The 57,671-nt window shown below is 58.3% G+C and carries 51 protein-coding genes and 3 tRNA genes (1 of these 54 running past the window's edge); 17 read left to right on the forward strand and 37 right to left on the reverse strand.

Annotated elements, in window-relative coordinates; translation table 11 throughout:
• Positions 1-117 precede the first annotated feature (117 nt).
• From AC13C0_RS04375 to alaS, 6 genes are all read right to left on the reverse strand, one after another.
• A tRNA-Arg gene (locus AC13C0_RS04375) sits at positions 118-194 on the reverse strand.
• 26 nt (positions 195-220) lie between these two features.
• Positions 221-297, reverse strand: a tRNA-Arg gene (locus AC13C0_RS04380).
• Positions 298-360: 63 nt separating this feature from the next.
• Positions 361-450: transfer RNA gene (locus tag AC13C0_RS04385), tRNA-Ser, on the reverse strand.
• Positions 451-576: 126 nt separating this feature from the next.
• On the reverse strand, positions 577-774 hold the full coding sequence (gene csrA / locus AC13C0_RS04390) for a carbon storage regulator CsrA (RefSeq protein WP_008172808.1): 198 nt from the start codon (positions 772-774) through the stop codon (positions 577-579).
• A 182-nt stretch (positions 775-956) separates the two neighbouring features.
• The gene (locus AC13C0_RS04395) at positions 957-2,195 is read right to left on the reverse strand and encodes an aspartate kinase (RefSeq protein ID WP_117620200.1); all 1,239 of its coding nucleotides are present in this window, start codon (positions 2,193-2,195) and stop codon (positions 957-959) included.
• 104 nt (positions 2,196-2,299) lie between these two features.
• A complete protein-coding gene (alaS, locus tag AC13C0_RS04400) occupies positions 2,300-4,930 on the reverse strand; it encodes an alanine--tRNA ligase (RefSeq protein WP_341581677.1) in 2,631 nt (876 codons plus the stop codon).
• A gap of 141 nt (positions 4,931-5,071) precedes the next feature.
• On the opposite strand from alaS, the gene AC13C0_RS04405 reads away from it, so the two are divergent.
• Positions 5,072-5,626, forward strand: a complete 555-nt coding sequence (locus tag AC13C0_RS04405; protein WP_117620198.1) for an RDD family protein — start codon at positions 5,072-5,074, stop codon at positions 5,624-5,626.
• A 24-nt stretch (positions 5,627-5,650) separates the two neighbouring features.
• On the opposite strand, the gene lptG is transcribed toward AC13C0_RS04405, so the two are convergent.
• On the reverse strand, positions 5,651-6,712 hold the full coding sequence (gene lptG / locus AC13C0_RS04410) for an LPS export ABC transporter permease LptG (protein WP_117620197.1): 1,062 nt from the start codon (positions 6,710-6,712) through the stop codon (positions 5,651-5,653).
• Complete coding sequence (gene lptF / locus AC13C0_RS04415) at positions 6,699-7,808, reverse strand: LPS export ABC transporter permease LptF (protein WP_341581674.1); 1,110 nt, start codon at positions 7,806-7,808, stop codon at positions 6,699-6,701. Before lptF ends, lptG begins: the two co-directional genes overlap by 14 nt.
• A gap of 243 nt (positions 7,809-8,051) precedes the next feature.
• Here lptF and AC13C0_RS04420 point away from each other — a divergent pair, with 243 nt between their 5' ends.
• From AC13C0_RS04420 to AC13C0_RS04435, 4 genes are all read left to right on the forward strand, one after another.
• Positions 8,052-9,545, forward strand: a complete 1,494-nt coding sequence (locus AC13C0_RS04420; protein ID WP_482954015.1) for a leucyl aminopeptidase — start codon at positions 8,052-8,054, stop codon at positions 9,543-9,545.
• Positions 9,532-10,062 (forward strand): DNA polymerase III subunit chi, encoded by a 531-nt coding sequence (locus AC13C0_RS04425; RefSeq protein ID WP_117620195.1) that lies wholly within the window; start codon positions 9,532-9,534, stop codon positions 10,060-10,062. The genes AC13C0_RS04420 and AC13C0_RS04425 overlap by 14 nt, the downstream gene beginning before the upstream one ends.
• Before the next feature lie 316 nt (positions 10,063-10,378).
• Positions 10,379-13,231, forward strand: a complete 2,853-nt coding sequence (locus AC13C0_RS04430; protein WP_482954016.1) for a valine--tRNA ligase — start codon at positions 10,379-10,381, stop codon at positions 13,229-13,231.
• A gap of 5 nt (positions 13,232-13,236) precedes the next feature.
• Positions 13,237-14,130: a ketopantoate reductase family protein gene (locus AC13C0_RS04435; protein ID WP_482954017.1), complete on the forward strand. Its 894-nt coding sequence runs from the start codon at positions 13,237-13,239 to the stop codon at positions 14,128-14,130.
• A gap of 52 nt (positions 14,131-14,182) precedes the next feature.
• Here the strand turns inward: AC13C0_RS04435 and AC13C0_RS04440 are convergent, their stop codons facing one another.
• From AC13C0_RS04440 to AC13C0_RS04455, 4 genes are all read right to left on the reverse strand, one after another.
• A complete protein-coding gene (locus tag AC13C0_RS04440) occupies positions 14,183-16,213 on the reverse strand; it encodes a methyl-accepting chemotaxis protein (protein ID WP_117620192.1) in 2,031 nt (676 codons plus the stop codon).
• 119 nt (positions 16,214-16,332) lie between these two features.
• On the reverse strand, positions 16,333-17,220 hold the full coding sequence (locus AC13C0_RS04445; RefSeq protein WP_117620191.1) for a histidine kinase: 888 nt from the start codon (positions 17,218-17,220) through the stop codon (positions 16,333-16,335).
• A complete protein-coding gene (ampD, locus tag AC13C0_RS04450) occupies positions 17,221-17,847 on the reverse strand; it encodes a 1,6-anhydro-N-acetylmuramyl-L-alanine amidase AmpD (protein WP_117620190.1) in 627 nt (208 codons plus the stop codon).
• Positions 17,848-17,916: 69 nt separating this feature from the next.
• Complete coding sequence (locus AC13C0_RS04455; RefSeq protein ID WP_117620189.1) at positions 17,917-20,229, reverse strand: DUF1631 domain-containing protein; 2,313 nt, start codon at positions 20,227-20,229, stop codon at positions 17,917-17,919.
• Between the two features lie 244 nt (positions 20,230-20,473).
• Here AC13C0_RS04455 and nadC point away from each other — a divergent pair, with 244 nt between their 5' ends.
• Complete coding sequence (gene nadC / locus AC13C0_RS04460) at positions 20,474-21,313, forward strand: carboxylating nicotinate-nucleotide diphosphorylase (RefSeq protein WP_117620188.1); 840 nt, start codon at positions 20,474-20,476, stop codon at positions 21,311-21,313.
• Here nadC and AC13C0_RS04465 read toward each other — a convergent pair whose 3' ends face one another.
• The 5 genes from AC13C0_RS04465 to AC13C0_RS04485 all read right to left on the reverse strand — a co-directional run bounded on the left by AC13C0_RS04465 (position 21,314) and on the right by AC13C0_RS04485 (position 25,079).
• Positions 21,314-21,649, reverse strand: coding sequence for a YqcC family protein (locus AC13C0_RS04465; protein ID WP_117620187.1), 336 nt, complete (start codon positions 21,647-21,649; stop codon positions 21,314-21,316).
• Positions 21,650-21,661: 12 nt separating this feature from the next.
• Positions 21,662-22,459 (reverse strand): ParA family protein, encoded by a 798-nt coding sequence (locus tag AC13C0_RS04470; RefSeq protein WP_117620186.1) that lies wholly within the window; start codon positions 22,457-22,459, stop codon positions 21,662-21,664.
• Positions 22,460-22,521: 62 nt separating this feature from the next.
• Positions 22,522-23,220 (reverse strand): DnaA regulatory inactivator Hda, encoded by a 699-nt coding sequence (gene hda / locus AC13C0_RS04475; protein WP_341581670.1) that lies wholly within the window; start codon positions 23,218-23,220, stop codon positions 22,522-22,524.
• A complete protein-coding gene (locus AC13C0_RS04480) occupies positions 23,217-23,771 on the reverse strand; it encodes a CDP-alcohol phosphatidyltransferase family protein (protein WP_117620489.1) in 555 nt (184 codons plus the stop codon). The genes hda and AC13C0_RS04480 overlap by 4 nt, the downstream gene beginning before the upstream one ends.
• Before the next feature lie 27 nt (positions 23,772-23,798).
• Positions 23,799-25,079, reverse strand: coding sequence for a DUF2066 domain-containing protein (locus AC13C0_RS04485; protein WP_376788060.1), 1,281 nt, complete (start codon positions 25,077-25,079; stop codon positions 23,799-23,801).
• Positions 25,080-25,298: 219 nt separating this feature from the next.
• On the opposite strand from AC13C0_RS04485, the gene purM reads away from it, so the two are divergent.
• The 3 genes from purM (at position 25,299) to AC13C0_RS04500 (ending at position 27,841) form a co-directional block, all read left to right on the forward strand.
• On the forward strand, positions 25,299-26,363 hold the full coding sequence (gene purM, locus AC13C0_RS04490; RefSeq protein WP_117620488.1) for a phosphoribosylformylglycinamidine cyclo-ligase: 1,065 nt from the start codon (positions 25,299-25,301) through the stop codon (positions 26,361-26,363).
• Positions 26,360-27,022, forward strand: coding sequence for a phosphoribosylglycinamide formyltransferase (purN, locus tag AC13C0_RS04495; protein ID WP_341581667.1), 663 nt, complete (start codon positions 26,360-26,362; stop codon positions 27,020-27,022). The genes purM and purN overlap by 4 nt, the downstream gene beginning before the upstream one ends.
• 90 nt (positions 27,023-27,112) lie before the next feature.
• On the forward strand, positions 27,113-27,841 hold the full coding sequence (locus tag AC13C0_RS04500; RefSeq protein WP_341581666.1) for a DUF3108 domain-containing protein: 729 nt from the start codon (positions 27,113-27,115) through the stop codon (positions 27,839-27,841).
• Here the strand turns inward: AC13C0_RS04500 and AC13C0_RS04505 are convergent.
• The 4 genes from AC13C0_RS04505 to apbC all read right to left on the reverse strand — a co-directional run bounded on the left by AC13C0_RS04505 (position 27,838) and on the right by apbC (position 31,708).
• A complete protein-coding gene (locus AC13C0_RS04505; RefSeq protein ID WP_341581665.1) occupies positions 27,838-29,115 on the reverse strand; it encodes a valine--pyruvate transaminase in 1,278 nt (425 codons plus the stop codon). The two genes, AC13C0_RS04500 and AC13C0_RS04505, sit on opposite strands and share 4 nt — an antisense overlap.
• Positions 29,116-29,190: 75 nt before the next feature.
• Positions 29,191-29,790: a YjaG family protein gene (locus AC13C0_RS04510; RefSeq protein ID WP_117620180.1), complete on the reverse strand. Its 600-nt coding sequence runs from the start codon at positions 29,788-29,790 to the stop codon at positions 29,191-29,193.
• The gene (gene dcd / locus AC13C0_RS04515; protein ID WP_117620179.1) at positions 29,787-30,353 is read right to left on the reverse strand and encodes a dCTP deaminase; all 567 of its coding nucleotides are present in this window, start codon (positions 30,351-30,353) and stop codon (positions 29,787-29,789) included. Before dcd ends, AC13C0_RS04510 begins: the two co-directional genes overlap by 4 nt.
• 254 nt (positions 30,354-30,607) lie before the next feature.
• On the reverse strand, positions 30,608-31,708 hold the full coding sequence (apbC, locus tag AC13C0_RS04520) for an iron-sulfur cluster carrier protein ApbC (protein ID WP_117620178.1): 1,101 nt from the start codon (positions 31,706-31,708) through the stop codon (positions 30,608-30,610).
• A gap of 198 nt (positions 31,709-31,906) precedes the next feature.
• Here apbC and metG point away from each other — a divergent pair, with 198 nt between their 5' ends.
• The 8 genes from metG (at position 31,907) to nth (ending at position 40,191) form a co-directional block, all read left to right on the forward strand.
• Positions 31,907-33,937 carry a methionine--tRNA ligase gene (metG, locus tag AC13C0_RS04525; protein WP_117620177.1) on the forward strand — a complete coding sequence of 677 codons (2,031 nt, stop codon included), beginning with the start codon at positions 31,907-31,909 and terminating at the stop codon, positions 33,935-33,937.
• A 32-nt stretch (positions 33,938-33,969) separates the two neighbouring features.
• A complete protein-coding gene (gene rsxA / locus AC13C0_RS04530; RefSeq protein WP_341581661.1) occupies positions 33,970-34,551 on the forward strand; it encodes an electron transport complex subunit RsxA in 582 nt (193 codons plus the stop codon).
• A 74-nt stretch (positions 34,552-34,625) separates the two neighbouring features.
• Positions 34,626-35,204, forward strand: coding sequence for an electron transport complex subunit RsxB (rsxB, locus tag AC13C0_RS04535; protein ID WP_117620175.1), 579 nt, complete (start codon positions 34,626-34,628; stop codon positions 35,202-35,204).
• Entirely contained in the window at positions 35,204-37,030 is a 1,827-nt protein-coding gene (gene rsxC, locus AC13C0_RS04540; RefSeq protein ID WP_117620174.1) for an electron transport complex subunit RsxC, read from the forward strand. The genes rsxB and rsxC overlap by 1 nt, the downstream gene beginning before the upstream one ends.
• Before the next feature lie 20 nt (positions 37,031-37,050).
• Positions 37,051-38,100, forward strand: coding sequence for an electron transport complex subunit RsxD (rsxD, locus tag AC13C0_RS04545; protein WP_117620173.1), 1,050 nt, complete (start codon positions 37,051-37,053; stop codon positions 38,098-38,100).
• A 3-nt stretch (positions 38,101-38,103) separates the two neighbouring features.
• A complete protein-coding gene (gene rsxG / locus AC13C0_RS04550) occupies positions 38,104-38,805 on the forward strand; it encodes an electron transport complex subunit RsxG (RefSeq protein WP_117620172.1) in 702 nt (233 codons plus the stop codon).
• Positions 38,806-38,807: 2 nt separating this feature from the next.
• Entirely contained in the window at positions 38,808-39,524 is a 717-nt protein-coding gene (locus AC13C0_RS04555) for an electron transport complex subunit E (RefSeq protein ID WP_482954018.1), read from the forward strand.
• A 28-nt stretch (positions 39,525-39,552) separates the two neighbouring features.
• Positions 39,553-40,191: an endonuclease III gene (gene nth, locus AC13C0_RS04560; protein ID WP_482954019.1), complete on the forward strand. Its 639-nt coding sequence runs from the start codon at positions 39,553-39,555 to the stop codon at positions 40,189-40,191.
• Positions 40,192-40,266: 75 nt separating this feature from the next.
• On the opposite strand, the gene AC13C0_RS04565 is transcribed toward nth, so the two are convergent.
• The 16 genes from AC13C0_RS04565 to dnaE form a co-directional block, all read right to left on the reverse strand.
• Positions 40,267-40,842 (reverse strand): chalcone isomerase family protein, encoded by a 576-nt coding sequence (locus tag AC13C0_RS04565; protein WP_117620169.1) that lies wholly within the window; start codon positions 40,840-40,842, stop codon positions 40,267-40,269.
• Between the two features lie 206 nt (positions 40,843-41,048).
• Positions 41,049-42,044: an RNA polymerase sigma factor RpoS gene (rpoS, locus tag AC13C0_RS04570; protein WP_117620168.1), complete on the reverse strand. Its 996-nt coding sequence runs from the start codon at positions 42,042-42,044 to the stop codon at positions 41,049-41,051.
• 200 nt (positions 42,045-42,244) lie between these two features.
• Positions 42,245-43,135, reverse strand: coding sequence for a peptidoglycan DD-metalloendopeptidase family protein (locus AC13C0_RS04575; protein ID WP_482954024.1), 891 nt, complete (start codon positions 43,133-43,135; stop codon positions 42,245-42,247).
• A gap of 210 nt (positions 43,136-43,345) precedes the next feature.
• Positions 43,346-44,329 carry a polyprenyl-phosphate transporter gene (locus tag AC13C0_RS04580; protein ID WP_117620167.1) on the reverse strand — a complete coding sequence of 328 codons (984 nt, stop codon included), beginning with the start codon at positions 44,327-44,329 and terminating at the stop codon, positions 43,346-43,348.
• Positions 44,330-44,331: 2 nt separating this feature from the next.
• Positions 44,332-44,988 carry a protein-L-isoaspartate(D-aspartate) O-methyltransferase gene (locus tag AC13C0_RS04585; RefSeq protein WP_117620166.1) on the reverse strand — a complete coding sequence of 219 codons (657 nt, stop codon included), beginning with the start codon at positions 44,986-44,988 and terminating at the stop codon, positions 44,332-44,334.
• Complete coding sequence (gene surE, locus AC13C0_RS04590) at positions 44,985-45,743, reverse strand: 5'/3'-nucleotidase SurE (RefSeq protein WP_117620165.1); 759 nt, start codon at positions 45,741-45,743, stop codon at positions 44,985-44,987. Before surE ends, AC13C0_RS04585 begins: the two co-directional genes overlap by 4 nt.
• A gap of 11 nt (positions 45,744-45,754) precedes the next feature.
• Positions 45,755-46,804 carry a tRNA pseudouridine(13) synthase TruD gene (truD, locus tag AC13C0_RS04595; RefSeq protein ID WP_482954020.1) on the reverse strand — a complete coding sequence of 350 codons (1,050 nt, stop codon included), beginning with the start codon at positions 46,802-46,804 and terminating at the stop codon, positions 45,755-45,757.
• Positions 46,801-47,280, reverse strand: coding sequence for a 2-C-methyl-D-erythritol 2,4-cyclodiphosphate synthase (gene ispF, locus AC13C0_RS04600; RefSeq protein ID WP_117620163.1), 480 nt, complete (start codon positions 47,278-47,280; stop codon positions 46,801-46,803). The genes truD and ispF overlap by 4 nt, the downstream gene beginning before the upstream one ends.
• A gap of 25 nt (positions 47,281-47,305) precedes the next feature.
• Positions 47,306-48,007 (reverse strand): 2-C-methyl-D-erythritol 4-phosphate cytidylyltransferase, encoded by a 702-nt coding sequence (gene ispD / locus AC13C0_RS04605; RefSeq protein WP_117620162.1) that lies wholly within the window; start codon positions 48,005-48,007, stop codon positions 47,306-47,308.
• Between the two features lie 6 nt (positions 48,008-48,013).
• Complete coding sequence (locus AC13C0_RS04610) at positions 48,014-48,286, reverse strand: septum formation initiator family protein (RefSeq protein WP_117620161.1); 273 nt, start codon at positions 48,284-48,286, stop codon at positions 48,014-48,016.
• A 205-nt stretch (positions 48,287-48,491) separates the two neighbouring features.
• The gene (gene eno / locus AC13C0_RS04615; protein ID WP_482954021.1) at positions 48,492-49,787 is read right to left on the reverse strand and encodes a phosphopyruvate hydratase; all 1,296 of its coding nucleotides are present in this window, start codon (positions 49,785-49,787) and stop codon (positions 48,492-48,494) included.
• A gap of 178 nt (positions 49,788-49,965) precedes the next feature.
• Positions 49,966-50,811, reverse strand: coding sequence for a 3-deoxy-8-phosphooctulonate synthase (gene kdsA, locus AC13C0_RS04620; RefSeq protein ID WP_117620159.1), 846 nt, complete (start codon positions 50,809-50,811; stop codon positions 49,966-49,968).
• Between the two features lie 2 nt (positions 50,812-50,813).
• Positions 50,814-52,442 (reverse strand): CTP synthase, encoded by a 1,629-nt coding sequence (locus tag AC13C0_RS04625; protein ID WP_117620158.1) that lies wholly within the window; start codon positions 52,440-52,442, stop codon positions 50,814-50,816.
• Between the two features lie 87 nt (positions 52,443-52,529).
• Positions 52,530-53,885, reverse strand: a complete 1,356-nt coding sequence (tilS, locus tag AC13C0_RS04630) for a tRNA lysidine(34) synthetase TilS (RefSeq protein ID WP_117620157.1) — start codon at positions 53,883-53,885, stop codon at positions 52,530-52,532.
• The gene (accA, locus tag AC13C0_RS04635) at positions 53,869-54,822 is read right to left on the reverse strand and encodes an acetyl-CoA carboxylase carboxyl transferase subunit alpha (protein WP_117620156.1); all 954 of its coding nucleotides are present in this window, start codon (positions 54,820-54,822) and stop codon (positions 53,869-53,871) included. Before accA ends, tilS begins: the two co-directional genes overlap by 17 nt.
• 141 nt (positions 54,823-54,963) lie before the next feature.
• Positions 54,964-57,671 carry the 3' portion of a DNA polymerase III subunit alpha gene (dnaE, locus tag AC13C0_RS04640; protein ID WP_341581653.1) on the reverse strand. It continues 775 nt past the right edge of the window, so the window shows 2,708 of its 3,483 coding nt (coding positions 776-3,483); the start codon falls outside the window, past its right edge; it ends in the stop codon at positions 54,964-54,966.

Raw genomic sequence — 57,671 nt, forward strand, 5'->3', positions numbered from 1 at the left:
CTCAACCCACTGCGTGGGTTTCGGTCGAACCTCTTATCGGTTCCAATCCTCCCAGCTATACAAAGCAAAACGCCTCAATCTGTGGGGTACACAGACTGAGGCGCTTTGGTCTTGATATGGCGCGGCTGGGAGGATTCGAACCTCCGACCGCCTGGTTCGTAGCCAGGTACTCTATCCAGCTGAGCTACAGCCGCTTAAAACGGATGGCAAGGTTGATCGATGGCGCGGCTGGGAGGATTCGAACCTCCGACCGCCTGGTTCGTAGCCAGGTACTCTATCCAGCTGAGCTACAGCCGCACATTGATCACTTGCTGTGGTTGAATACTACATCAACCTGTCTCTCTTTTCCCGTGAGGGAAATGGCGGAGAGGGAGGGATTCGAACCCTCGGTACGATTGCTCGTACGGTTCCTTAGCAGGGAACTGGTTTCAGCCACTCACCCACCTCTCCTTGAGAACGGGGCGTATACTACCATAATTTTTCTGATTTCATAGGGTTGACACGAGTTTTTTCAGCCTCGATATCCCCGAAAATCAAAAAAGCCGTTCAGGCTTCCCATGAACGGCTTTTCGTCTCTCAGCTGTTGCCGGGTTCCGGCTCTTCGGAGCCTTTTTCCGACTGAATTCGCTGATAGATTTCTTCGCGATGTACCGCAACTTCCTTCGGGGCATTGACGCCAATGCGCACCTGATTGCCCTTCACTCCCAGAACGGTGACGGTGATATCGTCGCCGACCATCAGAGTTTCGCCTACGCGGCGAGTTAGAATCAACATATCCCTTACTCCCTATCCAGAGCTACCTGTTCCGACAAATGGTTTTATCTACTTTTTACTTTTATAGTGAGATCACTGACTGGACAACAGACGCATATTCCCTTATACGGGGCAGCGATGTCATAGGCTCAGTTAATGAATCTCTTTTTTATACAGCCCCGCAGACCGACCTGTTACCTGCGTTACCGGGCCTCGTCTACCCCGGGCTTGTCGAGTTCGAATGCACTGTGAAGGGCACGAACCGCAAGCTCAAGATATTTCTCATCGATCACCACGGAAATCTTGATTTCCGACGTGGAGATCATCTGTATGTTGATACCTTCATTGGACAACGCTTCAAACATTTGAGTTGCAACACCGGCGTGGGAGCGCATACCAACACCCACAATGCTGACTTTCGCAATTTTGCTGTCCCCGCCTACTTCTCGAGCACCCAACTGATCGGCAACGCCCTGGAGTACTTCCCTGGCACGCTTAAAATCATTTCGGTGCACCGTAAAGGTAAACGCAGTTCTGTTATCCTCACCCACGTTCTGGACAATCATGTCCACTTCAATATTGGCATCGCTTATGGGCTTGAGAATCCGCAGAGCGCTGCCCGGAGTATCGGGCACACCGGATATTGTCAGTTTGGCTTCGTCACGGTTAAAAGCAATGCCGGAAACAACCGGTTGTTCCATGGCGTTTTCATCCTCAAGAGTAATCAGGGTGCCTTCCCCTTCCTGGAAGCTGGAAAGAACCCGTAATGGAACGTTGTATTTGCCTGCGAATTCCACAGAACGAATCTGGAGAACCTTGGAGCCAAGGCTCGCCATTTCGATCATTTCTTCAAAGGTAATACGCTCAAGACGCCGGGCGCTGTCCACCACACGGGGATCGGTGGTATACACGCCATCCACGTCTGTGTAGATCTGGCACTCATCAGCCTTTAGCGCTGCCGCCAGAGCCACTGCGGTGGTATCGGAACCGCCGCGGCCCAGCGTTGTAATATTTCCATTTTCATCAATGCCCTGGAAACCGGCCACGACAACCACCCGACCCGCATCAAGGTCTTCCCGCATACGCTGCTCGTCGATCTGCTTGATCCGGGCCTTGGTATGGGTGCTGTCTGTGACAATCCGTACCTGGGAGCCGGTGTATGAGCGCGCTTCACAACCACGCTTTTGTAGTGCCATGGACAAAAGCGCAATCGTAACCTGCTCACCCGTGGACACGAGCACGTCCATTTCACGGGGAGTCGGCTCCTCCATGATGTTGTTGGCAAGGGCAATGAGTCGGTTGGTTTCACCGCTCATGGCGGAAACCACGACAACAACATCATGACCTTCCTTGCGGAAACGGCACACCTTCTCGGCAACCGCTTCGATACGCTCGGTGGTCCCCACCGAGGTGCCACCGAATTTCTGAACCAACAGAGCCATTATCTTCCAATATCCGAAACGGGGACTCACAGCGGAACAATGCCCCGCCACTCACAATAAACGGGCGGGATTATAAACCCCAGCCCGCCCTTTAAAAAAGTTGCTTAAGCGATATTTTTTTCGACCCAGGCCGGAATGCCCGCCAGTGCCTCAGCCAGCCTGGAGGGATCATTGCCTCCACCCTGGGCCATATCGGGGCGACCGCCACCCTTGCCATCCACCTGAGCCGCAAGGTGCTTCATCAGGTCCCCGGCCTTGATCTTGCCGGTGGCAGATTTGGTGACACCGGCAACCAGGGTCACCTTGCCACCCTCAACACTGGCGAGGACAACAACGCCCTCACCCAGCTTGTTCTTGAGCTGATCAGCGGTTTCCATCAGCGCTTTGCGATCCGCACCTTCCATTTCCGAAGCCACCACCTTGAGGCCGGCAACCTCCACAGCCGAACCAGCCAGGTCACTGCCCGCGGAGCTGGCCAGTTTAGCCTTCAGGACATCAATGTCTTTCTCAAGCTGACGGTTGCGGTCGATGGTCTGCTGAACTTTTTCGACGACGGATTCCCGCGTGCCCTTTACCAAGCGGGCAGTTTCCCGCAGGGTGCGCTCGGTTTCATCAACCCAGTCCAGCGCCCCCATGCCGGTCACCGCCTCGATCCGGCGCACCCCGGAGGAGATACCGCTTTCCGAGGTGATCCTGAACAGGCCAATATCACCGGTCCGGCCCACGTGAGTGCCGCCGCACAGTTCCACGGAGTAGTTGTCGGTACCCATGCTCAGCACCCGGACCACATCGCCGTATTTCTCTCCGAAAAGCGCCATGGCGCCCTTTTCCTGGGCCTTTTCCATATCGGTAATTTCGGTCTGTACCGGGCTGTTTTCCAGAATCTGCTCATTCACCTGGCGCTCAATTTCCCGCAACTGCCCGGGCGTTACCGCCTCGAAATGCGAGAAATCAAAACGCAGTTTGTCCGGATCCACCAGCGAGCCCTTCTGGGTCACGTGCTCGCCCAGAATCCTGCGCAAGGCAGCATGCAAAAGGTGCGTAGCGGAATGGTTGCGCTTGGTGCGCTCACGGCGGGCATGGTCAATGCGCGCGTCCACTTCCAGCCCGGGGAACAACTCCCCTTCAATCAGAGTACCGAGATGCAGATGGTTATTCCCTTCCTTGCGGGTGTCCGTTACCTTGAACCGGCCGCCGCTCCAGGTCAGCAGCCCGGTGTCGCCTACCTGGCCACCGGATTCGGCATAAAAGGGGGTACGCTCAAGCACCACGACCGCTTCATCACCGGCTTCAGCGGTCTTTTCTTCGCCATTCACGATAACCGCACGAATTTTTTCGTGGCCGTCGATGCGCTCATACCCGGTGAATTCGGTTTTGCCCTCAATCTGCAGGCCGGCGGCGTTGTAGTCGATACCGAACTTGCTGGCTGCCCGGGCGCGCTCTCGCTGGCCTTCCATAGCTTTCTCGTAGCCCTCGTAATCCAGTGTCAGGCCGCGCTCACGGGCGATGTCGTTGGTCAGGTCAACCGGGAAGCCAAAGGTGTCGTACAGGGTAAAGATCGTTTCGCCCGGAATTTCCGTGCCCTTGAGCTCGGCGATGTCCTGCTCGAGCAGTCGCAGGCCTTTGTCCAGAGTCTTGGCAAACTGTTCCTCTTCCTGCAGCAGCACCTTCTCAATCTGTTTGCGGCTGCTTACCAGCTGCGGAAACGCAGCGCCCATCAGTTCACACAGCGCACCGGTCAGCTTGTAGAAGAACGGCCCGGTTGCCCCCAGCTTGTTGCCGTGGCGGGCTGCGCGACGAATGATCCGGCGCAGGACGAACCCACGGCCCTCGTTTGAGGGCATAACACCATCGGCAATCAGGAAGGCGCAGGAGCGGATGTGGTCGGCAACCACACGCAGGGACGCCTCCGTGGCTGCCGCGCCACCAAGAACCTTCGAAGCAGCCGTGAGCAGATCCTGGAACAGGTCTATCTCATAGTTGCTGTGAACGCCCTGAAGCACAGCGGTAATCCGCTCCAGTCCCATGCCGGTATCGACGGATGGCTTGGGCAGCTTCAGCATCTCACCGTCGGCAGTACGGTTGTACTGCATGAACACCACATTCCAGATTTCAATGTAGCGATCACCGTCCTCCTCCGGGGAACCGGGAGGCCCGCCAGCGACATCCGGGCCATGATCGTAGAAGATTTCGGTACAGGGGCCGCAGGGGCCGGTGTCGCCCATCTGCCAGAAGTTGTCAGACGCATAGCGGCCGCCCTTGTTGTCGCCGATACGGACGATGCGCTCTGCCGGGACACCGATTTCCTTGTTCCAGATGTCAAAGGCTTCGTCGTCTTCAGCGTAAACGGTCACCCAGAGCTTGTCCTGAGGCAGATTCAGCCATTCCTCACCGGTGAGGAATGTCCAGGCGTAGTTGATCGCTTCGCGCTTAAAGTAGTCACCGAAGCTGAAGTTGCCCAGCATTTCAAAGAAGGTATGGTGGCGAGCAGTGTAACCCACGTTCTCCAGGTCATTGTGTTTGCCACCGGCGCGGACGCATTTCTGGGAGGATGTTGCCCGGGTATAGTCGCGCTCTTCACGGCCAAGGAACAGGTCCTTGAACTGGTTCATTCCCGCATTAGTAAACAGCAACGTGGGATCGTCCGCGGGTACCAGCGAACTGCTTGGAACAATTGTGTGACCTTGCTGCCTGAAATAATCGAGGAACGCCTGTCGCAACTCAGCGGTTTTCATAGCCCTTTGATACCTTTCCAGAAACCCGCCGGGAATGCCGCCGGGTCCGCGATTGAATACGAATGCTTACATGCTTGTGCAAATCCGCTACTCTAGCACACGCCGAGAACAGGAAAAACGTGAAACATCACAGGAGATTCCATGCCCCGACGCTTCCACGACGCCGAGGAACTATCCCCCCCGGCCACCGCCCTGAAACGGGCCCTGGCGATTATTTACGACGGTTTGATCAGCATTGCCGTGCTATTGGTAGTCACCTGGGCCTACACCATGGTTGCCGGATGGGTCACTGGCTGGGACCGCTACGAGCAGATGGCCGAGGCAGGCCAGCTTTCCGGTGACCCCGGCTTGACCTTCGTGCTGTTCCTGGTGCTGTACCTGTTTTTTGCCTACTTCTGGACACGCGTCGGGCAAACCCTGGGGATGCAGGTGTGGCGAGTCCGCATCGAGAACCTGGACGGCACTTCCGTAAGCTGGACCCAGGCGCTGATCCGCTATGTGACGGCCGCGGCGGTCATCTTCCTGGCCCTGCTCGCAAGCCACTACCTGGGCGCAGCAACACTATTCCTTTCAGTTCCGGCTATGATCGCCCTGTTTTACCCTATCAACGGCCTTTCCGTTACAGACCGGCTGTCCGGCAGCTTGGTTATCTCCTTACCCAAGGAATCCGGAAAGAAGCAGTCTGCGAACAGATGAAAACCGGCCGTGTAACCGGGCTGATCATCCGGCCCGGCGCATCAGGATTGCGCCCACCACTGCATTGACCGCAATGGGCACCAGCACCGCCAGCATCGGGTTAAACCCGTAGAGCAGGCTCATGGGCCCCAGCAGGTCCTGCATGTATTTGAACAGAAGCCCCACCAGCAGCCCCGTGAACACCCGGAAACCCATGGTGACAGAGCGCAGGGGGCCAAAGATGAAGGATATGGCAACCAGTACCATGACGGCCGTGCCCAGCGGCATCAGTGCTTTTTTCCAGAAGGCAAGCCAGTATCGCGAGGCATTCAGGCGCTGCTCCCCGAGATATCTGGCGTAGGTGTACAGGCCCGTCATGGAGAGATTTTCTGGTTTAACAATCAGAACGCTCAGTACACCTGGGGACAAACCTGTCTCCCATCTCAGGGTCTGGCTTTCAGAGCGAGCAGTTCTATTGCCCTCAAAATTCGTGGTGCGGACATTCTCCAGCAGCCAGTAGTCGCCCTGGAAAATTGCCCGTTCGGCAAAGCTGGCCGAGATCAACAGACGATCGTCGTCGAAGCGGAACCGGGAGACACCGTGCAGTACGCCGTTCGGCTGGACTGCGTTCAGGTGGATATAGACATCTCCCTCCTTGTGCCAGACGCCAGACGCCGAAGCCACATTTCTTCCCGCGCCGAGGGCCACGGCCTTGTCGCTCTGGGCCACGCGTTCCGCCGGAGGTGCAACATACTCGCCGATCACAAGCCCCAGCAAGACCACTACGAGCGCCGGCTTCATGGCCGACCAGACAATACGCCTGAGCGACACCCCGGCGGCGCGAATGACCGTGAGTTCCGAGGAACTGGCCATGGAGCCGAGGCCAATCAGGCAGCCCATGAAAGCGCCGAGCGGAAGGTAATCGTAGATCCGGCGCGGCACAGTCAGGAGAATATGCCAGAGCACCTGAAGCGTCTGGTAGTCGTTGCGGGTATTTTCCAGCTCGGCAATGAACGCAAACACCAGATCCAGCGACAGCACAACAACCATCACCAGAAAAATGGCGCCGCCAACCGTGCGCATTACATAGCCGTCAACCCTGCGCATGCACGCCTCCCTCCCTGGCTATACGCCGCCGGTGCAGCCAGCCAGGACCGAACTGGAGCCAGAGACCCAGGGCCGTGAACAACCCATGCACCCAGAGCATGCCGACCCACTCGGGCACCTTGCCCGCAGCCAGCCAGTCCCGGGCCACAATAAGCAGGCCGAGGTAGGTGATGTAAACCAGCATCGCCGGCAACAGATGAAAAAAGCGGCCCTGCCGGGGGTTGACCCGGCTCAGGCTCACCGCCAGCAAGGCAACGACCGGAACAATCAATGGCAGGGAAAGACGCCAGTGAAGCAGTGCCCGGTCTCCGGGATTGTCTGACTGCATCAGGCTCAGGGTGCTGATCCCTTTCTCAAGTTCCTGGGCCCCGGTTTTGCCGCTCTCGATCCTCAGGCCATAGGCTTCAAAATCAATCAGCTTGTAATCGAGTTGGCCAGCGACGCCCTCGAACCTGCCTCCCTCTTCGAGTATGAGAAAGCGACTGCCGGTTTCCGAATCTATCAGCTGCGAACCTGTTTCGGCGGTGATAATGGTCAGGCCATTACCATCCTGCGCATATTCGGCAATGAAAACGCCCCGCAACTGACGCTTGTCCTCGCTGAGACTTTCGGTATAGGTCACCCGCCCGCCTGAGGCAAAATCCTGGAACCGCCCGGGCGCCAGCATTTCAAACTCCGTGGCCTTGCGCTGCTCGTTGATAATGTCTTCAACCTGCTTCATTCCCCACGGCGAAACATAGAGGCTCATGGCCCCGACAATGATCATTACCGGAAAGCTGCCAATCAGAGTCTTACCAAGCAATGCCTTATTGCTCACACCGCAGGCATGGAGCACCGTCATCTCGCTTTCGAGATACATTCGCCCGTAGGCCAGCAGAATCCCGATGAACAGCCCCAGTGGCAGTATCAGCTCAAGAAAACCGGGGAATCGATACGCCATGATTTCAAACAGCACCCCGGCCGAAATGCTCCCTTCAGCTGCGCTGTCGAGGTACTTCAGGAAACGGCCACTCATAAACACCAGCAACAGGATGCCCGAAACGGCAACCATGCTGATCATGGCCTGGCGTATGAGGTAACGGAAAATGATGCTCAAATCGCTCTCTCTGGCCGTATCCGGTGAAACGTGGAGGATGCTGGGAACAGCGCGTATTCTATGTAACCTTGATGCCGAATGACAGAGCAGCGGCATTACACCGGCATGAAGGGCCGGCCAGGCCGGCAAGCGGGACCAACCGCTTGATAATATCCTTGCCAGCCCCAATGCTAAACTGGATAACATTCAAGCACGATTGCCCGCCTCTGGCGGACGTCTCCCGAACAATCAACAGGAGTTGCCATGAATTTCAGCCTGAGCAATAAAGCCATCAACAGCACCAAAGCAGACTGCCTCGTTGTCGGCTTGCCCGAAAAAGGCACCTGGCCGCAATCCACCAACCAGGCAGACGAGGCGCTGGGCGGGCTGATCAAAAAACTCCAGAAAGCCGGCGACCTTACCGGCAAGAACGCCACCACGGCGGCCATTCCGCTGACAGATCAGCCCTGGGGTCGTCTGCTGGTGGTTGGCACGGGTAACGATAGTGATCGAACGCCGGTGAATTACCGCAAGGCCCTGATCGCCATGATGACAGCCCTGAAGGATGGTCCCTCGAAAAGCATCGCCGTCGCCCTCGCAGACACCCCCGTAACCGGCGAAGACGCGGTAAGCTCCGAAGCCGCCCGCCTCAGCCTTATCGGCCGCACCCTGGAAGATCAGCTTTACACCTTCAGCGACTTCAAGAGTGAAAAGCCGGCAGCCCGCAAACTGAATAAAGTAGCGGTAGTTGCCTCGAGTGCTGCCAAAGACCTGAAAGATGCGTTCAATCTCGGCCTCGCCACCGGCCGCGGCATGAACCTCACCCGCGACCTGGGCAACACCCCACCCAACATCTGCCACCCGGAATGGCTGGCTCAGCAGGCGAAGAAGCTGGCGGAGGACCATGACTGCATCAAGACCGACGTGCTTGATGAAAAGCAGATGGAAAAGATGGGCATGAACACCATCCTGGCCGTGGGCAAAGGCAGCACCCAGCCCCCGAGACTGATCGTGATGGAATACCGTGGCGGTAAGGCCAAGGACAAGCCTCATGTCCTGGTGGGCAAAGGCATCACCTTCGACACCGGCGGCATCAGCCTCAAACCCGGTGAAGGCATGGATGAAATGAAATACGACATGGGCGGCTCCGCCAGCGTATTCGGCGCCATGCAGGTCCTGGCCGAAACCCGGCCCAAGATCAACGTAGTGGGCGTGATCGCCGCAGCGGAGAACATGCCGGACGGCGGCGCCTCGCGCCCGGGCGACATCGTCACCACCCTCTCCGGCATGACCGTTGAAATCCTCAACACCGACGCCGAAGGCCGCCTGGTACTGTGTGACGCCCTCACCTACGTGAAGAAATTCGACCCGGCCGCAGTCATTGATCTGGCCACCCTCACCGGTGCCTGCATCATCGCCCTGGGCAACCACGCCACCGGCCTGCTTGCCAATAACGACGACCTGGCCAACGAACTGCTGGCTGCCGGCGAACGCGCCGGTGACCGCGCCTGGCGCCTGCCCCTGTGGGACGAATACCAGAGCCAGCTCGACAGCAACTTCGCCGACATGGCCAACATCGGGGGCCGCCCCGCCGGCACCATCACTGCCGCCTGCTTCCTGTCCCGGTTCACCAAGGATTACCGCTGGGCCCATCTGGACATCGCCGGCACCGCCTGGCACTCCGGCAAAGCCAAAGGCTCCTCGGGCCGCCCGGTACCCCTGCTGGTCGACTACCTGATGTCCCATGCAGGAAAGTAACCCGGCCACTATCCACGGGCAAGGCAGCCCGGAGACCGGCAGCCCCGCTGCCGGCCCCTCCGGCCAGGAAGACCGGAACCAACGCTACTGGTTTCACATTCTCGCCCAGAACTCCCCCGCCGCCCGCAACCTCCACGCCGCCAGACTCGTGGACAAAGCCTGGCGGCAGGGTGACCGCGTGTGCATCGTCTGCGATACCGCCAGGCACGCCGAAGAACTGGACGACCTGCTGTGGAGCTTCAGCCCTGATGCATTCATCCCCCACAGCGTCGTTCCCGACTCCGCCACCACCTGTCCGGACCCCGTCGGTATCTTGCTCTGCCCGCCTGTTGCCGAGGACTGGGACACGGTGATCATACTTTCTGCAACATTGCCGCCTGATGCTGACCGGTTTAAACGGCTTGCTCTGGTTGCCCATAACGATCCGAACGTTCTCAATCAGGCGCGGTCGCATTTCAAGCAGTTGAGGACTCTGGGGATTGAGCCCCGGGTGCATGATCAGAGGAAACGGGGGTAGGTTTTTGTCGGATTACGCTTCGCTGATCCGACCTGCGTTTTCCACAGCCCGTTACTCCTGCGAACTGCACGAGTTCGGACCGGCGGGGTTGGGGGCCACTTTCCAAAACTGTTGAGGGCCATGGACGGCCCGAAACAAGCGCACATGGATGTGCTCGTAGCGTGTTTTGGAAAGTGGTCCCCAACCTCGCCTCGCACACAACTAGCAGGCTACTGACAGAACCCACCTCCAAGGTTCGCCGCATCACCGGCGACCATGTATAATCGGGCGTCTCAATTTTCCCTTGTGAATCAACCAACGGTCACTGCAGAACCCCATGGAAAAAACCTACCAGCCAGAAAACATCGAGCGCCAGTGGTACGAAAACTGGGAATCCAAAGGGTACTTCCGCCCCAGCGGTGAAGGCCAGTCCTACAGCATTGCCATCCCGCCGCCCAACGTCACCGGCAGCCTGCACATGGGCCACGCGTTCCAGCACACCATCATGGACACCCTCACCCGCTTCAAACGCATGCAGGGCCGAAACGCACTCTGGACCGTTGGCACCGACCATGCCGGCATCGCTACCCAAATGGTGGTTGAACGCAAACTGGCCGCCGAAGAAGACAAAACCCGCCACGACCTGGGCCGGGACGAGTTCATCAAACGGATCTGGGACTGGAAAGAACACTCCGGCGGTACCATCACCCGCCAGATTCGCCGCCTCGGCAACTCCGTCGACTGGGACAACGAACGCTTCACCATGGACGACGGGTTCTACAAGGCCGTGCAGGAAGTGTTTATCCGCCTGTACGACGAAGGCCTGGTATACCGCGGCAAGCGGCTGGTGAACTGGGACCCGAAATTGCACACCGCCATTTCGGACCTCGAAGTGGAAAACAAGGAAGAAAAGGGCTTTTTCTGGCACCTGCGCTACCCGCTGGCTGATGGCGCCAAGACCCAGGACGGCAAAGACTACCTGGTCGTCGCCACCACACGCCCGGAAACCATGCTGGGCGATACCGCCGTTGCCGTTCATCCGGACGACGAGCGCTACCAGCACCTGATTGGCAAGCACGTGATGCTGCCGCTGGTGAACCGGCGGATTCCGATCGTGGCCGATCATCATGCCGATCCGGAAAAGGGCTCCGGTTGCGTGAAAATCACCCCGGCCCATGACTTCAACGACTATGCCGTGGGCAAGCGCAACAACCTGCCGATGATTAACGTCATGACCCAGGACGCCAACATCCGGGACGTGGCCGAGGTGTTCAATGCAGACGGCACCGAAAACACCGAACTCGACGGCATCATGCCGGGCGCCTACGCTGGTTTGACTCGCGAAGCGGCGCGCAAGCAAATTGTTGCCGATATGGAAGCCGAGGGGCTGGTCGAGAACATCGAGGATCACGTCCTCAGCGTTCCACGCGGTGACCGGTCGGGCCTGATTATCGAGCCCATGCTCACCGACCAGTGGTTTGCCGATGCCAAGACCCTGGCCAAGCCGGCCATTGAAGCGGTGGAAGACGGTCGTATCCAGTTCGTACCCAAGCAGTACGAAAACATGTACTTCGCCTGGATGCGCGATATCCAGGATTGGTGTATCTCGCGCCAGCTCTGGTGGGGCCACCGCATTCCGGCCTGGTACGACGCCGACGGCAATATCTACGTGGGCCGCAGCGAAGATGAAGTGCGCCAGAAGCACAAATTGGACGCCAATGTCGCCCTCGAGCAGGATGAAGACGTTCTTGATACGTGGTTCAGCTCTGCCCTGTGGACGTTCGGCACCCTGGGCTGGCCAGAGATCACCGAGCGCCTGAAAACGTTCCATCCGACCGACGTGCTGGTCACCGGTTTCGACATCATCTTCTTCTGGGTTGCCCGGATGATCATGATGACCATGCACTTCATGAAGAACGAAGACGGCACACCCCAGGTGCCCTTTCATACCGTGTATGTCACCGGCCTGATCCGGGACGAGCACGGCGACAAGATGTCCAAGTCCAAGGGCAACGTGATCGATCCGCTGGACATGATCGACGGCATCAGCCTGGATGACCTGCTGGAGAAGCGCACCGGCAACCTGATGCAGCCCAAGCTGGCCGAGAAGATCGGCAAACGCACCCAGAAGGAATTCCCGGAGGGTATTGCCGCTCATGGCACTGACGCCCTGCGCTTCACCCTGGCGGCCATGGCCACCACCGGCCGTGACATCAACTGGGACATGAAGCGCCTGGAGGGCTACCGCAACTTCTGCAACAAGCTGTGGAACGCCGCCCGTTACGTGCTGATGAACACCGAAGGCGAAGACTGCGGCGTCAACGACGAGCCGGTGGAGCTGTCACTGGCTGACCGCTGGATCATCAGCGAACTGCAGAGTTGTGAGCAGGATGTGATCCGCCACCTGGACCAGTACCGTTTCGACCTCGCAGCCTACGCGTTGTACGAGTTTATCTGGAACGAATACTGCGACTGGTTCCTGGAGCTGTCCAAGCCGGTTCTGAACGATGAGAATGCCAGTGCTGAAGCCAAGCGTGGCACCCGCCGCACCCTGGTCCGGGTGCTGGAAGCGGTCCTGCGCCTGGCCCACCCGATGATGCCGTTCATCACCGAGGAAATCTGGCAGCGCATTGCGCCCCTGGCCGGCAAAAGTGGCGACAGCATCATGCTGCAAGCCTTCCCCCAGCCGGATGCCACCAAGCAGGATGCTGCTGTTACCGCTGACATTGAATGGCTCAAAGGGGTCATCGTGGCCGTGCGGAACATCCGTGGTGAGATGAATATCTCCCCGGCGAAAAAGATTCCGGTCCTGCTGCGGAGCAAAGACGCCGAAGACCAGCGACGTATGAACGACAACCGCCAGTTCCTGAGCTCCCTGGCAAAGCTCGAGAGCCTGGACTGGTTTGAAGGCGAAAAAGCCCCGATGTCTGCCACCCAGCTTGTTGGCGAAATGGAAGTGCTGGTCCCCATGGCCGGCCTGATCGACAAGGATGCAGAGCTCAAGCGCCTGGACAAGGAGCTGGAGCGCCTGCAGAAAGAAATTGGCCGCCTGGAAGGCAAGCTGGGTAACGAGAAGTTTACCGCCAAGGCACCGGCCGAAGTTGTTGAAAAGGAGCAGGAAAAGCTCCGTGACGCCCAGAGCAGCCAGGCCCGCCTGAGCCAGCAGCGGGCCGACATCGAGGCCATGTAACCGACATGATCGCCATTCTGGGCGCAGGTTCCCTGGGGCGGCTGTGGGCCGCCTCATTGAATCCCGGCCGGGCTGCGTTCATTGCCCGGCCTGCTGAACCGCCCAGGGCGGCCATCCGCTATCGGTTCCGGCCTTTCAATGGGCCGGAATCGATCATCGAGGTTCCCTGGCTCAGGGCCGGTGACAACCCCGAACTGATTCTGGTCACCACCAAGGCCGGCGACACCTTCGGGGCGATTGCCGGAGTAATCGACCGGTTCCCCCAAAGTTCCCCAATCATTCTTTTCCAGAACGGCCTCGGCAGCCAGCAAACGGTGACTGCCCACTGGCCGTACCGCCCCATCCTGGCAGCCAGTACCACCGAAGGCGCCAACCGGCCGGAGCCGGATCTGCTGGTCCACGCCGGCACCGGTGACACCTGGATCGGGCCAATGACCGAATCCGCTGGCAGCTACCTCAACAAGGCAGTGGCGTTACTGAGCGCCGGCGGCCTGACGATTCATCCCGAGCAGACTATTCGCCAGCGGCTCTGGCAGAAGCTTATTATCAATGCCGGCATCAATCCCTACACCGCCATCCTGGACTGCCCCAACGGCGATATCCTTGCCTCTTCCCTCTATCGGGACACCATCCGCGGTCTGTGCCGCGAACTATCAGATCTGATGCGAGCAAGCGGACAGGGCGAGGAAACGCCGGAAGCCCTTCGTCACAGGATAGAAACGGTTGCCCGCAAGACTGCCCGCAACACCTCGTCCATGCGTGCTGATGTTCTCAAGGGCCGCACCACGGAGATAAACTTCATCAACGGCTATCTGGCGAGGCTGGGAAAAGACTTCGGCATCCGGACACCAGTGAACCAAATGCTGACCGAGCAGGTACAACAGCTGTCGTCACATTAACAGGCGCAGACTGATGAGCAATCGCCTTTTGTCAGCACAAACGTCGTGCCGGTCAGACCTTGAAGGCCTCCACCAGCCGCTGAAGCGAAGCCGTCCGTTCCGACATTTCCCTCGAGGACCCCAGCGTCTCCTCCGCGTTTGCGGCGGTCTTTTTGCCCAGTTCGCCAATTTCCTCTACGTTCGAATTGACGTTCTTCGCGACGGCGGACTGCTCCTCCGCAGCCTGTGCGATCTGGTGGCTCATATCCACAATGACCGCAATACCATTGGCAATCCGATCCAGCGCCTGCGTCACCTCACCGGATTTCTGCACCGTCGCTTCGGTAACATCCCGGCTGTTGGTCATGGCGGACACAGCGTCCTTAACACCGCTCTGCAGCCTTGAGATCATCCCTTCAATCTCTTCGGTCGACTTGTGAGTGCGCTGTGACAATGACCGGACTTCATCGGCAACCACGGCAAACCCGCGCCCCTGCTCGCCCGCCCTGGCGGCTTCAATCGCCGCATTCAGGGCCAGCAGATTGGTCTGTTCCGCAATGGCCTTGATTTCCACCAACACCTGGCTGATATTGTCGCTGTCTTTACTGACCCTGTTGATCACCTCCACCGCGCCCGAGATTTCGGCAGCCAGCTTATTAATGGTTGCCACAGTATCGGCAACCACACCACGACCGGTTTCGGTATCCCGTTCGGCATTGCCGGCACTGTCGGCGACCCTGTGGGCACTTTCGGTGACCTCGTTCACGGCTTCAACCATCTGGTTCATGGCCTCATTAATCTGGCCGCTCTCATCCATCTGGCGAGCCACGGCCTCACTGTTGGCCGCTGCAGTGTCGTTAACCCGGGTCGCCTGCTGATCCACATCGGCCGTGGTACGACTGACAGACCGTATCAGTTCGGCGATCCGGTCCGTCATGTTGTTGAACTCCGCTGTCAGTTCGCCCAGTTCGTCCCGGTTATGCAACATGATGTGGGTGGTCATATCGCCGGCGGCAACGCCCCTTGCGGCCTCACTGAAACGGTTGATGGCGGTACGAACCGACATGAAGAAACCGATGTAGAGGTAAACAACCACCAGCAGAATGGCAACCAGTGCAATGATGATCAGGCGACGCTGACTCATCTCACTATCGAGCCGTGACCGCAGGTTGGCATTCACCACCTCAAACGCGGCGGCTTTTACCCGATCGTAGTGAGCCAGCTGTTCTGACATCAACTCATCGTATTCCTGCCAGGGCATTTCCAGGCGCATGGGTGTGATAACATTCTGGTCCAGCTGGTCCCGAACAATCATCAGGCTTTCGTCAACCCTGCGAATTGCCCCACCCGACTTCTCCACCAGAGCGGGCGACGACTCAGTGACGACAGACAGCGCCGGAGTAAGGAGCGAGCTGCGATTGGTCAGCTGGTCATAGATTTCATTCAGGGTTTCACTCAGGGCGTAGCCTACCTGCCCATCGACCAGCGCAAAGATACCGTAGGATTTTGCCCGTCCGATAACGGTGCGAGCCGCCGGAAGTGAATCACGAACCAGGCCAAGGATCAGCAGATTTTCCCGCGAAGCCCCGTGCCCGAGGCCGGAAATCTCAATGGTCGCCGGCAACAGGGCCTGGGCCTTCTGGACGAACTCCTGATAATACTTGAATTGCGGATCGAAACTGCCCAGGTAGTTATCGTCGGCGCGCAGAGCCTGCCAGTCCTGCCGGAGTGTCTCGACCTGTCCGGTCCAGGAGCCGGAAGCATCAAAGGAACGCTCCTCTGCAGTCAGCGCCTCCAACCTCGCCTCAACTTCACTGGCCGCTTCCTCTGACGCGGCCATAATGGCCCCGTCATCCTTGATCACAGCCGGAGAACGATAATCCCGGTAATCCATTGCCGCATCGACCAGCCGGTCAACCTGCTCCAGTTGCTCAAGCCCCTCGACGCCACGGGTCATGGCCTGAACCGAGCGGTTAAGCTCGGAGATAACCAACCATGACAGTCCACTGATCGGTAACAGAAACAGGATGCTGATGAGGCTGAATTTGTAGACCATCGGCAGCCGGTTCATAAGGGCAATGGCAGGATTGATAAGGTGCTTCACGGTGACCCTCTTGCTGGCGATTAACTACTGAACAATTGTTCTTTTCTTATATTGTCGCCTAAAGTCTTAAAAACTTGAGCATTATTTGTTGTTAAACTGTAACTTCGCAGGAGTTCTGCTCAGACAACGCCGGAAATCACCAGCAAGGCGAGCGTGCAGATCCACACGAGCATACTTCTGTTCAGTAAATCCCTTATCGCGCTCAGGCTTCGCCCCCCGAAAGCTGTCCACTCATCCGGATGAATCCGGGAAAAACGGGCAGGATCCAGAGCATATCCGGTTAACGCCCCGTTGGCGGAAATCATTAGGACCTCACCGGCTTTTCTCGTCACGCCGGTAAGGGTCTGGCGGGTTTCGCGCAACCAGCCGGCAAGGTCTCCGGCAATTCCGAATGTCAGTGACAACAGCCTTGCCGGAATCCAGCCCGCCCATTCCGATAGCCTTTCGAATCTGGGGCGAGCCGGCGCCTGGGGCCACTGATCTGCGAGCGCAGCCAGCCCCCGGGCCAGAACCGCCACGCCGATTCCCCCGACTGCGTACCAGAAAGCCACCAGGAAGAAACGCTGGAACACCGTTAACATCAGCGTCCTGGACAGGGAAAGATGCATTGCCTCCGGAGACAATGCAGCGCCACGCTCTTCCGCCGGCAAATGATCCTTCACATGGTGCCATGCCGATTGCATGTCTCCCCGTTGCCATGCTTCTGCATAAGGCCGGAGCACCTGCCGCCAGCCGGGTGTTCCCATGATGACCACCAGAACCAGGAACTCCAGCGGGTAAGTCGCCACCGGCCAGCCCGAGGCCACCAGCAGATACTCGGCCACTCCCAGCAACAAGGCCGGAAGCAGAACCAGCGCCAACCCGGTTGCAATTTCCGTTTCGTGGCCCGCCCTGGCACGACTGCCCAGATGAAACCACCGGCGCCAGACGTCATCACCGGAAAGCAGATCCAGGGAATCCAGACGTCTGCGCACCATGTAGGCAAGAAGAAAGACAATCAGCACCATCTAGACGCTCTCCCTCGCTGCTCGTATTTGCTTAAGGGTTGCCCGGAAGTGCTGCCAGTCAAACGCCGGTCCCGGGTCGCTTTTGCGGCCCGGCGCAATATCGCTATGGCCGGCAATGCGACCGGCAGTGATGTCGGGCCAGGCCAGCATGATGAGATCGGCGACACGTGCAAGCTGATGATATTGCCCGGAGGTATAAGGGACGTCATCGGCGCCCTCCAGCTCAATCCCGATGGAGAAGTCGTTACATTCTTCCTGCCCGTCAAAACTCGATCTGCCCGCATGCCAGGCGCGATCAAGCAGGCTGACGAACTGGACAACGGCTCCATCGCGACGAATCAGCAGATGAGCCGAGACCTGAATGCCTTCAATGGTCCGGAAATACGGGTGGGCCGAGTGATCGAGACAATTGCAGAAGAAGTTTTCAATTTCCGGGCCGCCGAAACGCCCTGGAGGAAGGCTTATATTGTGGACAACCAGCAGGGAAATGGCAGCGCCATCAGGGCGGGGCCCGAAGTTTGGCGAGGGACACCAGCGGGCGAAGGGAATCTTCCCGGTTTCACGGAGCGTACTTCGGTCGGAACCGGAATCGGAAAGGCTCGCGGACAAAACGTCTGAATCGGGCAAAATAATTCCAAAAGTTTCAGAGGATTACACTCCCTGATTGAATCACAAACTTGCCCCGGTTGCTACGAGTCAGTCTCTACGGCTGTTCCGCAGGTTATCAATAATTGACTCCAGTGCCCGATCGAAGATCAGGCCATCGTCCAGCATGGTGATTCGGCCCGCCTCCATGTCTGCGGCCAGGGCCTGGCGCTGGTATTCGGCAACCTTGGCACCGCTTCTGTTAACGAATATATACTTCCCGGTTGCCTTGATAAAAGCGGCGAGTTTACACCGGACCCGCGTTTCATCGCGGATGAGTTCAATCCAGGACCCCACCCGAAGGCCGTCCGCTGTTTCCTGCCACTGCGGCGATACCGAACCCGTCACCCCGGTGCGCTCAGGCTGTTCGGCAGCTTCGCCCCCGGCAACCTCAACAGATGATGCAGCAGGCCCTGCAACCGGCTCGTCGTCCCGGGATTCCTCCGGACTCTCAGGGCCAGCCGACGCGTAGTCCTCCGGGCGTTCCGGTTCAGACTGAACCAGATTACCAGCCGGCAACTCGGAAGGGGGCCCTTCCCGTGACGGTGCGGTCACAAGCTTCTGGAATACATCCACATGGGCCAGTTCCAGATCACGGATGGCGGCATCGGTGGCAAACGGATCCCAGGAAATTTCCTGCAGAGCTTTGCGCAGGTCATCAACAATGGCCGGAATGGCCCGCAACAACTCGCTGCGGGTTGAATCGCTGACCGGGCGCGGATCCACACTCCAGACCAGCTGTTCCGTCAGCTTGCGGGCATGCCGCCAGCGGTCACTGCCCTCACCCTCCCGAAGCGCAACCCACTGCAGATACCGGACCCAGGCCTCGTTGAGCAAGCCGGTGACCGGCTCCGGAATAGCATGCTTTTCAGTCAGCTCCTGCACCAGCCCTTCTGCCGCCTCCGAAGCACGCTCCTGACGGGCCCGCCCCTCTTCCGCATCCCGAAGGCGCTGCTCCACGAGTTCCCGGCGACGGCGGTCCAGATCCATGAAGTAACTGAAATCCTTCAGCAACTCCTCGAACAGGGCTACGTTGTCGGTGAATTCGTTCAGAACGCGGTCGACTACAGCTTCTATCTTTTCCCGAAGGGGGTCACGCTGGCCGGTTTTTTTCTCGGCCCAGCCGATCGCGGACAAAGCCATCTCATTGAGCAGCTTACGAACCGGATGACCGCCCCGATTGAAAAAGTTCTTGTCACTCAGGGCGACTTTCAGCACCGGAATCTGCAGGCGCCCGATCAATGCCTTCATGACCGGATGCAGCTGCCGATCTTCCAGAATAAAATCGAACAACATGGACACCAGATTGATTACATCACCGTCCACCTGCCCCGGCTTCAGGCTCTGGCCATCTCCAGCCCGGAGAATGGGTTGTAGCTGCTCATTAAGGGGCATGACGACACCGTCACCCCACTGCCGGCTGTTGGACTGCGCTTCCGTCAGGCGTGCCATAAGGCGATCAGTATCGATGCAGCCTTCACCACCGTGGCCTCGGCCACCGGATGCGGCGTCACCCTGATGCAACAGTGCGCTGAGCTCGGAGAAGGTCGCCCGGGACCATGGCCCACCATAACTCTCACCGGCGGGGGCGCCCGGCGAGACATCAGCACCGGAGGGTGCCCCCGTGCCACCACCTGCGGGCCGTTGACCGGGCCGGGTTGACCCTCTTCCGACCGGCGGACGCTTCATCTCCGGCAACACCCCCTCATTGATCAGCGTCCGGTTCGCCTCCTGATAGAAGTCGCCCAGTGTGTCGGCAAGCAGGCGGTCAAACAGCTTGAGGACCACCAGCTTGGCCCGTATGTCTATGTCAAGATCGGCACAGGCTTCAGCCACCCCGCCACAGATAACTTCCGGGCTCAGGGGCATCTGCGCGTCTTTCAGGTTAATACCCGGTACCAAATGGCCGACCCGCACAGTCAACAGGCGGATCTGTTCTGGGTAACGATTCCGGAGCTTGTTAATCAGGTTATCGATGGCAACCTGCTGCTCCAGCTGTGAATGGTCTACCAGACTGAGCGAATCCTGGTCGATGTCTTCCAGAGAGCCGGTCGCCTGTTGGGGCAGGAACTTTCCGATTTCGTTGAACGCCTGGCTGACATACTGGAGCATCGACACCACCATGGCCTTGCGGCGCAGTCTGAGCTCACGCATGGCATCAAAATAGGCTGTCTGGTCGAGGTTAGTACCTGCCCGGTCGGCAAGTTCGAACAGGGCATCGTCGGCGCGATCAAAAAATCTGGCAAGAACAGATTTCAGTGACTGACCCGAGGCGTCACGCAGGTGAACCAGCGCAGCCGGCAAGGAAAACCGGCCAGGCGGTTTCTGGCCTGAAAAGCTGACAACCTTGTTATCGTGCGCCATGAAGCTGCTCCGGGTCTTGATCGGCCAATATCTGAACTTCTTTCCACCTCACATGATACGAGCTGCCTGCGTCAGGTTGTGTCAGAATTTGTCACCTTTTGTGTAGACCTGACCTGCATCACACTTTAGCAGCCCAACATTAAGAGTAGCAGGCAGGCGGCGAGCGTTTGGCGATTCCCCGAGTGCCCTATAGAATGACCAGCCTCAACATTGTTCCATCCCAAACGACCGGACGCTCTTCCCTATGATCACCGCAGAAATCCTCCGCCAGGCCAGAATCGAAAATGTTGCCCAGAGTCTGCGGGAAGATATTGGAGACGGCGATATCACGGCCAAGCTTATACCGCCGGAAAAGCGTGCCAGCGGCCGGGTTATTACCCGGGAAGCCGCCACCATCGCCGGTCGTCAGTGGGTTGAAGAGGTTTTCCGGCAGGTTGATCCTTCGGTGACGCTTAGCTGGCAGGTTACCGATGGCGAAACCGCGTCACCCGATCAGGTACTTTTCACCATGGAAGGCCCCGCAAGAAGCTTGCTCACCTCGGAACGGTCGGCCCTTAACTGGTTACAGACCCTCTCTGGCGTCGCCACCGCCTGCGCCGGATATGCGGCCAGGGTGGCCCATACTGGCGTTCGCCTGCTTGATACCCGGAAAACCCTGCCCGGGCTGCGCCTGGCCCAGAAATACGCGGTTACCTGTGGTGGCTGTTACAACCATCGCATCGGCCTGTGGGATGCGTTTCTGATCAAGGAAAACCACATTGCCGCGTGCGGCTCCATAGCCGATGCCATTCTGGCGGCTCACCGGATCGCACCGGGCAAACCCGTTGAAGTGGAAACCGAAAACCTTGACGAACTGGACCAGGCCCTGAATGCAGGGGCAGACATCATCATGCTGGACGAATTTTCGCTGGAAGACATGCGCACGGCGGTCGCCAGGACCGCTGGCAGGGCAAAACTTGAGGCCTCTGGCGGGATTAACTCAACCACCCTGGTCCCGATCGCGGAAACCGGCGTGGATTTCATCTCGATTGGCGCACTGACCAAAGACATCAGGGCCGTGGATCTGTCCATGAGGCTGGACTGATCAGCCTCCGGACAGCAAACGGTCGATTTCCTCCAGCTCCCTGACCAGCGCGCTCCCGGGCTCTGGCCGGCCACGAAAATGCTCCTCAGCCATGGGCGCCATGCCGGAAACCGCCGGCAGCGGGTGGTCGTTCTCAATAATCACCTTCATTCTGGCCACAAACACAAACTGCAGCCACTGGTGGAACTCCAGGGTATCGATGCAAAACGGCTTGGTGCTCTGAAAAGCCTGTTCAGGCGGCAACTCCGACTCCCAAAGCCCGAGTTGCCGTAATTCCATCTCAATGTTCAACAGGCTGTCTGCAACCTGCCTGATCGGATGATCGGGTTTGGTCATATCAGTCTCACTTCAGTCAATCAGTGGCTCCAGCTCCACTGTTTCGCCATGCAGAACCCGAAACAGGTCCTCGTACTGGCGTGTCAGAGGGTGCTTGGGCGCCATATGAATCAGGGGCTGCCGGCTCTGATGGGACTCTTTCATTTTCACGGAGCTCGATAGCCTCACCGGCAACACGGGCAAGCCTTCTTCGATGAGCTCCCTGACCAGCTGTCTCGGCAAACTGGCCCGGGGCTGGAACTGATTGGCGATAATTCCCTCAACAACCAGGTCTTCGTTGTGGTCTTCCTGAAGATCACGGATCTCATTGAGAATGTTGTACAGAGCCTGACGGGAAAAATCGTCACAATCGAACGGGATCAGGCAGCGCTGGGCCGCAATGAGTGCCGACCGGGTGTAAAAGTTGAGCGCAGGCGCCGTATCGATGTAGATGGCGTCAAAGGTTTCCTCCAGCTTTTTAAGGGCTTCGCGCAGCTTGTAGATCTTGTGCTTGGCCTCCAGCTTGCGCTCAAGGAAGTCCAGCTCCGGACTGGACGGCATCACAAACAGGTTTTTGAACGGTGTTGCGTGAACGAATTCGTCCGGGCGGCGATTGAATACTGTAAATGCGACGGTCTGTTCAAGCAGATCAGCGGCAGTGTCCTTGAGCTCACTGGCCGGCTTTCCCAGCAAATAATGGGTGGAGTTCCCCTGGGGGTCCAGGTCCACAACCAATGTTCGTTTTCCCCGAGCTGCACTGATAGCGGCAAGATTGCAGGTAATACTGGACTTGCCGACACCGCCTTTCTGGTTGAATACCACCCGTCTCATTTCGTCTCTCCCCTAATAAGCACGTATCGTTCTTTATGATGCCACTATAGCTTCGCGGGCTTTCACCACCCCATGACCGTTTTCACAAACGGGATCGTGAGTCTTCGCTGCGCCTGAAGTGAATTTTCATCCAGTATATCCAGAATGCCCAGCAAATCCCCAAGCCGCCTGGGAGCCCGGCGCATAATGTAGCCGGCGACGTCATCCGCCATCACCAGACCGCGTTTTTCCGCCCGCGCCATCAGAATCTTCAGTCGATCGTCGTCCCGGTAGATCCCCAGCTGGATGGTCAGGCCGTGGCTCAGCCGCGATACCAAGTCTGGCAATTCGAACGGCAGGTTGGCGGGCAGGTCCGACAAACCCACCACCAACAGTCCGCCCTGGTCCTGTATCCGGTTATACAAATGGAAGATGGCTTCTTCCCACAACCGGTCACCCGCAATGCGATCCAGGTCATCCAGACAAATGATGTCCTGGGCCTCAAGGCCGGAAAGTGCCCCGGGGCCAAAGGGGTGCAGCTCGGCAATACTGATGCAGACCGCAGCCTTGCCACGGTTTTCGCTGCGATGGCAAACCGCCTGCAGGAGGTGACTTTTCCCGGTATCGGAATCTCCGCACAGAACAACCACGGGAACCCTGGCGGGCCGATGACACACCGCCTCCAGACGTTTCGCGGCATCCGTGTTGCGATCACCGTGGAAGTTATCAAAGCGCGCATCGTCACGCAGCTTGACGCCAAGTACCAGCTGGGATGCACTCATGACCGTTTGGCCCTCCAGGCCCGCAAACCCCAGACACAAAGGTAATGAACACCACTGAACACCGCCGAGGCGGCGACCAGCACGATGCCGGCATCCACCACCCAGGTCGGCATGGACAAATCGGCCAGCAGCACAATGATCGCCAGTGCCACCAGAATCTGAACGAAGGTATTCACCTTACCAGGGATACTCGGCTCCATATCGTAGCGGCCAACGCTGTAATGGTATGCCAGCGCGCCTGCCACGATCAGCAGGTCCCGCCCCAGAACCACCATGAACAGCCAGACCGGCAGAACGGAGGTCAGTGTAAGCATAAGGTAGGCGGTGATCAGTAGGGCCTTGTCGGCAAGTGGATCGGCAATTGCTCCGAGCCTGGTGCGCCAGTTAAAGTGCCGCGCCAGGAACCCGTCAATTGCATCCGTGCCAGCCGCCAGAAAAAAAATCACCAGTGCCCACCGGTAATCTCCGGCCAGCAACGCGCCTGCAAAGGGAGCTATCAGAAGAATGCGCAGAAACGTCAGGGCATTGGGAATCCAGCGCCAGCTGTGCAAATTCAAAAGACTCCCTCCGGTAACGTCTTACTCTCCGCCATCGCTCCCGATGACAGAAGACGGTTGCCAACGATAATACAGAACCTGGTACAGGGATTCGAACGCCTGCCTGGCATCCTCTTCATCAACGGGCACCGGCTGGTAGGTAAACAGGGACGGGCTTTCTGATTCTCCTGACGATAACGGCGACCCTGCGCCTGCCGGTTGCTCAGTGGCGCTTTCCTGGGCGGTTTCCGTTTCTGGCGCGGCCGACGGCTGACTTGTTACCGACGGAACTTCCGCCGGAACAGACGGGTTTTCCGTTCCCAGGGAGACGAATCTCGGATCGAGGGCAATATATTCCCTGAGCTGATCCAGCTCACCGGAAAAAGCGACTCTCAGAGTCAGTTGGTCTTCCCGTACCCGGTGTGCACCCACACTGACCACCGGCGTCAGCCCCCCGAGAACCTGATTGACCCTGGCATAGTCCTCCAGCGAAGTCACACCACGCAACACAATATCCACTTGCGGGGACTCGCCAACCTCTGCAGCGTCAACGGCATAGCGACTGGCGTACAGCTCGGCCCAGCGATTAATCATCGCCTCGGCCAGAGCGTCGGGGGTCGGGCCGGTTACCGATTCCTCGCCCGAATTCATCGACATGCCATCAAAAACCCAACCGGCACGCCACTGCTCACCACTGCGGCTGACCCGCACCAACGCCAGCACATCGTGCTCCAGATCACCCGATGCGGCCTTCACCCGGCCAACAAACTGACCCCAGATATCTGACAAAAGTTCCCGATCGGTGGTGAAACTTGCTGGAGGCAGCGCCACCGGCAGCCCCCGCTTTCTCGCTGCCGCGTCAAAGGCGGCCTGCCAGGTTCCGCTGGTTTCCTGCACGCGCAGGGTAGCCCCCAGCGTATCATCGGTTATCAGTGTACGGGAGCCACGCTCCTCGGCCGCAATCCATGCAAGCGTCAGTGGGCGGTTGGCGCCCCACACCGGCGCGTTGACTGACGCCAGGGCCCGGTTTACACCTACCGCGCCGAAAGACATGTCCAGGACGCTCTGACCGGAGTCGTCCCGGACTACCTGATAAGATAGCAGCAAGGACTCAGCGTCAGACAGCAGCGCTTCGACGCCTTCCAGGGACAGCACGTCCCTGGTGCCCGAGACACGCACCAGAACCTGGCTCAAACCATCTGAATACCCTTCAGCAAGCTGGCCCGGGGAAGATCCGCCCACGGGCACCCTGGCAGAATACAGGCCGGATACCGTTACCGCGGCTGCCGGGCCGGAAACCCCGCCCAGCAGAAACGTGAACAACACAAACACCCACGCTGCCGATACTGATGTATGTGCCGGCTTTTGTCCTGATACTGACATGAAACACCCTGCAGTTCGCATGAATGGCGCATAGGATACACCATGGTCCAGAGTGTGAGTAGCGGCGCCGGGTTTCAGAAAAGCAATATACATTTGGAGCACCACACTGCACCTGTTAAAATCCGCCACCTGACCCACTGGCCAACGGTTAAGTACACCATGAGCGAACAGAAGCCCTCCCTGACCTACCGTGATGCCGGCGTTGATATAGACGCCGGCAATGAACTCGTCAGCCGCATCAAGGACACCGCAGCGCGCACCCGCCGCCCGGAAGTTCTGGGCGGCCTCGGCGGCTTCGGCGCCATGGTCTCGATTCCTGCCGGCTACAATGAGCCGGTTCTGGTTTCCGGAACCGACGGGGTGGGCACCAAACTCAGACTGGCGATGCAACTGAACAAGCACGACAGCATTGGCATCGATCTGGTCGCCATGTGCGTGAACGATCTGGTTGTCGGCGGTGCCGAACCCCTGTTTTTCCTGGATTACTACGCCACCGGCAGACTCAACGTCGATGTTGCCGCCCAGGTGGTTGGCGGAATCGGTGAAGGCTGCGAACAGGCCGGCTGTGCGCTGGTGGGCGGCGAGACTGCCGAGATGCCGGGCATGTACGAGGGCGACGACTACGACCTGGCGGGCTTCTGTGTCGGCGTTGCCGAGCGCAGTGAAATCATCGACGGCAGCCGGGTTCAGTCCGGCGATAGCCTGCTCGCACTGGGATCATCCGGCCCCCACTCGAATGGCTATTCGCTGATCCGGAAAATCCTGGAAGTGAGCAGCGCCGACCTGAATCAGCCCATGGGCGAGACCACCCTGGCCAACGCCCTGATGGCACCCACCCGGATTTACGTGAAAAATCTTCTTCAACTCATTCGTGAAGTGGACGTGCGTGCACTGTCCCATATCACCGGCGGCGGACTGCCAGAGAACATTCCCCGGGTACTGCCAAGGGGCAGCGTGGCCGCAATCGATACCGCGAGCTGGACGCTGCCTCCGGTATTCCAGTGGCTCAAGGACAATGGCGGTGTGGCCAGCGAGGAGATGTACCGTACCTTTAACTGCGGCATCGGCATGATCGTCTGCGTACCTGCCAACCAGAAGGAGCTGGCTCTGGATACCCTCAAAGCACTGGGCGAACATGCCTGGCAGGTCGGTATCATCGAAAGTGCGGACAGCGAAGACGCAGAGGCATCCGTTCGCTACGCACCCGGACTTCTGTCGGCATGAAGGCAGATCAGACCCCATTACCGAGAATCCTGGTGTTAGCCTCCGGCAGCGGCACCAACCTGCAGGCACTGATCGACGCGAGCCGTGAACGGGAATTTCCCGGGCAGATTGTTGCGGTCGGCTGTAACCAGCCGGGGGCCTTCGCCCTGGAGCGTGCAGCCCAGGCCAACATTGAAGCCTTCGTGGTAAACCACAAGGATTTCGGCTCCCGTGAGGAGTTTGATGCTTCCCTTATGGCGGAGATTCTCCGCCATAACCCGGATCTGATCGTGCTGGCAGGTTTCATGCGGATCCTGACCACCGGTTTCGTCCGCACCTTCCGGGGCAAGATGCTGAACATCCACCCTTCTCTGCTGCCGAAGTACACCGGTCTGAAGACCCATCAACGAGCGCTGGAAGCCGGCGACAAAGTTCATGGGGTCTCCATCCACTTCGTGACAGAGGAACTGGACGGCGGGCCGGTCATCGCCCAGGCAGAGGTGTCGATCGCACCCGACGATACCCCGGAGTCCCTGGCGGAGAAAGTTCAGGAAAAGGAACACGTTCTTTACCCCATCGTAGTCCGCTGGTTCTGCGAGGGCCGGGTTCAGTTGGGCAGCGATTACGTGATGTTTGACGGAGAGCCCCTGAACGCGCCCATGCGCCTGCCCGATAACTGATCCATCGCCTGAACGAATTGTCATCTCCGTATCTCACCCGGGCAGCTACACTGTCGCCATCGATGACGGTATTTGTTCGGGTTTAGCTATATGCACTCACTACTAACCTCCAAACTCCGGGGCGCAGCATTGTCGCTCTGCCTCGGCATTCTGGCAGGCTCCGTCCAGGCGGAGTCGGACACGGGGCTTACACCCTTTGAAGCCAGCTACACAGCGGCCATGGAAAAAGGCATCTCCCTCAGTGGCACCGCAAAACGGACTCTGACATCTCAGGGCAACGATATCTGGCTCTACCGAACCGATGTTGATTCCTTTATTGCCAGCATTGATGAATCCCTGATCCTCAGATGGGAAAACGGTCGGGTCGTGCCGATGAGGTACCGCTACCACCTTTCCGGGTTTCTGATAAAGGATCGGAAGCATTCCATCGATTTCGACTGGTCGACAGGTGTGGCCACCGGAGAGTACAAGGGCAAGCGCTTTGAAATCGAACTGGAGGAAGGGGTCCTGGATCCGCTCGGCTACCAGCTCCAGTTGCATCAGGATATCCGCAACGGCGAACGTGATATGACCTACAAGGTCATTAATGGCCGGTCAGTTGATGAGGAGCGTTTTGCCGTCATAAACGGCGAGGCTACAAGCACCGGTGGCGACGGAACAGCCTTTCTGAAAGCGGAAAAGGTTCGGGAGGACTCGAAGCGCCAGACCCTGATGTGGTTCTCGCCCGAGCAGGATTTCCTTCTCGTGCGGCTGCGACAGGTGGAACCAGACGGCAGCAGCTACGAGCTGAAACTGGAAGCGGCGGATTTCGGGCCCTAAACCTCGCGCCCAGCCTCACGCCAGACGGCTTTGACTTCATCCGCGATGATCCTCAGACCCTCGGCAACCCGCTCATCGTCCTGGGAGTAGGTCACACGCAGGCACTCGTGCCGGTGTTTCCAGCCGTCCTCCGGCAGCCCCGGAAAGAAATAATGGCCGGAAACAACCAGCACACCACGGGCTTTCAGTCGCTGGTACAACTCAAGGCTGGTGATCGGCAGATCCGGGAACCACAACCAGAGAAACATCGCGCCCTCCGGCTTGTGGAGATACCAGCGGCAACTGTCCTCCCCCATGGCGTCCCGAAAAACTGCTACCGCCTTCTGCATTTTCGCCTTGTAGAATGGGCATACCACCTCGCGGCTCAGCGAGAGGATCTCGCCGGACCTGACCAGCGGATCCGCCAGCATGGCTCCGAAACTACCCGTGGCCAGGTTCACGATGGCGTTAATGCCCGAGAGCGCCTTGATGATCGGCTCAGCCGCAATCACAATACCCGTACGCGCCGCTGGCAGACCCAATTTCGACAGACTCAGGCAGAGGATAATCTGCTCGTTCCAGGTGGGCGTTGCGTCGACAAAAAGCAGGCTGGGAAACGGCGTGCCATAGGCTCCGTCAACGATCAGGGGCACGTCGTGGTCACGCGCCAGCTGCTCAAGACGCGCAAGCTCGTCGTCGGTCACCACATTGCCGGTCGGATTGGTGGGCCGCGACACACAGATAGCGCCCGTCTCGCCGGTCACTTCCACGGCATCAAAGTCCACCCGGTACTTGAATTCGTGAGCATCGGTAAAGGAAATATCCGGCTGAACCGCGTGAAACAGGCCAGGCTCGATGCCAGCGTCGGCGTAGCCGATGTATTCCGGTGCCAGAGGCAACAGAATATGCTTGCGCTGACCTTCACCGTAATCGCCGCCAAACATGTTGAACAACATGAAGAAGGCGGCCTGGCTGCCATTGGTAAGCGCGATGTTCTCAGGCTTCAGGCCCCAGTTGTACTCGCGGTTCAGCATCTCGGCGAGCGCGGCGATAAACTGCTTTTCGCCCTGGGGCGGATCGTAAATGCCAACCAGACGCCGGACATCGCTTTCGCTGCGACTCATGTCCGCCAGAATTTCCTGCACTCGCTGCTGAATCTCGGGAATATGCCCCGGGTTACCGCCGCCCATCATGATCATGTCGTCGCCGGATGCCATGGCATTACCAAGGTCATCCATCAGGGACGTAATACCGGCATCGGCGGTAAATTTGCGACCAAATGCAGAGAGTTTCATGAGGTAAATTCCGTCTGACCAGGGCTGAAAACAATAAAGAACACTGAAAGTGTAGCTCGCCCGCGCGCTGTTCGATTATTCGTTGAGGGAGATGCCCAGGTTGCTGACGCCGTCGTTGGCTGCGTCTTCCCGCAGGCGGGCCACGAACTGATCGGTAGGCGTGCGCTGGCGTTTGAGGGCAAGCACCAGATCGCGCTGGAAGGTCTTGTCCTCTTTCATCAGGGGGTGTTGATCCAGCAAGCGAACCAGCTCGTCTTCGTCGAGATCGTCACCCTCGGAAAGCTCAATGAAGTTCATCACCGTTGCCGTGGCCATCTGCGAGGCGTCGGTTGCCCGGTGTTTACCCGGGTTCAGACGACTAAGCAGGGCCTGCTCCAGCAACTGGCAGAAATCAAAGGCCGGGTAGACGCCGTAGGCATCGTAGGCGTTCACATCCGGAGACAGGGTCTCCAGCCTTGCCAGCAGCTGGGGGATGGCGGACTCCGAAACATCTTTCTGGAGCAGGTCCCAGCCAAGATCCAGCAGCTGGCGCATTTTGGCACCGGTTTTCAGGTCGACAGCGTCTGCGAACAAGGCATAGTTGGGGAATGAGCGCTCAGCCAGAGCGAGCAGGAAGGCGCATTCGCGCCAGCCCTGCAACTGTGAGACTGCTTTGAGGAACTGGTTGGCGTTCATGTCTTGGGCAGGGTGACGCCGGTCTGGCCGAAGTATTTGCCGCCCCGGTCTTTGTAGCTGGTCTCGCAGATCTCGTCGGATTCGAAGAAGAGCATCTGGGCCACGCCTTCGTTGGCGTAAATTTTGGCCGGCAGGTTGGTGGTATTGGAAAACTCCAGGGTAACCTGGCCTTCCCACTCCGGTTCCAGCGGTGTGACGTTGACGATGATGCCGCAACGGGCGTAAGTGGATTTGCCGAGGCAGATGGTGAGTACGCTGCGCGGGATGCGGAAGTATTCGACGGTGCGGGCCAGGGCAAAGGAGTTCGGCGGGATGATGCAGACGTCGCCGGTGTAGTTGACGAAGCTGTTTTCGTCGAAGTTCTTCGGGTCCACGGTGGCGGAGTGGACGTTGGTGAAGATTTTGAATTCGTTGCTGCAGCGTACGTCATAGCCATAGCTGGAGGTGCCGTAAGAGATCACGCGGCCTTTTTCGGTTTCACGAACCTGTCCGCTTTCGTACGGTTCGATCATGCCGTTTTGTTCGGACATCCGGCGAATCCACTTGTCGGATTTGATGCTCATTGGCGAAGTCTCGTATCCACTGGGAAAAATTGAGGCGTAGTTTACCCGTTAGCGCGGTGTCTGTCGAAGTCTACGGGCTTTATCACAGGACTGCCTGGCTGGGTGGCTGCAAGCTTGGGATGCACTTTCCAAAACACGCTACGAGCACATCCATGTGCGCTTGTTTCGGGCCGTCCCTGGCCCTCAACAGTTTTGGAAAGTGCACCCCAACCTCGCGACTCTAACAGTCGGGAATTCGCCTCTTTGAGCCTAAGTCAGTGCTCTGTCACCGAAACGCTTGAGATGGAACCACTGAGGTTGCGCTCCCGGGTGGAGAGTTCAGCCCCTAACCTTCTGGCGATATCGCGGTACCGGCGGGCCACTTCGGAGTCCGGTTCGGCAACCACGGAGGGGGTGCCGCCGTCGGTCTGTTCGCGGATGGTCATGTGCAGGGGCAGCTGACCCAGGAGCGTGGTGTTGTATTCTTCGGCGATGCGTGCACCGCCGCCGTGGCCGAAGAGGGGTTCTTCGTGGCCGCAGTTGCTGCAGATGTGGACGCTCATGTTTTCGACAACGCCGAGCACGGGGATGTCGACTTTGCGGAACATTTCGATGCCTTTTTTACCGTCCAGCAGGGCGATGTCCTGGGGAGTGGTGACGATCACGGCGCCGGTGACGGGGACTTTCTGGGCCAGGGTGAGCTGGATATCGCCGGTGCCCGGGGGCATGTCGATAATGAGGTAGTCGAGTTCGTTCCAGAGGGTCTGTTGCAGCAGTTGCATCACCGCGCCGCTGACCATGGGGCCGCGCCAGACCATGGGGGTTTTGTCGGTGACAACAAAGGCCATGGAGTTAGCCTGGAGGCCGTGGGCGTCCATGGGGACGAAGTATTTGTTTTCGCGGGTGTCGGGGCGCTTGCCTTCCGGCACGCCAAGCATCATGCCGATGCTGGGGCCGTAGATGTCGGCGTCGAGGATGCCGACTCTCGCACCTTCGGCCTGAAGTGCCAGGGCGAGGTTGACGGCGGTGGTGGATTTACCGACACCACCCTTGCCGGAGGCGACTGCGATGATGTTTTTCACGCCAGGGACCGAGGGCAGGTCTTTTTGAACCTTATAGGCGTGGATTTTCTGGCCGACATGAACGTCGGCACTCTCTACGCCATCGACGAATTCCAGCGCGTTGGTCGCGATCTCCTTCAGGGCCCCGGCGATGCCTTTGGAGGGGTACGGCAGCTCGACTGTGAGGGTCACTTTGCCTCTGGCGTCCGCACTCAGGGATTTTACCGCACCCAATTCGTAGAGATCCTTGTTGAGATACGGGTCGCGGTACTCGCGGACCGCTGTTTGCAGGGCCTGCTCTGATATCTGTGTCATCGGGTTCTCCGGAATAAGCTAATGCGCGATTTTAAGCACGGAAACGGGTGATTCGGATGAAAAATATCTGCTCGGAAGGTATCATCTGTGCCCGTTTCTGACCATATGGGGTCTTTACCTGGCGCAATCAATTCCGACGGCCGCCAGGACCCCGTTTTGTCTTTCCAACCCGTATCAACATAAGGTTCGGACATCACCATGACGCAAGCGAGCAAACAACAGCGCGATATTCTGGTTACCAGCGCCCTGCCGTACGCCAACGGCCCTATCCATCTGGGCCACCTGCTGGAATACATTCAGACGGATATCTGGGTACGTTATCAGAAAATGCGTGGCCAGAACTGTTACTACGTTTGCGCCGATGATGCCCACGGCACGGCCATTATGCTCCGGGCCGAGCGCGAAGGCATCACGTCCGAACAGCTGATTGACCGTATCCGCGATGAGCATCAGGAAGATTTCCGCGGCTTTCATATCCACTTTGATAACTACTACACCACCCATTCCGAGGAGAACCGCCAGTTCTCGGAGTACATTTACCGCCAGTTGCAGGAAAACGGGCACATTGCCACGCGCAAGATCATCCAGTCCTACGACCCGGAAAAGAACATGTTCCTGGCGGACCGGTTTATCAAGGGTACGTGCCCGAAATGCAAAACCGAGGATCAGTACGGGGACAACTGTGAAGCCTGTGGCGCTACCTACACGCCGGCGGAGCTGATCAACCCGCGCTCGGCCGTGTCCGGGGCGACGCCCATCGAGAAGGAGTCCGAGCACTATTTCTTCAAGCTGCCGGACTTTGCCGATTTCCTGGCTAAATGGACCCGTAGCGGCACATTGCAGCCACAGGTGGCAAACAAGCTGGCTGAGTGGCTGGATGCCGGGCTGCAGGAGTGGGATATCAGCCGCGATGCGCCCTACTTCGGCTTCGAGATTCCGGATGCGCCGGGTAAATACTTCTATGTCTGGCTGGACGCTCCTATTGGCTACCTCGCCAGTTTCAAGAACCTGTGCAACCGGGAAGGCATCGATTTCGAGCACTTCTGGAAGGCCGATTCCACCGCCGAGGTGTACCACTTCATCGGCAAGGACATCATCAACTTCCACGCCCTGTTCTGGCCATCCATGCTGCACGATGCCGGTTTCCGCACGCCAACGGCGGTCTGGGCCCATGGCTTTGTGACCGTGAACGGCAAGAAGATGTCCAAGTCCCGTGGCACCTTTATCATGGCCCGCACCTATCTGGACCACCTGAATCCGGAATACCTGCGTTACTACTTCGCGGCCAAACTGACCGGCAGTGTCGATGATATGGACCTGAACCTGGAAGACTTTGCTGCCCGGGTAAACTCGGATCTGGTGGGCAAGGTCGTGAACATCGCCAGCCGCAGCGCCGGTTTCATCACCAAGCGCTTCGACGGTCAGCTTGGCCAGGTTACCGAGCATGCCAAACTGAAGGAATTCATCGAAGCTGGCAAAGAGATCGAGGAGTTCTACGAAGCCCGTGAGTTCGGCCGCGCCATGCGCCGGATCATGGAACTGGCCGACATTGCCAACCAGTACGTCAATGACGAGCAGCCCTGGGTGATCGCCAGGCAGGAAGGCCAGGATGGGAATCTTCAGGCTATCTGCACCAACGCCATCAACATGTTCCACCTGCTGATGACCTACCTGGCACCGGTACTACCGGAAACCGCCAAGGCCTCCGAGGCGTTCCTGAATGCGCCGCTGGACTGGAACAAACGCGCGGAGCGCCTCGAGAACCATGGCATCAACAAGTTCAAGCCGTTGATGAACCGTGTCGACATTGCCCAGATTGAGAAAATGCTGGATGCCTCAAAAGAGGAACTGCCCGCAGCAACCGGAAAGCCGGCGCCTGCTGCCAAGGCTGAGCCGATCGCCGACGAGATCGAATTCGGGGAATTCGCGAAAGTGGATCTCAGGGTCGTTAAAATAGTGAAAGCCGAACAGGTTGAAGGCGCTGACAAGCTCCTTCGCCTCACCCTTGACGTGGGGCACGGCGACCGCAACGTGTTTGCTGGTATCAAGTCTGCTTACAGGCCGGAAGATCTTGAGGGCCGCCTGACCGTGATGGTTGCCAACCTCAAGCCCCGGAAAATGAAGTTCGGCATGTCCGAGGGCATGGTTCTGGCAGCGGGGCCCGGTGGCAAGGACCTCTTTATCCTGTCTCCGGATTCCGGTGCCACGCCCGGCATGCGGATCATGTAACGGCCGGCAGCCGGGTCAATGGAGCAAGGCAAATGACCGAATATCTGCTGATTCTGGTCAGCACCATTCTGGTGAACAACTTTGTGCTGGTTCAGTTCCTGGGCCTGTGCCCGTTCATGGGCGTTTCAGGGAAGCTCGAAACGGCCATGGGCATGTCTCTGGCAACCACCTTCGTGCTGACTCTGGCGTCGGTATACAGCTATCTTGTCTACACCTATCTGCTGGAGCCGTTGGACCTGACCTTTCTAAGGACAATCACATTCATTCTGGTGATCGCCGTGGTGGTCCAGTTCACGGAAATGGTCGTTCACAAGACCAGCCCCTTGCTCTACCGGGTGCTGGGTATTTTCCTTCCCCTGATCACCACAAACTGTGCGGTGCTTGGGGTCGCTCTCCTGAACATTAACAAGAACAACAACTTCGTTGAGTCGGTTTTGTACGGTTTTGGCGCAGCGGCCGGCTTCTCCCTGGTCCTGGTCCTGTTTGCCGCCATGCGGGAACGCATCGCCGTCTCTGACGTTCCGGTTGCGTTCCGCGGGGCTGCGATCGGGCTGGTTACGGCCGGGCTGATGTCGCTGGCGTTCCTCGGCTTTGGTGGCCTGGTCAGCGTTTGACGGGGTAGCAGAATTAGGGGCAGTTGGATTAGGGGCAGCTGGATTAGGGGCAGCTGGATTAGGAGTAGCAGTTTATGTGGACAAGCATTCTGGTTGCCGTGTTGGTTCTTCTGGCCCTGGCCGTTGTGTTCGGAGGTTTGCTGGGCTTTGCCGCTGAACGGTTCAAGGTGGAGGGTAATCCACTGGCTGACCAGATCGATGCGCTCCTGCCACAGACCCAGTGCGGGCAGTGTGGCTATCCGGGTTGCCGGCCCTACGCCGAATCCATCGCCGAGGGCGGCCCCATCAACAAGTGCCCGCCCGGAGGCGAGTCCACCATCAAGGCACTGGCCGACCTGCTGGACGTTGAACCGGAACCTCTCGATGCCGAGCATGGTGTTGAGCAGGTCAAGCAGGTTGCAGTGATTCGTGAAGACGAGTGCATCGGCTGTACCAAGTGCATCCAGGCCTGCCCCGTGGATGCCATTCTTGGTGCCGCCAAGCACATGCACACGGTCATTGAAAGCGAATGCACCGGCTGCGACCTCTGTGTGGAGCCCTGCCCGGTCGATTGTATCGATATGGTGACTGTTGAACCGGATATCCGTACCTGGACCTGGACACCGCCGACCCCGGGGCTCATTGCCACCGACCGCCAGGGAGCCAGCGCCTGATGACACAACTGTGGGATTTTTCCGGTGGCATTCATCCGCCGGAGCACAAAGACTTCTCAACGGCCCGGCCGGTTCGTCGAGCCGGAATTCCGGAACGGCTGGTGTTGCCACTCCAGCAGCATATCGGAGACCCGGCCGAAGCGATTGTTGAAGTGGGCGAGCAGGTTCTGAAAGGGCAGAAAATCGCAGATGTCAAAACCGGCATGGGTGTAGCCGTTCATGCGCCGACGTCCGGTGTCATTGAGAGCATTGTGGAACACCCCGTTCCCCACCCGTCGGGAATGGCGGACTGGTGCATTACGCTCAGGCCAGATGGCGAAGATCAATGGTGCTCCCGCAACCCGGTGCCTGACTATCGCACCCTCGCCCGTGACCAGGTCCTCGGGATTATCCGGGATGCCGGCATTTCCGGCATGGGCGGCGCCGGCTTTCCCACCAACATCAAGCTCCGGCCACCCCGGAACCGCAAGGTAAGCACGCTGATTCTGAACGGCGCTGAGTGCGAGCCCTACATTACCGCCGATGACATGACCATGCGGGAAAAAGCCGATGAGGTTGTTGCCGGCCTGAAGGTTATGGCGTGGATTCTTCGTCCGGAACGTTGCGTTATTGGTATTGAAGACAACAAGCCGGAAGCCATTTCAGCGATGCGCGAGGCAACCGAGGGCACCCAGACTGAAATCGTCGTTATTCCAACCAAGTACCCTTCCGGCGGTGAGAAACAGCTGATCCGGATACTGACTGGCATGGAAGTGCCTAGCGGTGGTATTCCGGCTGATATCGGAGTTATGTGCCAGAACATCGGCACCGCCGTTGCCGTGGCGCAGGCCGTGGTTGAAGGCACACCACTGATTTCCCGGGTTGTTACCATTACCGGCGAAGCGGTACGCGAACCGGGCAATTTCGAGGCGTTGATTGGCACGCCGATCGAATATCTGCTCGAACAGGCCGGTGTTCAGCAGGACAGGCTCAGCCGTCTGGTGCTCGGCGGCCCGATGATGGGCTATACGCTTACAACCGACGCCGTTCCGGTGATTAAAACCACCAACTGCGTCATTGCTGCAACGGCCAGCGAGTTACCGGCACCGCCGCCGGAGCAACCCTGTATCCGATGCGGACAGTGCGCCGAAGCCTGCCCTATGAAGTTATTGCCACAGCAGCTGTTCTGGTATGCCAAGGCCACCGAGTTTGAGAAAGCCGAGCACCTGAACCTGTTCGATTGCATCGAATGCGGAGCCTGCTCCTATGTATGCCCGAGCTCGATCCCGCTGGTGCAGTACTACCGCTTCGCCAAAGGCGAAATTCGCGTTCAGCGCGCAGAACAGCTGAAAGCGGACCGCGCCCGGGAACGCTTCGAAGCTCGTCAGGCCCGCCTGGAGCGGGAACAGCAAGAGAAAGAACTGAGGCGCAAGGAACGGGCAAAAGCGGCGGCCGACGCCCAGGCAAGGAAAAAAGCCGAAGCGGAGCAAGTAACAGCAGAGGGTGAGGCCGTTGACGAACGCTCTGCCAAGGCCGCTCTGGTCGAGCAGGCCCTGGCCCGCAAGAAGGCAAAAGCCGAGGCATCCCAGCCACCACCTGCGACCGACACAGCTGAAGAAAAGCCGGATATTGACGCTCTGGAAAAGCAACTTGGCCAGGCCCGATCCAAGCTGGAAACCATGCAGGGCATGCTTGACGAGGCAAAAGCGCAACAGGCGGATAACGTGGACAAGCTTGAGCGCGCAGTAGCCAAGAACCATGATCGGGTAAAGCGGGCCGAAGAGATGCTGGCGGAAGCCCGAGACAAACTGGCCGCCCGGCCGACCGAATCCCAGCCCACCCACTAACGGAATCAGGCTCGACACACATGGCGTTTGTTCAACAGTCCTCACCCCATGCCCACAAGGCCCGACCGACGTCCCGCGTGATGTTGTGGGTGATGATTGCGGCGTTGCCTGGCCTGTTCGCCCAGACTCTGTTTTTCGGCTGGGGCAACCTCATCAATGTGGTCTTCTGCATCGCCGTTGCCGTGTTCTCCGAGGCGACCGTGCTCAGGCTTCGGAAAAAACCCGTGGTCTTTTTTATCAGGGACAACACGGCCGCGGTAACCGGGCTACTGCTGGGCCTCTCGTTGCCACAATTCACGCCGTGGTGGGTTTCGGCGGTGGCTGTCATTTCCGCCATTGTTATTGCCAAGCAGCTATACGGTGGACTGGGCTCCAACCCATTCAATCCGGCCATGGTGGGTTATGCGCTGGTACTGGTGTCGTTTCCGGTCGCCATGACCACCAATTGGGCAGAACCAGCCATGCTCTGGGACGGCGCGCCGGGCTTCGGTGAAACCCTGGCGACCATCGCATCAGGCCAGCAGACAGCGGTAGATGGCTGGACCATGGCAACGCCCCTTGACGAGTACAAACACAAGATCGCCGGCCACACCTCGGCCGAGGTACTGATCCACCCGACCTTCGGTGAAAGCATCGCCAAAGGCTGGGAATGGGTGAATGCAGCCTTTCTTGCCGGCGGCCTCTTGCTGATCGGCCTTCGTATTATCAGCTGGCACATTCCAGCCGGTTTTCTCGGTGGCCTGATCCTGATGAGCCTGGCGTTTGGCAACAATGCAGACCTGTATACGCCGGTATCACTCCATCTTCTGGCTGGCGGTACCATGCTCGGTGCCTTCTTTATCGCCACCGACCCGGTCTCCGCTGCTACCAGCCATCAGGGTAAACTGATTTACGGGGCGGGAATCGGCATTCTGCTCTATCTGATCCGTACCTGGGGCAACTATCCCGACGCCGTTGCTTTCAGCGTTCTGCTGATGAATTTTGCCGTGCCATTTATCGACCACTACACACCACCGCGGACTTACGGCCATCACAAGGCCCGCCGGGGTGTACCAGGCAATCGGGGGTAAACCATGGCCGCCATAGCACAGTCCATGCGCCGCAGCGCCATCGGCCTCGGCTTGTTCGCCGTCATAACCGGTGGCACCATTGCAGTGACTCAGGTGGCCACCGAGGAACGAATTAAACAGCAGGCAGCGCGCGCCGAAGCAAAGGCGTTGTTCGAAATCATTCCCGAAAGCCGGCACACCAACGACCTGCTCAGGGATACCGTGCAGTTGCCGGCCAGCGAACGGCTGGCCCTGCCGGACCCCCTGACCGTCTGGGTTGCCCGGCAGGATGACCGGCCGATAGGCATGATCATGCCCATTGTGGCATCCGCCGGCTACTCCGGGAACATCTACCTGCTGGTTGGCGTGGACATGCAGGGCACCATTCTTGGCGTCCGGGTAACCAGCCACAGGGAAACCCCGGGGCTGGGCGACCGTATCGAGACCAAGAAATCGGACTGGATCAAGAGCTTCGACGGCCGGTCGCTCGGCGAACCACCCCACCGGGAGTGGGCCGTGAAAAAGAACGGCGGCCAATTTGATCAGTTTACCGGCGCCACGATCACTCCGAGGGCCGTGGTAAAGGCTGTTCAGAAAGCGCTGATCTATTTTCGAGAGAATCGCCGGGTAATCCGGGAGCGTCTCAACGAAGCGCCGTCTCAGAGGAACGAAGCCCTCAAACCGGAAGCGATTGCTGGCGAATCATCCAACACGGAGCATTCCTGATCATGGCGACCAAATCTTCCAGCGAAATCATCCGCGACGGTCTCTGGGACAATAACCCGGCACTGGTGCAGGTTCTCGGGCTGTGTCCCTTGCTGGCCGTTACCAGCACCGTTGTGAATGCCATTGGTCTTGGCGTGGCAACCCTGATGGTGCTTATGGGTTCCAACCTTGCCGTGTCACTGATTCGCAACTTTGTCAGTGAATCCGTGCGCCTGCCAGCTTTTGTCATGATCATCGCTTCCTTCGTGACCTGCGCCGAATTGCTGATGCAGGCATTTACCTACGAGCTCTATCAGATTCTGGGCATCTTCATTCCGCTCATCGTGACCAATTGCGCTATCCTTGGCCGGGCCGATGCCTTTGCCTCCAAAAACGCACCTGGCCCGGCCCTTCTGGACGGAGCCATGATGGGGCTCGGTTTTCTCGCAGTACTGGCTGTGCTCGGCGGCATTCGGGAGCTCACCGGTCAGGGAAGCCTGTTTGTTGACATGAACCTGCTGCTCGGCCCCGCGGCCGCCGACTGGGTCGTCCGACCGTTCGAAAATTACCCGGGCATGCTGTTTATGATCCTGCCACCCGGTGCCTTTGTGGGCCTCGGCCTGCTGATTGCCCTGAAAAACAGCGTCGATAACCACCTGAAAGAACGCCGAAAGGCCAGCGAACCGGCTCCGATAGAGGCTGGAAGCAAACGGGTCCGGATTACCGGGAACATCTCCTGACCCCCGGTTAGCAACTGACTGAGCGCTGATGAACAAACTCAAACGTGTTGAGATCTTTACCCGGCTGCGGGACGCCAACCCCTATCCGACCACGGAGTTGAACTACTCGAGCCCGTTCGAGCTGTTGATTGCGGTAATCCTGTCGGCTCAGGCAACGGACGTGGGCGTGAACAAGGCTACCGGTAAGCTGTTTCCGGTGGCCAACACGCCGGAAGCCATACTGGCTCTGGGTGTTGATGGCCTCAGGGAATACATTAAAACCATTGGCCTGTTTAACAGTAAGGCCGAAAACGTTATCAAGACCTGCCGTATTCTTATTGAGAAACACGATGGCCGGGTACCGGAAAACCGGGAAGACCTGGAAGCGCTTCCCGGCGTAGGACGCAAAACCGCGAATGTGGTTCTCAATACGGCATTCGGTCACATGGCGATGGCCGTGGACACCCATATCTTCCGGGTTTCAAACCGCACCGGAATTGCGCCGGGAAAAAACGTTCTGGAAGTGGAGAAACGGCTGCTGCGTCTGGTCCCCAAAGAGTTCCTGCTTGACGCCCACCATTGGCTGATCCTTCATGGCCGCTATACCTGTACCGCCCGGAAACCCAAATGCGGGGCCTGTTCTATTGAAGATCTCTGCGAATTCAAACATAAGCGGGATTACCTTTAAGCCAGACCCGATACCTTGCAACAGGAACAGCAAAGCCGGCGTCACGCCGGCTTTTTACTGGCAGCTGTCTCCTTGTTAACGCTGGCCCAGCATCTTCTCCTTCAGATCCTTCTGGGCAGGCTTATCGGACAGCCAGATTCCGAACAGGGCTTTTTTGAAAGCCAGGTCACCTAAGGTGTCCTTGTGCTCACCGTTCTTGAGAACTTTCACACCCTTCCCGGGCAGGTAGACCAGATCAAACACATCACCTTCGGTAATTTCTTCCTGAAACACCGCCATAAACTGGTCAACATCTTCCTGAATGGCGGACATATCACCGTCGGTTGACGCCTTGAAACCGTCCAGCGTGGCCTCTGTCATCCGCTCACTGGTGATCATGCCGGAAATGATATGCAGAGTAATGGCCTGGGGCTCATCCGCATTAATCACGGTTTCGCCGTCGTTGATGGTTTCCGGCACGTAAAGACCACCGACGTACAGATCCATGAACCACTTGGAACGGGTGCCTGCACCGTTCAGCTTCAGTTCGGTATCCATGGCGGAGTATGTATCCGGGACATCAACACCTTCAACGGTCAGTGCTGAGGCCGGTGCGGACAGCACGGCCGCCATCATAAGGGAGGTAAAGCTGATTATAAGAGCCTTCTTCATAGTCCTTTCCTTTTCGATCGTTATTATTGACGTGTTTCATTCGTGCACCGGGTTTCGACACCCTTATCCCCGCCCGGTCCCGGCATTCTATCAATGAGGCCGGCCAGAAAGGCGCAACCTGGTTCTCATTTGCAGCGATCCTGAAACACAAAAGCCAACCAGGAGTATCCTGATTGGCTTTTTGCGGTCGAACTGCCAGAAAGGGCTTATTTGAACAGCAGGTTCCCTGACAAGCCTTCCTTCTCAAGGATTTCCCGGAGCCGGCGAAGCGCCTCAACCTGGATCTGGCGAACACGCTCGCGAGTCAGCCCGATTTCCTGCCCGACCTCTTCCAGGGTGCTCACCGGGTAGCCTCGCAGGCCAAAGCGACGGGAAAGCACTTCCTGCTGCTTGTCGCTAAGCTGATCAATCCATTTTTCCAGACAGGAACACATGTTGTTGTCCTGCAGGAGATCGGCAGGATCAGACGCGCCCTCATCCGCCACTGTGTCCAGCAGAGACTTCTCGCCACCGCTGCCGATGGGCGTATCCATGGACGCGACACGCTCGTTGAGGCCCAGCATTCGTTTCACGTCCGAAACCGGCTTGTCCACCATCTTCGCAATCTCTTCCGCCGATGGCTCATGGTCCAGTTTCTGGGTCAGCTCCCTCCCGGCCCGCAAGTAGAGGTTCAGCTCCTTTACCACGTGAATCGGCAGCCGAATAGTACGGGTCTGGTTCATGATCGCCCGTTCAATGGTCTGGCGAATCCACCAGGTTGCATAGGTGGAGAAGCGGAACCCACGCTCCGGATCAAATTTTTCAACGGCCCGGATCAGGCCCAGGTTACCCTCTTCAATCAGGTCAAGCAGGGTGAGGCCCCGGTTCACGTAACGGCGGGCGATCTTGACCACCAGACGCAGGTTACTTTCGATCATCCGCTTGCGGCCAGACTCCTCTCCCTTGCGCGCCAGGCGGGCAAAATAGACTTCTTCTTCAGGAGTCAGGAGGGGTGAAAAACCGATTTCGTTGAGATAAAGCTGAGTGGCGTCCAGCTGTTTCTGGCTGGTGAAATAACGCCCCTTGGTGGGAAAATCCTCTTCGACCGCCGCAACCTCTTCGGTCACGTCCTTGTCGACTTTTTCTTCAGCTAACAGCTGATCTTCTGAGTCATCAATATCTGACACACGATCCATGATGATGTCTTCTTGCTCTGCTGACATTTGTCTTGCCCCGCCTCTCAATAATCCTGGATGTTCGCCCGATACTTCTTGTTATTGCGGACGTTTTCGTCTTCATGTTTTTTCTTCAGGACATTTTGTTGGTCGGCCTGTTACGGCCTTTACCGTTTTTGTTTTTTTGCGAACGCGGTTTATTTGTCAGTGCCGGGGAGTGCGATCAGGCAGCCTGCTGACTGCTCGGTTCACTGGCGCGGTGGCAGATAATGGACTGGATCGACCGGATTGCCATTTTTTCGGATCTCAAAATGCAATATGGGTCGTTCAGCACCACTGCTACCGAGCTCTGCAATCACCTGCCCGGCTTTCACATCCTCCCCTTCCTGCACCAGAATCTTCCGGTTATGAGCGTAAGCACTCAAATAGTGCTCGTTGTGATTCACAATAATCAGGTTGCCGTATCCAAGCAACCCGTTGCCGGCGTAAACCACATTTCCCGTGGCTGCGACTCTAACAGCATCCCCGGCTTGCCCGGCGATATCAATACCTTTATTGACTTTTCCGGATGTTGAGTATCCAGCAATTACGGTGCCAACATGCGGCCAGCGCCACTCAATGCGGGCGACGGTCTGGGTCTGGGACCCCAGCGGCGCATCCTTGCGAGGCGCCCTCGTGACCGAGGGTTTTGGCGCGGTAGCCGCTGTCTGTCTCGGCGTTAAAACCCGGCTTTGGGTGTTGGAGGCAGACGCCGCAGGCCTGCTTGCTGAACCAGTCTGACTGCCAGAGGTTACAGTTCCGCGAAGATCAAGGCGCAGCACCTGACCGGCTTTCAGGTTCCAGGGAGGACCCATGCCGTTGGCATTGCCAAGCTCACGATAATCCCGCCCGTACCGCCAAGCTATGCTGTAGAGGGTTTCGCCCGGTTTGACAACGTGCCGGCCCCAGTATACCGGAGGGTTATATAGATCATCCTGGTACAGTGCCGGGGTGTTACAGCCGGAAAGAAACAGCAGTGCAATGAGGGAAATCAGTGGGAAGGACCGGTACTGCGTCTTTTTCAGGGGGCGAGAGGATTCACAGGCACCGGGCGGGAACCGCGGGGACGCCGGAAGATCGGCATTGAGTAACCCAGGCAAAAATCTCACAGAAATAAAAATAACCCAGTTATGAAAAATCCGTATAAACCACCCAGCCTGTAGAAGCAAATTCTAAAATTTTAATAGTAACTTGCTAATATATTGCACATTTCCCGATGGGATCCAAGTTACTACCCGGCCACCCCTGTTACCTGCCGAAACACTTATTTTGTGCGTCAGGTAACACTTTCGCACAGTTTTGCCGCCCCGCTACCCGGCCTGAGCGACGCTCCGGCTGCGAAAACCGACCCACTCAACCAGCAAAACAAGACAGAACCCGGCCAACGCCATCAACACTGCCAGTGCTATCTGAGGGTCCTGCCCGGCCTGTTCGGCGAATGTCCAGGGCCAGATGCTTACCTCATTAAGGGGCACCTGTTCACCGGCACTGTTGGTGCGCCAGCTGAGTATTTCTTTCCAGGGCCAGACCTTATTAAGGGCGCCGACCATGAATCCTGTCAGCAAAGCCAGCACCAGATCATGAAAGTGATGAAACGCCCAGGTAATCAGACGCGCTATCGATAACAGGCCGACCACACAGCCCGCCATAAACAGCAGCAAAACGCCCATATCCAATGACTTGATGGCCGCCAGGACCGGCGCATACATACCGATAATGACCAGAATAAAGCTGCCGGAAATACCGGGAAGAATCATGGCACAGATGGCGAGCGCCCCGGCACCGAAGAACGCCAGACCAGACGGTGAAACCTGTCCCGCAGACAAGGTGGTAATCCACCAGGCAACCACAATACCGGCCAACAGCGGTGCCAACAGTGCCACTTTGTAGTGTCGCACCTGGCGGCCCACATGCCACACCGAGGCAACGATCAGACCAAAGAAAAAGCTCCAGATGAGGATGGGGTATTCCACCAATACATAACTGATTGCTGAAGCCAGCGTCGCAATACTGATGAGAATGCCCGCCAGCAGGCATACCAGAAAGGTGCCGTCGCAGGCGTGCCAGAACGCCCTGAAATTGCCCCGGAACAGGTGCCGGAAAACTGCAACGGGCACGGCATTAATGGCTTCCAGCAACCGGAAGTAGACACCGGTAATGAATGCAATGGTACCGCCGGACACACCCGGCACAATATCGGCGGCCCCCATGGCGATACCGCGAAGAAAGACCGCCGCTGGACGATGGCTACGCGCGGATTCGGGACTGGCACTATTCGATACGGGACTGTTCATAACTATCGGACAACTCCTCCGAGCAGAGGCACAAACCGGACAGGTTCGAGCTCCTTGTGGTCAAAACGGGCGCCGCGACGAGTCACTTCCACCAGCACCTGACGTTCCTCACCGACCGGTGCAATCAGAACACCCCCGTCCGCCAACTGGCTAAGCAGCTCACCGGGAACCTCAATAGGTGCCGCCGTCACGATAATACCGTCGAAAGGGCCACGCTCCGGCCAGCCCATGCCGCCATCGGCGTGCTTGAAAAATACGTTTCTGGCGTGCAACTGCCGCAAACGCTCCCGGGCCCGGTCCTGAAGCGGTTTGATACGTTCAACGCTGTAGATCTCAGCAAACAGGCGCGAGAGCACAGCGGTCTGGTAACCGGATCCAGTACCCAGCTCCAGCACATTTGAGGGACGGTGAGCCAGCATCAGCTCGGTCATCCGGGCCACGATGTAAGGCTGGGAAAGGGTCTGCCCGTAGCCAATCGGCAGCGATGTGTCTTCGTAAGCCCGATGGGACAGGGCTTCATCCAGAAAAATGTGCCGGGGCACCTCTCCCATAATCTCAAGAACCTTGTCTGATTCAATGCCCGCTTCCCTCAGGCGCTGAACCAGCCGCATCCGGGTACGGCGGGAGGTCATCCCGATGCCTTCGAGCTGAGCCGTCATCCACTGCCCTCCAGCGTACCCAGCCATTCCCTGAGCGGAACCAGTGCCTCATGGCGGGTCATGTCAATGTGAACCGGCGTCACCGACACGTAGCCTTCACGAATGGCGTGGAAATCCGTTCCGGGGCCGGCATCACCGCCCGCCCCGGCGGCACCGATCCAGTACCGCTCCCTGCCCCGGGGACAGGTCATCGGAACCGCACCTTCTGCCCGTTCACGATGACCAAGCCTGGTAACACGAATACCGGCCAGTTGCTCCCAGGGCACATCCGGGACATTCACATTGAGAATGGAGCGCGGTCCAAGGACCAGGGGGCGTTCGCTCTCAAGGAGCATCCGGACAACCCGGGCCGCCGTCTCGTAATGAAAATAACCGTTGTTAACCAGCGAAACGGCAATGGCAGGCAGTCCGAGGTGGCGCCCTTCGGTGGCCGCAGCTACGGTGCCTGAGTAGATAATGTCATCGCCAAGGTTGGCGTGGGTATTGATGCCTGAAACCACGCGGTCAAACGGTTGCCGGAACAGACCGTTTACCGCCAGGTGTACACAGTCTGTCGGCGTTCCATCCACGGAACGAAAGCCGTTGGGATGTTCTTCCACGGTCAGCGGGCGGTTCAGGGTCAACGCGTTACTGGCACCGCTGTGATCGCGGTCAGGCGCCACTACCTCAAGCTCACCAAGCCCCTTCAGCCCCTCGTACAGAGCAATCAGCCCCAGTGAATGAACGCCGTCATCATTCGACAACAGAATACGCACAGTGTTCTCCGCTAGCCTTGTTGTTCGTTATGTCGGCCGAGGCTCATGTCCTCAAGCTCGAAAATATCATTCAAAATCGTCGTGGCGTACTGCCCCGGAGAAAGTAAAAACGCCAACTCCAGACAGTCGTCACCCTGCCAGTGCCAGACAAGATCTTCCGGCCTTGCCGCCAGGGGCCTGCGCTCGGGTTTCATACGGGTGACCGAGAACAGATCCGCCAGCCCGGGTGTCTGCGACACAATACCTCGTTCCAGCGCCTCCAGCGGCCCCGTGGCCGTGGTGCCGCCGTCGCCCCACAGCGGGCCGGTTGCCGAAGCCTCAGCCCAGCTGCCATCCTGGACGCGGGCGGCAAGCACCTCATTGAACAGCCAGGAGCGCGCCGCCGAAAAATACAATACGTTTTTAGCGCCCTCGCTTCCAGCGCGCTTTTTACCTCCGCGACCTTTTCCACCCGATCGGCTACGCCGGTTCAACACTGACGGATCGGTATGGAGAGCCCGGTCCAGATTGGCGCCATCTCTTCCAAACCGCTGGGGACCGAAATAGTTCGGAGCGCCGACAGTAGCCAGCCGCTGAAGGGCGTTTTCTATCGCCTGCCGATCCCCGAAAACATTCCTCAGGGTAATCACGAAACGGTTACCCCAGTGGTCACCGCGACGCAACTTCCGCGCATCCCGGAAGGAAGATACCACCGACCAGCGGGAGGAAACCTCTTGAAGCAGGTCCGCGTCCTCAGCCTCACGGCCCGGACGATAGAGGCTGAACCACTGACGGGTTACCGCATGACGATCCTTCAGACCACAAAAACCCACGTCAAAGCTGCGGCAGTGAGTCAGGTGCGCCAGTTCACGGGCGACAAACTCGGTATTGTCGCCGACTTTCTCCAGCCTCAAGCAGAGGTGCTCCCCGCGACCCCTGACCTCCGTTGGCTCCGGAGCGGTCAGCTCTCCAGCCAGGTCCAGGACCTCGTCCACGAAGAAATCCGCGGGTGACACCTTGAGCTGGGCATGCGCCAAACGCACGCCACCAGAGGTTGGCCAGTCAAGCCTCCAGTGGCTCACGAATCCACCGCTTCAAGCAGGCAAATGGCCTGACAGGCAATACCCTCACCACGGCCGGTGAAACCAAGCTTTTCCGTTGTTGTTGCCTTGACGCTGACACGGCTGGCGGGAACCCCCAGATCCTCCGCAATGTTCAGGCGGATAGCATCGATATGAGGCGCCATTTTCGGGGCCTGGGCAATTACCGTGGTATCAACATTGATCACACTGAACCCTTCATCACGCACACGCGCCATTACCCGGCGCAGCAGATCACGACTGTCTGCCCCCGCCCACTCGTCACTGGTGTCCGGAAAAAAATGGCCGATATCGCCAACTGCCATGGCACCCAGAAGTGCATCAGCCAGTGCATGCAAGAGTACGTCGCCATCGGAGTGGGCCTTCAGCCCCCGGGAATGCGGAATGTTTACACCGCCGATAATGACAGAGTCGCCTTCACAGAAGGCATGGACATCGAAGCCCTGACCAATACGCATAATGTGCTCCGGAAAACTCGGGAAATCAGAACCGGCTCAGGATAAAACCTGCGAGTGCCAGATCCGCAGGTACCGTTATTTTAAGGTTGTCAGGCCGCCCCTCAACCAGAACCGGCATGTTACCGGAAAACTCAATGGCAGAGGACTCATCGGTGACCGGAAGTTCCTCCCTGAGAGCGGCCTCCAGGGAATCAACCAGCAACCGGTAGCGGAACATTTGGGGCGTAAGGGCCCGCCACAGGTCCGAACGGTCGACGGTCTCGGCGACTTCGTGGAGCTCGCCGGTATCGGCTCTCTTGAGAGTATCTGCCACCGGCGAAGCGAGGAGGCCACCAACAGGATGGTCGTAGAGCCGCTCAATGAGATTGGACAGATCCCGGGTGTGAAGGCATGGCCTGGCGGCGTCGTGAACCAGAATCCAGTCATCATCCGCTACCTGCTCCGCCATAGCATGCAGTGCCGACAAAACCGAACAGGCGCGCTCAGAGCCGCCAGTACAGGTCTGGATACGACTATCGCGGCTGGCCTCTGTATCCGGCCACCAGTGATCGGCGGGATGCAGTGGCACCATGCAGCCGGAAAAAGGCGCGGAATCCATCAGTCGGGACAGGGTGATATCGAGAATGAAACGTTGATCGATCCGAAGATACTGTTTCGGTTGCCCGGCCTGCATACGCTGGCCAATGCCTGCGGCAGGAACAATCAGCCAAAGTCTCGGAGCGGTCATAGACAATCAGTTTTCGACAACGAGGAAAAAGGTCTCGTCTTCCCTGATCAGGCCAAGGTTCATCCTGGCCCGTTCTTCGACGGCGCCCTGCTCGTTGCGCAAATTCCTGACCTCGGCATAGAGACGTTCATTGCGGGTAGCCAGTTCGGCATTTTCTTTACGTTGCTCAGCAATGGACTGCTCGAGTGCCCACACCTGCGCAAAGCTGCCTTCCCCGACCCACAGGCGCACCTGGAGCAGGAGAATCGCAACCACCATTAGGGTCCAGAGCAACTTCATTGCCGATACCGTTCAAAAATTAATCAGTCAGAATAACAACGCCGGACGTTGAGTATAGACCTTAGAGTAGATTAGCAACAAATTCTTCTAACTGCCTGTACAAAAAGGCCATCGCATCCAAACTTTCGCCCGGAACACGATGGCCTTAACAGTTTTCTGCTGACGACCGGCCTGACACTTTGCCAGAACCGGTCAAATCCGTCGATCAGCGCTGCCCCTTGATCTCGCTCAGACCGCGATACGGCGCCTTGCCGTCCAGGGCTTCTTCAATGCGCAGCAGCTGGTTGTACTTGGCAACCCGATCCGAACGACACAGGGAGCCGGTCTTGATCTGGCCTGCACAGGTCGCCACAGCCAGATCGGCAATGGTGGTGTCCTCGGTTTCACCGGAGCGGTGCGAGATCACTGCCGTAAAGCCGGCATCCTGGGCCATTTTGATGGCATCCAGGGTTTCGCTCAGACTGCCGATCTGGTTGAACTTGATCAGGATGGAGTTGCCAACTCCCCTGTCGATACCCTGCTTCAGGATCTTGGTGTTCGTTACGAACAGATCGTCACCGACCAGCTGAACCTTGCTACCCAGCTTGTCAGTCAGAACCTTCCAGCCGTCCCAGTCGCTCTCGTCCATGCCGTCTTCAATAGACACGATCGGGTAACGCTCACACAGACCGGCGAGGTAATCGGCAAAGCCCTCGGAATCGAAGCTCTTGCCTTCACCGGAAAGCTGATACTGGCCGCCCTTGTAGAATTCGGAAGACGCACAGTCCAGAGCCAGAGTCACATCGGTTCCCAGCTTGTAACCGGCCTTCTCAACCGCTTCCTGAATCACCGCCAGCGCCGCTTCGTTGGAGGGCAGGTTCGGGGCAAAACCGCCCTCGTCACCAACTGCAGTGTTCAGGCCCTGGGCCTTGAGTACTTTCTTCAGGCTGTGAAAAATTTCCGCACCAACACGCAGGGCCTCGGAGAAGCTTTTGGCAGACACCGGCTGCACCATGAACTCCTGGATATCAACGTTGTTATCCGCGTGCTCACCACCGTTCAGGATGTTCATCATCGGCACCGGCATGGAAAACTTGCCAGACGTACCGTTGATGTCGGCAATGTGCGCGTACAACGGCTTGCCCAGAGAGATCGCCGCCGCTTTGGCAGCCGCCAGGGAAACCGCCAGAATTGCGTTGGCGCCCAGGTTGGCCTTGTTCTCGGTGCCATCCAGCTCCAGCATGATGTTGTCCAGAGCACGCTGATCGGCCGCATCTTTGCCGATAAGGGCATCACGAATTTTGGTGTTTACAGCCTCAACCGCCTTCAGGACACCCTTGCCAAGGTAACGGGATTTATCGCCATCACGCAGCTCCAGCGCTTCCCGGGAACCGGTGGAGGCACCGGACGGCGCGCAGGCAGTGCCCACAGTGCCGTCTTCGAGGATAACGTCTGCTTCGACAGTGGGGTTACCGCGGGAATCCAGAACCTCACGGCCTTTGATGTTGGCAATCTTGGTCATTCTTCTCTGTCTCCAAGTTCGTGTTCAAATTTGGGAGTCAGAGCGAGCGGAACGGCCCTGCGAAAACCGCTACAAGCACATCCATGTGCGCTTGTTTCGGGCCATCCTTGGCCCTCTACATTTTCGCAGGGCCGTTCCCGCTCACTCCCATAGTCCGTATAAACGCCAACACCGCCAGTCAGGCGGTGTCGATAGGTTTAAAACTTTTTACCAGATCATCTACTGCTTTCACCCGCTGCAGGAAAGGCTCCAACTGGCTGAGGCGAAGGGCGCAGGGACCATCGCACTTGGCCTGATCCGGGTCCGGGTGGGCCTCCAGGAACAAACCAGCCAAACCCTGAGACATGCCCGCCAGCGCGAGATCGGTGACCTGTGCCCTGCGGCCACCGGCAGAATCGGATCGTCCACCTGGCATTTGCAGCGAATGAGTCACGTCGAACATCACCGGCACGTTCATCGATTTCATAATACCGAAGCCGAGCATATCGACGACCAGATTGTTGTAACCGAAGCTGCTGCCCCGCTCACACAGGATCACCTTGTCGTTGCCGGCTTCCTCGCACTTGGTGATGATGTGCTTCATTTCCTGAGGCGCCAGGAACTGAGCCTTCTTGATGTTAATCACCGCGCCGGTTCTGGCCATCGCGACCACAAGGTCAGTCTGGCGACTCAGGAACGCCGGCAATTGGATAATGTCACAGACTTCAGCAGCCGGAGCCGCCTGTGCCGGCTCGTGGACGTCAGAGATGATGGGAACACCGAATTTGCTCTTAATGTCCGCCAGTATCTGCAGCCCCTTCTCAAGGCCGGGGCCCCGGAAGGAGTTCACAGACGACCGGTTGGCCTTGTCAAAAGACGCCTTGAACACGTACGGAATACCGAGCTTGCCGGTGGCCTCAACATAAGCCTGCGCCACTTCCATGGCCAGTTCCGGCGACTCGAGGACATTCATGCCGCCGAACAGTACAAACGGCCTGTCGTTGGCGACCTCGATTCCGGAAACGTTTACGGTACTCTGCGCCATACTCAGGATCCTTTCTTGTTGGCCAGCGCTGCCTCAACAAAACCCTTGAACAGCGGGTGGCCGTCGCGGGGCGTGGAGGTGAATTCCGGGTGGAACTGACAGGCCACAAACCAGGGATGATCCGGCGCCTCGACCACTTCCACCAACCGGCCATCGGTTGAGCGACCCGCGATTTTCAGGCCAGCTTCTTCCAGCCTCGCCAGGAAATGGTTGTTCACCTCATAACGATGACGGTGGCGCTCGCGGATCGTTTTCTTGCCATAACAACTGGCAATGGTTGAATTATCGCTCAGCACACAGTCCTGGGCCCCCAGCCGCATGGTGCCGCCAAGGTCCGATTCTTCAGTCCGCTCCTCACGCTCACCGGTGGCGTCCAGCCATTCGGTAATCAGGCCGACCACCGGTTCGGGGGTGTGCTCGCGGAACTCGGTACTGTGGGCGTCCTTCAGGCCGGCCACATTACGGGCGTATTCAATAACCGCTACCTGCATACCCAGACAGATGCCCAGATACGGAACCTTGTTCTCGCGGGCGTACTGAACCGTGCGGATCTTGCCTTCCACACCGCGTTCACCGAAACCACCGGGCACCAGAATGGCGTCGGCACTGGCCAGGGCCCCGGTGCCGTCACGCTCAATATCCTCGGAATCGATGTAGTTGATATTGACCTTGGTGCGGGTCTTGATGCCCGCGTGCAGCAGGGATTCGATCAGGGACTTGTAGGCGTCCAGAAGCTCCATGTATTTGCCAACCATGGCAATGGTCACTTCCTGCTCCGGGTTCATCAACGATTCAACAACGTTGTCCCACTCGCTCAGATCCGCAGGCCGGGCGTCCAGACCGAAGCGCTCGATAACCAGTTGATCCAGGCCATGCTCATAAAGCATGCGCGGAATGGCATAGATGGACCTGGCATCCTGGAGAGGAATAACGGCCCGCTCTTCAACGTTGGTGAACAGGGCGATCTTGCGGCGGGAGCTTGCATCTACCTCATGCTCGGAACGACACAGCAGAATGTCCGGCTGCAGACCGATAGAGCGCATTTCCTTGACGGAGTGCTGGGTCGGCTTGGTCTTGATCTCGCCTGCGGTGGCGATGTAAGGCACCAGGGTCAGGTGCATGAAGATCGCGCGCTGGGGCCCGACTTCCACCTTCAACTGACGGCAGGCTTCAAGGAACGGCAGGGATTCGATGTCACCCACGGTGCCACCGATTTCGATCAAGGCGACATCGGCACCGGCCGCGCCTTCCACAACACGACGCTTGATCTCATCAGTGATGTGAGGAATCACCTGAACGGTACCGCCGAGATAATCACCGCGGCGTTCCTTACGAATAACTTCTTCGTAGACACGGCCGGTAGTAAAGTTGTTACGACGACTCATCGGAGTACGGATGAAGCGCTCGTAGTGGCCCAGGTCGAGGTCTGTTTCCGCGCCATCCTCGGTGACAAAAACCTCACCGTGCTGGAACGGGCTCATGGTGCCGGGGTCCACGTTGATGTACGGGTCCAGCTTGAGAATAGTGACTTTCAGGCCGCGTGCCTCGAGGATCGCAGCCAGAGAAGCTGATGCGATACCTTTCCCCAGGGAGGACACGACACCGCCGGTGACGAAAATATAACGCGTCATGCAGATTCCATGATTGTCTGGTTCGGTGAAGGAGGGAGATTGTCATCTCAAGATGGGACGCCAGACTACCAGAAAGGCCCCACTGACTCAATCACATTCCCGTTCAACAACCAGCCGCCAAGCGGCGGCATGGGCGCCTCCCGAGTATTGTTCAGAGCACCACAAATCGCCAATGGCGATGAGTTCCCCAACGCCCTCGGAGCCTGCAAAAACCAGCGGCAGGCGGGGTCTCTCCCAGGGTGGCACCCTAAGCTCCTGAAGCCATTTCTTGAGCGATCTGGACCGGCCATCAGGGTGAAAACGAACGCGCTCCCCGCCCTGCCTCGTAAATATCCGTATTGGCGGTGGCAGGCTTTCCGGGGTAGAGACCGGCTCCAGCTTCAGGGACCATTCGCCCCAACGCCGGGCCGGACCGGGTTCGAGGGCCACCGGCGTTTCCGGCAATGGCGCTTTCTCTGGAACCAGATACAAACCACCCTGAAACCGTCGAAGGCTGAAGCCTTCAGCCCTCAATTCCGGCTCCCGGTCCTCGCCTGCAAAAAGCAGATCATGCAGGCTCTGCTGCCAGTCTGCGACCGAGGGCGGCTGAAACCCGCGCTCCCGGACCCACCAGCGAATCAGGTTCTTCTGCTCTGCCAGCGAGAGTGCCTTCAGGCCGGTTGTCGGCAAGCGGTCCCACTCACCACCGAGAGACTTCCACTGCAACGCGGCAAGTTTCCGGTTCAGGGTTTCGCTCTCGGCGCAGGCGTCGGCGGTGTGGCAAAGCCTGCGGTTCAGCCCCGGCCAGCGGGACCGCACGAGCGGCAGCACCCTGTGCCGGAGAAAATTCCGGTCGAAACGCTCGTTGGTATTGCTGGGATCGTTGATCCAGGATAGTCCGGCCGCCTGTGCCCAGTGCTCAAGCTCTGACCGCTCCAGGTGTAGCAATGGCCGAACCAGACGCCCGGCGCCCAAGGCGCGACTGGCCGGCATACCCGCCAGCCCCGCCACACCACTTCCCCTGAGCATCCTGAACAAAACGGTTTCAGCCTGATCGTCACCATGATGGGCCATCAACAGAATGTCCCCTGGCCGCATGAGCTCCTCAAGCACCCCATACCGGGCCGTGCGAGCCGCTTCCTCAATGCCACCGGAACCTCCGCGATCATCACCGGAAACAACCGACACCCGCTCAACCACCAGCGGCACTTCCAAGACGGCGCACAGCGCCCGACAGAACGCCTCGGTTTCCGACGCGTTCGGCTGCAACTGGTGATTGATATGGACAGCGTTAACGGTTCCTGCAGGGCCATGGCAATGGACGGCAAGATGCAGCAACAGGGTCGAATCCAGGCCACCACTCAGGGCAACCCAAAGGCGGGAAAAGTCGGAGAGTTCTCTGACCGGGGCACTCAAGGCCTCCGGCCAGCGGAATCCGGATCCGGGCTCAGCGCCCGGTGTCATAGCGGGTCAGCCGCTCATAGCGGCGGGCTACCAGCTCATCCAGGGGCAGGCGGCTGAGTTCTGCGACACCTTTTGCGAGAACTTCCTTGAGAGATTCCGCCATTTTCTCGGGGTTGCGATGCGCACCCCCCAAAGGCTCCCGGATAACATTATCCGCCAACCCGAGCTCTTTCAGCCGGTCTGCGGTAACCCCCATCGCCTCTGCCGCCTGAGCGGCATATTCGGCGCTCTTCCAGAGTATAGAGGCGCAGCCTTCCGGGGAAATAACCGCGTAGGTGGAATACTGAAGCATGTTCAGCTGGTCGCAGACACCGATGGCCAGTGCGCCACCAGAACCACCTTCACCAATCACCGTGGAAATAATGGGTGTTTTCAGCCGCGACATCACCGCCAGATTGAAAGCGATGGCCTCACTCTGGCCCCGCTCCTCGGCACCGATGCCCGGGTAGGCACCCGGCGTATCGATAAAGGTCAGGATCGGCATCCTGAACCGCTCGGCCATTTCCATCAGGCGCAGGGCCTTGCGATACCCCTCTGGACGTGGCATGCCGAAGTTGCGCTTGACCTTGTCACGCACTTCCCGGCCCTTCTGGTGACCGATGACCATCACCGGCTTGTCATCCAGCCGGGCAGTACCGCCCACAATGGCAAGATCGTCGGCATAGCGGCGGTCACCGTGCAGTTCGTCGAAATCCTCGAAAATCGATTCGATGTAATCGAGGGTATAGGGCCTGCGCGGATGCCGGGCAAGACGGGAAACATCCCAGGGCTGAAGGTCGGAGAAAATACTCTCCGTCAGGCTGACGCTCTTTTTCTTCAGCCGGGTAATTTCGTCGGAGATGTTGATGTCGGTGTCGTTGCCGACCATACGAAGCTCTTCAATCTTGGCTTCCAGGTCGGCAATTGGCTGTTCGAAATCCAGATAATTAGGGTTCATGATGTTCCATCATTTTTTGCCAGGCGGGACAACGCTCCGCCAAACCAGAATTTGAAACAAAGATAGCAGCGCCCGGCCAAGGGCTAAAGCGGACCTTGGTATGAGTCCGCAATCTGACAAAGTTTTAATTTTCGGGCTTACTTAATCATAGACCAGTTCTACCGACTGGTCGCCTACGAGATACCGGAGCTCCAGCAACAGGTTATCGTCGGGCTGGACCCGCCAGGACTCACCCAGCTCGATCCGGGTTGAAGCCTCAGGACTGCTGTACTCAATCCACACCGGGCTGCCTTCGCAGCGGAAGGGCCGCAAGGTGCTGTCCAGTTTTTCAAGCAGACCATTCCGCAGCTGATCGGCATGGAGATTCAGCTTCAGTCCGCGACTGAACTGCTGGCGCGCTGTGGCGACATCCATCACCGAACTCACCCGCATCTTCATCTGACCGGAGTAGTCATCGTGGCTCACCTGCCCCTCCACCACAATCACCTGATCGGATTGCAGCAGCTCCCGATTCTCGAAAAACGCTTCCGAGAACAGGGTCGCCTCAATCCGGGCACTCCGGTCATCCAGTGTTATAAAACACATGGTGGACCCGGTGCGGGTTTTCATGGTGCGCTGTGCCACCACGAGCCCGGCAACCCGCTGGGGCGATTTGTTGGGTTTCAGGTCGGCAATGGATGACCGCACGAACCGCCGTACCTCTTTCTCATATTCATCGAACGGATGGCCGGTCAGGTAAAGCCCCAGGGTATCCTTCTCCCCCTTGAGCCTCTGCTTTTCAGGCCACTCTCGAATCCCGGCGACATCTTCGTACGGATCGCCGCCGTCACCGGCCTCCAGCATTTCGCCGAACATGTCCATCATGCCGACAGATTCGTTGCGGGATTGCTGGTCGGCCTGTTGCACGGCCTTTTCGATGCTCGCCATCAACTGGGCCCGGCCAGCACCGAGTTTGTCCATGGCACCGGAGCGGATCAGGGCCTCCATGGCCCGCTTGTTGACTTTTTTCAGGTCGACCCGCCGGCAGAAATCAAAAATATCCTGGTACGGCCCGCCTTCTCCGCGCCCTTCCACAATGCTCTGGATCGGCCCCTCACCCAACCCCTTGATGGCGCCGAGACCATAGACGATCTGGCCCTCATCGTTAACCGTGAAGGTATATTCAGAGCGACTGACATCCGGCACCAGCAGATCCAGCTTCATAGTCCGGCATTCTTCGACCAGGGTGACCACCTTGTCGGTATTCTGCATATCCGCGGTAAGCACTGCGGCCATGAACTCCGCCGGGTAATGGGCCTTCAGCCACAGGGTCTGGTAGGACACCAGGGCATAGGCGGCCGAGTGCGATTTGTTGAAACCGTAACCGGCAAACTTTTCCACCAGGTCGAAAATGTTTTCTGCCAGGGTCTTGTTGATGCCATTCTTTTCACAACCGTCCAGAAAAAACTGCTTCTGTTTCGCCATTTCCTCGGGCTTTTTCTTGCCCATGGCCCGGCGCAGCATGTCAGCGTTACCAAGCGTGTAGCCCGCCATCACCTGGGCGATCTGCATGACCTGCTCCTGGTACAGGATGACCCCGTAGGTAGGCTCCAGGACAGGTTTCAGACCCTCGTACTGATAATCCGGGTGCGGGAACGACATGGGCTGCCGACCATGCTTCCGGTCGATAAAGTCGTCCACCATGCCGGATTGCAGCGGCCCGGGGCGGAACAGGGCCACCAGGGCGATCATGTCTTCCAGGGAATCCGGCTGGAGGCGCCGGATCAGGTCTTTCATACCCCGGGATTCCAGTTGGAACACCGCCGTGGTTTCCGCTTTTTTCAGCATGTCGAACGAGGGCGCATCCGCCAGGGGAATCTCGTTGATATCCAGTGCCGGCAATCCCCGCTTTTCCCGGCGAGGATTGATCATCTTCAGAGCCCAGTCGATGATCGTCAGCGTCCGCAGCCCGAGGAAGTCGAACTTTACGAGGCCGGCGTCTTCAACATCGCCTTTATCGAACTGGGTGACCAGGCTGCCGCCCTCGTCGTCGCAGTACAGGGGCGAGAAATCGGTGATCTTGGTGGGGGCAATAACCACACCGCCAGCGTGCTTGCCGGCGTTGCGGCAGACCCCTTCCAGCTTCAGGGCCATTTCCCAGATTTCCTGGGCCTCTTCGTCCTGATCCAAAAAGTCCTTGAGCTGGGGCTCCTGAATCAGGGCCTTCTCGAGGGTCATTCCCGGCTCAAAGGGAATCATCTTGGAGAGTTTGTCTGCCAGGCCGTAGGATTTGCCCTGCACCCGGGCAACGTCACGCACCACCGCTTTGGCTGCCATGGTACCGAAGGTGATGATCTGGGAGACCGCCTCCCGGCCGTATTTCTCGGCCACATAGGCAATCACCCGGTCCCGCCCTTCCATACAGAAATCGACGTCGAAATCGGGCATGGAAACCCGCTCCGGGTTCAGGAACCGCTCGAACAGCAGGTCGTATTCCAGGGGGTCCAGGTCGGTGATCAGCTGGGCATAGGCGACCAGGGAGCCGGCACCGGAGCCCCGACCCGGACCGACCGGCACGCCGTTGTTCTTGGCCCACTTGATAAAGTCCATAACGATCAGGAAGTAGCCCGGGAATCCCATCTGGATGATGATGTCCAGCTCGAAATTCAGGCGTGTGTAGTAGGCCTCGCGCTTGGCATCGTATTCCGGGTCGTCTTTGCTCAGGGTTTTGGCAAGTCGTTCTTCCAGGCCTTCTTCCGATACCTTGCGGAAGTATTCGTCTATGGTCATCCCGTCCGGAATCGGGTAGTTCGGCAGGAAGTATTCACCCATGCGGACCTTGACCGAACAGCGGCGGGCGATCTCCACCG

It is taken from the genome of Marinobacter sp. B-21 (genome assembly GCF_056857895.1).

Coding starts and splice junctions, on each gene's coding strand:
- csrA (WP_008172808.1), bottom strand. CDS start 774: ATGTTGATTCTAACTCGCCGCGTAGGCGAAACTCTGATGGTCGGCGAC.
- AC13C0_RS04395 (WP_117620200.1), bottom strand. CDS start 2,195: ATGGCTCTGTTGGTTCAGAAATTCGGTGGCACCTCGGTGGGGACCACC.
- alaS (WP_341581677.1), bottom strand. CDS start 4,930: ATGAAAACCGCTGAGTTGCGACAGGCGTTCCTCGATTATTTCAGGCAG.
- AC13C0_RS04405 (WP_117620198.1), top strand. CDS start 5,072: ATGCCCCGACGCTTCCACGACGCCGAGGAACTATCCCCCCCGGCCACC.
- lptG (WP_117620197.1), bottom strand. CDS start 6,712: ATGCGCAGGGTTGACGGCTATGTAATGCGCACGGTTGGCGGCGCCATT.
- AC13C0_RS04420 (WP_482954015.1), top strand. CDS start 8,052: ATGAATTTCAGCCTGAGCAATAAAGCCATCAACAGCACCAAAGCAGAC.
- AC13C0_RS04425 (WP_117620195.1), top strand. CDS start 9,532: ATGCAGGAAAGTAACCCGGCCACTATCCACGGGCAAGGCAGCCCGGAG.
- AC13C0_RS04430 (WP_482954016.1), top strand. CDS start 10,379: ATGGAAAAAACCTACCAGCCAGAAAACATCGAGCGCCAGTGGTACGAA.
- AC13C0_RS04435 (WP_482954017.1), top strand. CDS start 13,237: ATGATCGCCATTCTGGGCGCAGGTTCCCTGGGGCGGCTGTGGGCCGCC.
- AC13C0_RS04445 (WP_117620191.1), bottom strand. CDS start 17,220: ATGGTGCTGATTGTCTTTCTTCTTGCCTACATGGTGCGCAGACGTCTG.
- AC13C0_RS04455 (WP_117620189.1), bottom strand. CDS start 20,229: ATGGCGCACGATAACAAGGTTGTCAGCTTTTCAGGCCAGAAACCGCCT.
- nadC (WP_117620188.1), top strand. CDS start 20,474: ATGATCACCGCAGAAATCCTCCGCCAGGCCAGAATCGAAAATGTTGCC.
- AC13C0_RS04465 (WP_117620187.1), bottom strand. CDS start 21,649: ATGACCAAACCCGATCATCCGATCAGGCAGGTTGCAGACAGCCTGTTG.
- AC13C0_RS04470 (WP_117620186.1), bottom strand. CDS start 22,459: ATGAGACGGGTGGTATTCAACCAGAAAGGCGGTGTCGGCAAGTCCAGT.
- hda (WP_341581670.1), bottom strand. CDS start 23,220: ATGAGTGCATCCCAGCTGGTACTTGGCGTCAAGCTGCGTGACGATGCG.
- purM (WP_117620488.1), top strand. CDS start 25,299: ATGAGCGAACAGAAGCCCTCCCTGACCTACCGTGATGCCGGCGTTGAT.
- purN (WP_341581667.1), top strand. CDS start 26,360: ATGAAGGCAGATCAGACCCCATTACCGAGAATCCTGGTGTTAGCCTCC.
- AC13C0_RS04500 (WP_341581666.1), top strand. CDS start 27,113: ATGCACTCACTACTAACCTCCAAACTCCGGGGCGCAGCATTGTCGCTC.
- AC13C0_RS04505 (WP_341581665.1), bottom strand. CDS start 29,115: ATGAAACTCTCTGCATTTGGTCGCAAATTTACCGCCGATGCCGGTATT.
- AC13C0_RS04510 (WP_117620180.1), bottom strand. CDS start 29,790: ATGAACGCCAACCAGTTCCTCAAAGCAGTCTCACAGTTGCAGGGCTGG.
- dcd (WP_117620179.1), bottom strand. CDS start 30,353: ATGAGCATCAAATCCGACAAGTGGATTCGCCGGATGTCCGAACAAAAC.
- apbC (WP_117620178.1), bottom strand. CDS start 31,708: ATGACACAGATATCAGAGCAGGCCCTGCAAACAGCGGTCCGCGAGTAC.
- metG (WP_117620177.1), top strand. CDS start 31,907: ATGACGCAAGCGAGCAAACAACAGCGCGATATTCTGGTTACCAGCGCC.
- rsxA (WP_341581661.1), top strand. CDS start 33,970: ATGACCGAATATCTGCTGATTCTGGTCAGCACCATTCTGGTGAACAAC.
- rsxB (WP_117620175.1), top strand. CDS start 34,626: ATGTGGACAAGCATTCTGGTTGCCGTGTTGGTTCTTCTGGCCCTGGCC.
- rsxC (WP_117620174.1), top strand. CDS start 35,204: ATGACACAACTGTGGGATTTTTCCGGTGGCATTCATCCGCCGGAGCAC.
- rsxD (WP_117620173.1), top strand. CDS start 37,051: ATGGCGTTTGTTCAACAGTCCTCACCCCATGCCCACAAGGCCCGACCG.
- rsxG (WP_117620172.1), top strand. CDS start 38,104: ATGGCCGCCATAGCACAGTCCATGCGCCGCAGCGCCATCGGCCTCGGC.
- AC13C0_RS04555 (WP_482954018.1), top strand. CDS start 38,808: ATGGCGACCAAATCTTCCAGCGAAATCATCCGCGACGGTCTCTGGGAC.
- nth (WP_482954019.1), top strand. CDS start 39,553: ATGAACAAACTCAAACGTGTTGAGATCTTTACCCGGCTGCGGGACGCC.
- AC13C0_RS04565 (WP_117620169.1), bottom strand. CDS start 40,842: ATGAAGAAGGCTCTTATAATCAGCTTTACCTCCCTTATGATGGCGGCC.
- rpoS (WP_117620168.1), bottom strand. CDS start 42,044: ATGTCAGCAGAGCAAGAAGACATCATCATGGATCGTGTGTCAGATATT.
- AC13C0_RS04580 (WP_117620167.1), bottom strand. CDS start 44,329: ATGAACAGTCCCGTATCGAATAGTGCCAGTCCCGAATCCGCGCGTAGC.
- AC13C0_RS04585 (WP_117620166.1), bottom strand. CDS start 44,988: ATGACGGCTCAGCTCGAAGGCATCGGGATGACCTCCCGCCGTACCCGG.
- ispF (WP_117620163.1), bottom strand. CDS start 47,280: ATGCGTATTGGTCAGGGCTTCGATGTCCATGCCTTCTGTGAAGGCGAC.
- ispD (WP_117620162.1), bottom strand. CDS start 48,007: ATGACCGCTCCGAGACTTTGGCTGATTGTTCCTGCCGCAGGCATTGGC.
- AC13C0_RS04610 (WP_117620161.1), bottom strand. CDS start 48,286: ATGAAGTTGCTCTGGACCCTAATGGTGGTTGCGATTCTCCTGCTCCAG.
- eno (WP_482954021.1), bottom strand. CDS start 49,787: ATGACCAAGATTGCCAACATCAAAGGCCGTGAGGTTCTGGATTCCCGC.
- kdsA (WP_117620159.1), bottom strand. CDS start 50,811: ATGGCGCAGAGTACCGTAAACGTTTCCGGAATCGAGGTCGCCAACGAC.
- AC13C0_RS04625 (WP_117620158.1), bottom strand. CDS start 52,442: ATGACGCGTTATATTTTCGTCACCGGCGGTGTCGTGTCCTCCCTGGGG.
- tilS (WP_117620157.1), bottom strand. CDS start 53,885: ATGACACCGGGCGCTGAGCCCGGATCCGGATTCCGCTGGCCGGAGGCC.
- accA (WP_117620156.1), bottom strand. CDS start 54,822: ATGAACCCTAATTATCTGGATTTCGAACAGCCAATTGCCGACCTGGAA.